This is a genomic window from Falsiroseomonas sp. (assembly GCF_030695085.1).
Classification (GTDB): Bacteria; Pseudomonadota; Alphaproteobacteria; order Acetobacterales; family Acetobacteraceae; genus Falsiroseomonas.
The window spans coordinates 56,210-111,706 of the sequence record NZ_JAUYTS010000039.1 but is presented as its reverse complement, the minus strand read 5'-3'; the positions used below and the strand labels follow the sequence as shown (position 1 = coordinate 111,706).

Genomic DNA, 55,497 nt, shown 5'->3' with positions numbered 1-55,497 from the left:
GGTGGTGAATCTCGGCATCAAGGTGCCGCTGCTCGACATCGTCGCCGCGGCCAAGGAGCACAAGGCGCATGCCATCGGCATGTCCGGCCTGCTGGTGAAGTCCACCGTGGTGATGCGTGAGAACCTGGAGGAGATGAGCCGCCAGGGCATCGACATTCCCGTCATGCTGGGCGGGGCCGCGCTGACGCGGAACTACGTCGAGGATGATTGCGTGAAGGCCTATGCCTGCGGCCGCGTGGCCTATGCGCGGGATGCCTTCGATGGCCTGCACCTGATGGATAAGGTCATGGGCAACGGCTTCGAAGACTATCTGTCCGCACTCCAGGCGAAGCGCGTCGGCAAGGCGAAGAATGAAAAGCGCACCCTGGGCCAGGCCGACCCGCGCGGCTTTGCGCCGGTTGACCTGACCTATGCCCAGGAACGGCGCCGCCGCGTCTCGGCCGAAAGCGCCGTGCCGGTGCCGCCCTTCTGGGGCGCCCGCGTCGTGGAAGCGCCGCCGAAGGCGATCATTCCCTTCATCAACGAGCGAAGCCTGTATCAATTCCAGTGGGGCTTCCGGAAGGCCGGGCGGTCGCTGGAAGATTTCCTCGGCTGGGCAAAGCAGGAACTGCGCCCTGTGCTGAAGCGCATGCTGGCGCTGACGGAGGAACAAAAAATCCTCAAGCCGCAGGCCATCTATGGCTATTGGAAATGCGCCGGCCAGGGCAACGACCTTGTGCTGTTCGCCGAGGATGGCGTGACGGAAGTCTGCCGCTTCAACCTGCCGCGCCAGCCGAAGCCGGATGGCGAGTGCATCGCGGATTTCGTGCGCGACATCGAGGAGGGTCCGAACGCGCGCGACGTCATCGGCATGCAGGTGGTGACGGTCGGCCAGAAGGCCTCAGACATCGCGCGGGAGTGGTTCGAGGACAACCGCTATCAGGACTATCTGTACCTGCACGGCCTCTCGGTGGAGATGGCGGAGGCAATGGCGGAATACGTCCACAAGCGCATCCGCGCCGAGCTGGGCTATGCGGGAGAGGATGACCGGGACATGGATCGGATGCTCCAGCAATCCTATCGCGGTGGCCGCTATTCCTTCGGCTACCCGGCCTGCCCGAAGCTTGAGGATCAGGAAGGGCTGCTGCGGCTTCTGAAGTCAGAGCGGATCGGCGTATCGCTCTCGGACGAATGGCAGCTTCATCCGGAGCAATCGACCAGCGCGATCGTGCTGCACCACCCCCGCGCCAAATACTTCTCGGTCTAGCCTCCGGGGGTGCGGGAGGACATCGGGACCCGTTTCCGGCCTGGGCCACTGGGTACAGTCTGGATGCTGGCCATTTCCATTGGCCTGCATGCCGCCATTGCGCTCGCGTTGGTAAGCCTCCAGCGAGGGTCGGTTCCGGAGCCGACCGATCAGCAGGTTGCGCTGATCTGGTCGGAACAGGCGCCGGGCGCTGGAGATGCCGTGGATGCGTCCATGCAATCGGCGCAGGCCCTGCCGCCGGAGGAGCCAGTTACCCCCCCCTCGCCCGAAGCGGCCATCACCCCAGCCGAGCCAGGGGCGGAACCCGAAGTGCTCGCCCCTCCCATGGTGCACGATCCGCTGCCCGTGCCGGAGCCGTTGGTGGAGGAAACAACCCCTTTGCCACCACCGCCCGCACCGCCGGTGCCACCCCGGCCGCCCGAACCAGCTTCCCGGCAGCGAGCCGCGGCGCCACCGGCCGCGACCGGGGCGGCTGCCGCAACCGCCCCGATGGCGCAGGGCGCTGGACAGGCGCTTGGTTCGGTGGTTCCGGCACGCCTGCGACCTGGCGTCGTCAATGCGCCGCCGGCCTATCCGCAGGCCAGCCGCCTCCGCAACGAGCAGGGACGCGTCACGCTTCAGGTCGAGATCGACCCGCTGGGCCGCGTAGCCGATGTGCGGGTCATGTTATCCTCAGGTTTTCCGGCCTTGGATCAGGCCGCGATGGAGGCGGTGCGCCGGTGGCGGTTTGACGCGGCGCAGCGCGATGGGCTGCCGGTCCTTTCCACCACCGCGATCGGCATCACCTTCCAACTCGAAGGAGACCGACGATGGTAAGGCTGGACGTGATCATGACCCGGGGCGGTGATGCGGGGGAGACGTCACTCGGTGACGGGTCTCGCGTGCGGAAGGATGCGCTGCGTGTGGCGGCCTATGGCACGGTAGATGAGGCCAATGCGGTGATTGGACTGGTCCGCCTGAACCTGGAGGGTGACCGGGTGGCGGACGCGATGCTGGCGCGCATCCAGAACGATTTGTTCGACCTTGGCGCCGACCTCTGCGTTCCGGGCGTTGGCAGCGACCGGCTGCGGGTGAGCGACGCGCAATGCTTGCGGCTTGAAGCGGAACTGGCGGAGATGAACGCGCTGGTCCCTCCGCTTCGCAGCTTCGTCCTGCCCGGTGGCAGTCCGGGGGCCGCCCATGCCCATTTGGCGCGCACCATCGTGCGCCGGGCCGAGCGGGACGTTGTTTCCCTCGCCGCCGAGGATACGGTGAACCCGGCGGTGATCCGCTATCTGAATCGGCTGTCGGACCACCTTTTCGTCCTGTCACGCCGCCTGAACGGCAATGGTGCGCGGGACGTGACCTGGACCCCGGGCGCCAGTCGCTGAGGCTTCAGGTCAGCGGGCCGGAGGCATGTTTCGCGCAGCCAGGCCGGACCAGGAGGCGGTCGTACCAGGCACGCAGATCCGGCATCTCCGCACGCTCGATCGGCAGCGCGAACCAGCGATGCGCGTAGATGCCCAGCGCGATGTCGGCCAGGGTGAAGTCGTCGCCTGTGATGAAGGGGCGTCCTGCCAGGTGCCGGTCCAGCATGCCCCAGAGCGTCTCGGCCTCGGCGCGCGCCTTGTCGGTGGCGGGCCAATCGCGTTCCGCCTCAGGGATTCGGACATAGGTGAAGAAGACCGTGGTCATCGGCCGGTTCACCGAGGCCACCTGCCAATCCATCCATCGGTCGCAATCCGCGGCGAGGCGAAGATCGGCCGGGTAGATCGGGTTGCCGGGCGCGCGCGAGCGCGCCAGGTAGCGCAGGATCGCGTTGCTCTCCCACAGCGTGAAGCCGTCCGGTTCCTCGATGGTGGGGACCAGGGCGTTAGGGTTCATCGCGAGATAGGCCGGCTCCCGGGTCTTGCCGAAGGCGCCGCCGGCATCGATTCGCTCGAAGGGCACACCGAGTTCTTCGCAGAGCCAAAGTACCTTCATGACGTTGGACGAATTGGCACGGCCCCAGATGCGCAGCATGACGGCGATTCCCCCTCTCGATAGGGGCTTACGGTATGTCCGGCTCCGCCAGGGGTCCAGTTGCCCTGGCCGGCGGGCTGACGGATGAATCGTGCCATGGCAATTCCCACGCTTATTGCGATCCTTGCGGCGGCGGCGCCGCTTACGGCCATGGGTTTCGAGTACTGGCCCGGCCTTGCACCCTGTGCCCTTTGTCTCTGGCAGCGCTGGCCCTATTGGGTCGCGGCCGGTCTTGCCCTTTTGGCCCTGCCGGCGCCGCCGCGGCTTCGGGCCTGGCTGCTGGGGGGGGCGGGCCTGGCGGTGGCCGTTTCGGGGGGCATCGCGGCACTGCATCTCGGCGTGGAGCAGGGGTGGTGGCCCTCGCCATTGCCGGCCTGCCTAGCGCCCGGCGTCGGCGTCGGGGCCAGCATCGATGACCTGCTGCGGAATCTGGCGCCGTTGCCAACCAAGCCGTGTGACGAGCCGGCCTATCTCATTCCAGGCCTGCCCCTTTCCGTCGCGGCGATGAACCTGATCTATGCGGCGCTGCTGGCCGGTTGGACCCTGCGCCAGGCGCGTCGCGAATGGAGGATCTGATGCAGAGCCGTGAAACCGCCCAAGGGCGCCTGCCTGGCGACCCCACTCCGCGCGAGTATGTCAGCCGCACTATCCGCGTGGACCATGCGGGCGAATATGGTGCGAAGCGGATCTATGAGGGTCAGCTCGCCGTGCTCGGCCGCACGCGTTTCGGGCCGATCCTTGAGCACATGAAGGCGCAGGAGCAGGTTCACCTCGACACCTTCAGCCGCTTGATCGCTGAGCGCCGCGTGCGCCCTACGGCCCTGCTGCCCATCTGGCATGTTGCGGGCTTCGCGCTGGGGGCCGCCACAGCGCTGATGGGCCACCGCGCCGCAATGGCCTGCACCGTGGCGGTGGAGGAGGCGATCGACGAACACTATCGCGACCAGGCCGCCACGCTGGGAGATGATGAGCAGCCGCTGCGCGAGGACATCGAGCGGTTTCGTGCCGAGGAACTCGAGCACCGCGATATCGGCCTTGCGAATGAGGCGGAGCTGACGCCGGCCTATCGGCTGCTCAGCGCCGCCATCAAGGCCGGGTGCAAGGTGGCGATCAAGGTGAGCGAAAGGGTCTGAGACTTACAAGGCAAACCCGTTCAGCTCTCCAGCTCGCTGTCCCAATACAGGTAGTCCCGCCAGCTTTCATGCAGGTAGTTCGGCGGGAAGGAGCGGCCATTCTCCTGCAGCTCCCAGCTCGTCGGCTGGCGCGGCACCTGGCGGGGAAACATCCGGCATTCGCGCGGGAGCTTGTTGCTTTTCCGCAGGTTGCAGGGGCCGCACGCGGTGATCACGTTGTCCCAGGTCGTACGGCCACCACGGCTGCGGGGGATGACGTGGTCGAAGGTCAGCTCCTGCGTCGGGCGGCCCTCGCCACAATACTGGCACTCGAAGCTGTCGCGCAGGAAGACGTTGAAGCGTGTGAAGGCCGGCCGCCGGGCGGCGGGGATGTAGTCCTTCAATGCGATGACGCTGGGCAAACGCATGGTCATGCGCGGCGAATGCACCTCGGTCTCGTATTCCGACAGCACCGAGACACGGTCGAGGAAAACTGCCTTGACGGCATCCTGCCAAGCCCAGACCGACAGGGGGAAATAGGACAGCGGCCGGAAATCCGCGTTCAGGACGAGCGCAGGAAAGGACTGGCCTAGCTGGAAGTGTCCGCCGTCAGGCAAGTGCCACTCCTATGAATGGCGGCACTGGACAAATCTGGTGCTCGTAACGTTAGGCAAGCCCCAGATACTGTGGCAGCGCCGCGTTGACCCGGTCTTCATGCCAGCGCCGCTCCGCCCACGCAACCGGGAGAATGGATGCTTTCATCCTTCGGTCATGCTGGATCACCGCACAGTGCGCGCTGCAGGGCCAGCGCGCCGAGGCTGAGTCCTACCTCATCGATGCCATGGCCAAGGCCGGGCCGGAATGCGGTTTCCACGGCGACGGCGGCCCGGATCAGGGCGCGTTCGGCGATCCGGCTTGCCTCGGCCGGGACCACTTCATCGGCCTCGCCATGGACCAGTAGAACCGCCGGGGCGCCGGCGGGGGCCGGGGGAAGCGAGGTCGGACTGGGCAGGGCGCCCGAAAAAGCCAGAATGGCGGCGCAGCCGGGTGGGTGGCGTAGCCCGAGATGCAGCGCGGTCATGGCGCCCTGGCTGAACCCGACCAAGGCGAGATCCCGGTGGGTCAGGCTCATTTCGCGCAGCATCGCGCCGATCGTAGTGGCCAGCCCGGTCGCCGCCGCGTCGACGCCCGCCGCCATCATGGCCTCCGAGCGATCCTGCAAGCTGAACCATTGTCTGCCATAGGGCGCGAGGTCGCAGGGCTCCGGACCATGCGGTGCGATGAACAGGGCATGCGGCACGGCCTTGCCCCAGCCGGGTGCCAGATCGATCAGGTCGAAGCCGTCGGCGCCCACACCGTGCAGAAGAAGCACCAATTGGCGCGGCACACCGCCCGCGGCTGGCCCCCAGCGTGGCCCATCCAGGCGATCTGACATTGCTTGCTCCAATTCCCGGTGTTCGGCTACGCCCGCGTGAGCATGACCGCCCCTGCCCAACTCGTCACGCGCTTCGCACCCAGCCCGACCGGCTTCCTGCATCTTGGACACGCCCATGCGGCGTTGCTGGCATGGCGGACGGCGCGCGAGGCCGGGGGGCGTTTCCTGCTCCGGATCGAGGATATCGACAGCACGAGGTGCCGGCCGGAATTCACCGAGGCCATTCTCGAGGATCTTTGTTGGCTCGGCCTCGATTGGGATGGGCCCGTCCGTGTGCAGTCACGGCATATGGCCGACTACGAGCGCACGCTCTCGGTCCTGCGACAGCGCAACCTGCTGTATCCGTGCTTCTGCACGCGAGGCGAGATTGCGCGGGAGATTGCTGCCAGTGCCTCGGCGCCCCACGGGCCGGATGGTCCGCTCTATCCCGGGATCTGCCTCCGGCTCTCGGCGGCTCGGGTCGAGGCACGCCTGACGCAAGGGGAACCGCACGCGTTACGGCTGAATATGTTGCGTGCCCTCGGTTGCCTGGACCAGCCACTCAGCTTCGAGGATGCGTTACGCGGCCGGGTGGTCTGCGATCCGGCGCGTTTCGGAGATGTGGTGCTTGCGCGCAAGGAGATCCCGGCGAGCTACCACCTTTGCGTTACCCATGACGACGCGCGGGATGGCGTGACGATGGTGACGCGGGGCGATGACCTGCTGCCCGCAACCGATCTGCATCGTCTGCTTCAGGCCCTGATGAACTGGCCTGAGCCACGCTATGCGCATCACCGGTTGCTGGCAGATGCCGCCGGCCGGCGGCTTTCCAAGCGCGATGGCGCGCCAACGCTGAGGGACTTGCGCGCAAGCGGTGCCACCCCGGCTGAAATCAGGTCGCTGGCAGGCTGGCCGGATTGACGCGCTGGGTCAGTGCCCGCCGCCCAGATAGGCATCGCGGATCTCGGGGCGCGCCAGCAATTCGGCGCCGCGCCCGCTCATGGTGATGCGGCCTGTGACGAGAACGTAGCCGCGATGGGCAAGGCGAAGCGCCTGGTTCGCATTTTGCTCCACGAGCAGAACGGTAAGCCCTTCACGCTCATTCAGGTCGCGGATCGCGCCGAAGATCTGGCGGGAGATCAGCGGCGCGAGGCCGAGCGATGGCTCGTCCAGCAGCAATAGGCGCGGCCGGGACATCAATGCGCGGCCGATCGCGAGCATCTGCTGTTCGCCACCCGAGAGGGTGCCTCCGCGCTGTGACTGCCGTTCCTTCAGCCGGGGAAACAGGCTGAACACGCGCGGCAATTCGGGGCCGGGGTCGCGTCCTGCCGCCTGCGCACCCAGCATCAGATTCTCCAGCACAGACATGCGGGGGAAGATGCGCCGCCCCTCGGGGGACTGCGCCACGCCGCTCCGCATGATCTCATGCGTTGGTTTGCTGGTGATGTCCTCGCCGTCCAGAATGACGTGGCCGGACCTGGCGCGGGGGTCGCCGCAGATGCTCATCAGCAGGGTCGATTTGCCGGCGCCGTTGGCGCCGATCAGCGTGACGATCTCGCCCTGGTCGACATGCAGTGAAACCCCCTTCAGGGCCTGCACCGCGCCGTAGCCGGTTTCCAGATCACGCACCTCCAGCATCGTCGTCGTCATGCGGCGTCCTCATCCTCGCCCAGATAGGCGGCGATGACGTGGCGGTCACTGCGGATGAGGTCCGGCGGGCCCTCCGCGATCTTCTTGCCGTGGTCGAGCACCACGATATGATCGGAGATCCGCATGACGATGCCCATGTCATGCTCGATCAGCAGGATGGAGGTGGGGTCGCTACGGGTTGCCGTACCATCGCGGATGCTGACCAGCAGCTTGGCGAGATCGTCCGATTCCCGTGGGTTGAGGCCCGCCGCGGGCTCGTCCAGACACAGCAGCGCGGGTGTCATGCACATCGCCCGGGCAATCTCCAGCCGGCGCTGCGCGCCGTAGGGCAGGCCGCCCGCCGCATCATCGGCCCGATCCAGCAGGTCCGTTGCGCGCAGCCATTCCACTGCACGGTTGATCGCTTCCGCCTCCGCGGCGCGATAGGCAGGGAAGCCGAGCATCGCACCGATGCCGTGCCAGGTTGCCTTCTGCAGCTTGAGGTGCTGTGCGATGAGCAGATTCTCCAGCACCGTCATCCCGGCAAATAGTCGGATATTCTGGAAAGTGCGGGCGACCCCGGCCCGGGCAATCCTGTGGTCCTTCAGCCTGTGCAGGCTCGCGACGCTGCCATCGGCGCGACGAAGACTGATCTGGCCGCCTGTCGGCCGGTAGAAGCCGGTGATGCAGTTGAATACGGTAGTCTTGCCGGCGCCGTTCGGTCCGATCAGGGCGGTGATGCTGCCGCGCTGCACCTCAAAATCCACGGCGTCGACGGCCAGAAGCCCGCCGAACCGCATGCTGAGCGCCTCGACGCGCAGGATCTCGGTGCTCATCCGCGACCCTCGCTGACATGCTGCGCATCGATCCGACGCTGCGCGCCCAGCACCACGCTGGGGGCGCGGGAGCCGACCAGGCCGCGCGGACGCAGCACCATGATGGTCACCATGGCGGCGCCGAAGACCAGCATCCGATATTCTTCCAGGTCGCGGAACAGCTCGAAGCCGCCGATCATGATGATTGCCGCCACGGCGATGCCGATCTGGCTACCCAGGCCGCCAAGCACCACGATCGCCAGGATGATGGCCGATTCGATGAAGGTGAAGCTCTCGGGGCTGATGAAGGCTTGCCGCGTGGCGAAGAAGGCGCCAGCGAATCCGGCGAACATGGCGCCCAGGGCGAAGGCCGTCAGCTTCGTGTTGGTGATGTTGATGCCGAGCGCGCGACAGGCGATCTCGTCCTCGCGCAGAGCTTCCCAGGCCCGGCCGATGGGCTGCCTGCGAATGCGGATGGCGACCCAGTTGGTCAGCAGGGCCAGTGCCAGGATCAGGTAGTACAGAAAGATGACGCGGTGCGATGGGCTTGGCTCCAGCCCGAAGAAGCCCGCGAAGGTTCCGGGGCCGCCGCTCATGCTGAAGGGAAGTCCGAAGAAGGTTGGGCGTGGGATGCCGGAAATGCCGTTTGGTCCGCCGGTCAACTCGACCCAGTTGAGCAGGACGATGCGGATGATCTCACCAAACGCCAGGGTGACGATCGCCAGATAATCGCCGCGCAGCCGCAGCACCGGGAAGCCCAGCAGCACGCCCCAGAAAGCGGCGAGAATGCCGGCGAGGGGCAGGCAGATCCAGAAAGACAGCCCGAAATACTGGGCCAGCAGGGCATAGGAATAGGCGCCAACCGCGTAGAAGGCGACGTAGCCCAGGTCCAGCAAGCCGGCCAGGCCGACCACTATGTTGAGTCCCCAGCCCAGCATCACATAGGTCAGGACCAGTATTCCGAGGTCCAGCTCATAGCGACCAATGCCCGGTACGAAGGGTAGTATCAGCGCGATGGCGAGCAGCGCGGGGCCGAAGAATAGTCCAGCCCGGGAGAGTGCGGCGGCCCGCCGGGCAGATCCGACCGCCGGCAGCCTGCGGCCCGCCCATAAGGCCATTGCCAGGCGCGCGACAAATACCGCGGCGCAGAGCCAGGCGACATCAGGCCAGCGGGTGCGCAGAAAAAGCGCACCAGTCGGGCCGACATCGGTCCGAAGCCCGACCATGACGACGAACAGTCCAAAGGCCACTGCCGTGGCCTTGGACGCATCCAGCAACGCGGCAAGCAGCCGCGGCTGGAATGCGTGCGGCGCGGCTGCGGGTGGAGAGGTCATACCTTCTCCACCTCCTGCCGCCCGAGCAGGCCGGTGGGCAGGAAGATCAACGCCAGGACAAGGATGCCAAACGCCGCCACGTCCTTGTATTGCACGGAGAAATAGGCGGACCAGAACGTCTCGATAAGTCCGATCAGCAAACCGCCCAGCACCGCGCCCGGCAGGCTGCCGATGCCGCCCAGAACGGCCGCCGTGAACGCCTTTACGCCGACGATGAAGCCCATGAAGAAGTCGGCGATGCCGTAGCGCAGCAAATAAAGCGTGCCGGCGACAGCGGCCAGGGCGGCCCCGATAACGAAGGCGAGGCTGATCGTCCGGTCTGTGTTGATGCCGAGCAAGGATGCCATTTTCCGGTCTTGCTCGCAGGCACGCATGGCTCTGCCGAGCGCGGTGCGCGTGACGAGCCAGGTGAAGACGGCGAGCACCGCGAGGGTGGAGACGATGATCAGCGTCTGCATATAGGATAACTGCACGACGAAATTGCCATCACGCATCAACTCAAACCCGCCCGGCAACTGTGGCTCAAGCGGCTTGACCCGCGCACCCTGGCTGACCTGGACGAAGTTCTGCAGGACGATGGACATGCCAATGGCCGAGATGAGCGGCGCCAGGCGGAAGCTGCCGCGCAGCGGGCGATAGGCGACGCGCTCTACCGTCCAGCCATAGAGGGCGGTGAAGGCCATGGAGATGGCAAGCACGAGTAGTATTGCGGCAGGACCGTCCATCAATCCGCCTGACATCAGCATCAGGATGGCCACCAGCGCCACGAAGGCGCCCACCATGAAGATGTCGCCGTGGGCGAAGTTGATCATCCCGATGATGCCGTAGACCATGGTGTAGCCTACCGCGATCAGGCCGTAGATCATCCCGAGGCTGATCCCGTTGATCAACTGCTGAAGTGCGTAGGCCAAGTTTCGGTCCTTCTGGTGCGGCATCGACGTGCCGACCGTCACGCAACACGGAAGGCTTCGCAAGGAGTTTTGGAGTGCCTTTGCGCCATTGAAGCGCGCGCCGCCCCGCCGGCCTGCCATCGGGTGGTCATGCAGGCGCCACGGCCTGCCAAATTCGCGCGCCTGCAAATGCTTGGCGGCTCAATATCTGGAACAGTCAGGGGGAGGTGGGGATGGTGCCCAGGAGTGGAATCGAACCACCGACACTGCGATTTTCAGTCGCATGCTCTACCAACTGAGCTACCTGGGCCCAAGCAGGTCTGACCTTTCGGTCCACCGCAGCAGAGGCGCGCGTGATAGCGGAAGGCAGGCACCCTGTCCACCCATCCAGCACTCAGGATTCGTCCTCGGGGTCGGGATCCTCGCGCACGGGAATGGCATAGTCCCCGCGCAGCCAGCGCCCGAGATCGACGCTGGCGCAGCGGTCTGAGCAGAAGCGGCTGCCGGGGGTCGGGAGAGGCCGGCTGCAGATCGGGCAGCGGCGGGTGCGGCGGGGCGGAACCTGGGGTGGCGTCATGCCTCGACCCTCATGATCTGCTCCTGGCCCGGGCGGAGGCAGGCATCCGCCCGCAGAACCAGGGGCCTGCCTGCCTGGTTGCGATAAGCCTCCGCGGCTTCCGGCGAGGCCTCGATCGCCTGGATGATCTCAGGCGCCGCCACCAGGGCAAAGGCTGCGCCCTGAAGCGCCGTGACTTCCCGCAGCGCCTGGCGCATCGCAGCCAGCCCGAGGGTCAGAGGGGAAGGGGGCAGCCCCAGTATCTCGTGCAAGGGCGGATGTATGCGAGGGCGCACGATCTCCATCAAGCCAAGTCGTGTCATGCCGAGCAGCTTCGCGCCGAGCGGGTCGGATGCAAGTGCCGATTCCAACGGTGCCACCAGTGCTTCGCGCTTGCGGATCGGAAGCCCTGCGAAATCCACCAGTATGGCGCCCGCCAGGTTGCGGAGCCTGATCTGCCGCGCCACGGCCTCCGTCGCCGCTTGGTTGAGCGCGGCGTGTGCTGCCGTATCTCTCGAACCAGCGAGGCTGCCCGAGTCCACATCCATGGCAGTCAGTGCCGGCGTGGGGTGAATCAGCAGGCTCGCGCCACCTTCCAGCGCGACACGCGCATCGGCCAGGCTATCGAAGGCCGCTTCCAACTCCGCATCGAAGGCGCCGGCTAGGCGCAGATTTACGCGTCCCGCACCCAATGCAACGCGAAGGCGCGCTGCCCATTCGGGACCATCGGTGGTGATTGTGGCGTCGGGCCAAAGCCGGGCCAACCGCACCGCCGCATTGGGGCCGCGCCGCAGCAGGCGGGGCAGACGATTTGTGCCGGCATCCGCAAGGGCCAGGTCCTCCGCCGTCAGGCGGGCGGTCAGCCTTGGACCCTTGCCACCCTGGGCCGCGCGAGAGATCCGCACCGCCAGAATCTGACCTTCATGCAGCGCCTTGCCGATTGCGCGGCGGGGCGGCGGCAGCTCGCTCTCCGGCAAGAAGCCCGTCTGGTCGTTGCCGAAGATCAGGAACGCGCCGCTCATGGCCGGCAGGATTGCCGTCACGCGTGCCAAGTGCAGGTCGCCGACACCGTCGGGTTGGGCGACCCGCTCGATGAACGCTGCCTCGAGCCTGCCATGCTGGAGACCGGCCACCCTGACCTCGCCAGGTGAGACGCTGACGCGGATCTCCGCGTCGCTGGTCATGGACGAAGCCAACCCGCCCCGCGCAACAACTGGGTGGTCTCAAACAGCGGCAGGCCCACGACGTTGGAATGGCTGCCTGACAGGAAGCGCACATACATCTCGGCACGCTTCTGAATCTGATAGCCGCCTGCCACCCCGCGCCACTCGCCGGAGGCGACATGGTCATCGATCTGAGCCGGGGTCAGCCTTTGGAAGGCGAGGATAGTGGTGACCAGGCGGGCTGTGCGACGGCCGCCCGGATGGGCCAGGCAAACCGCTGTCATAACCCGATGCCTGCGGCCTGAGAGGAGCCTGAGGAACCGGGCTGCCTCCGCCTCATCAGCCGGCTTTCCCAGGATGCGTCGGCCCAGTCCGACCACCGTGTCGGCAGCAAGGACCAGAGCGTCCGGCATCAGGGCAGCGCCAGCCATGGCTTTAGCGGCCGCAAGCCGGATAGCCAGGGCGCGCGGGAGCTCCGTCTTGAGAGGCGTTTCATCGACCTCCATAGGCTGCACTCGGTCCGGCGTCACGCCGATACGCCCGAGCAGATCCAGTCGCCGTGGGCTGCTGGAGGCAAGGATGAGATGCGGACGGGTCGGCACCGTGCCTGGCGCGCCCATCATGTCCACGGCCTACTTGAAGCGGAAGGTGATACGCCCCTTGGTGAGGTCGTAGGGCGTCATCTCCACATTCACCCTGTCACCGGCGAGGACGCGAATGCGATTCTTCCGCATTTTGCCGCTGGTGTGGGCCAGTACCATGTGGTCGTTGTCGAGCTTGACGCGAAACATCGCGTTGGGCAGCAGCTCCACCACGGTGCCGCTGAACTCGATCATGTCCTCTTTCGACATGCAGATCCTTCATCGGGGTCATCAGGGCCCGCGCGGCCAAGGCCGGCAAAGCGCGACTTGAGGGGTTCCGCGCCAGGGCGCAAAGTGGCGCGGAACATGAGCGTGGTTAGCCTCGCGGTCAAGGATGCCGGTCGTTATGTTCCAAACGAGCTGCCACACTCAGGGCGTGCGCACCAAGACCTTCGGCTCTGGCGAGCGTCACCGCAGCCGGGCCGATGGCGGCCAGGGCCGCCGCGTCCGTCTCCACCCAGGTGGTGCGCTTGAGAAAATCGAAGACTGAGAGGCCGGAGGCGAACCGCGCGGTTCGGCCGGTGGGCAGCACGTGGTTCGGGCCGGCGACGTAGTCACCCACCGCCTCGGGACAGAACCGCCCAAGGAAAGCCGCGCCGGCATGGCGAATGCCAGCAAGCAGCTCGCGTGGGCTCGCTGTCATGATCTGGAGGTGTTCAGGTGCGAGCCGGTTGGTCAATTCGACCGCCTGCTCCCAGTCCTGCACCACGATGATCGCCCCATGCCGCTCCCAGGAGGTGCCGGCAATGGCCGCGCGCGGCAGGCGGGTCAACTCGTCCTGGAGTGCCGCGGCAACGCTTCGGCCGAACTCGGCGTGGTCGGTGATCAGGACAGACTGTGCGGCTTCGTCATGCTCGGCCTGTGCCAGCAGGTCCAGCGCCACATGGCGAGGGTTGTTCTCGGCATCCGCCAGGATCACGACTTCCGAAGGGCCGGCGATGCTGTCGATCCCGACGCGGCCAAAGACCTGCCGCTTGGCCTCCGCCACATAGGCGTTGCCTGGGCCGACAATGCGGTCCACGGGCGCGATTGAAGGCGTGCCCCAGGCCATGGCGGCAACCGCCTGCGCGCCGCCAAGGCGCCAGACCTCGCTGACCCCGGCCAATTTCGCTGCGGCCAAAACCAGCGGGTTCAGCGCGCCGTCCGGGGTCGGCACGCACATGGCAATCCGCGGCACCCCGGCCACGCGCGCCGGCAAGGCGTTCATCAGTACGGAGGAGGGATAGGCAGCCTTGCCGCCAGGGACATAGATTCCGACAGCGTCGATCGGGCCCCAGCGCAGGCCGGTCCTGACGCCGTCCGCATCCGTCATGTCGATGTCGGTGGGAAGCTGGGCCCTGTGGAAGGCCTCGATCCGCCGCGCCGCAAGCAGTAGGGCGGCCATCTGGTCGGCAGGTACCATGGCCGCTGCCTCGTCCAATTCCGCAGCCGTCACGCGCAGCGTATCGGTGGTGGCCGGGCTCCAGCGGTCGAAACGGCGCGTCAGCTCGATCAGCGCGGCGTCACCATCTTCGCGGACGGCCGCGATGATGCCGGAAACGGCAGCATCAACGCGGGTGGTCGTGTCTCGCCCGTCATCCAGCAGTGCCTGGAAGCCCGCCTCAAATCCGGGGGCAGAGGTCTCGAGCCAGATCATCGCGCGTGCAGCTCCGCCATGGCGGCGCGGAAGCGTGCGATCCAGGCGCCAATCGCCTCTGGCCTCGTCTTCAATGCCGTCCGGTTCACAATGAGGCGGGAGGTGACCTGTGCGATCACCTCCGTCTCCACCAGGCCATTCGCGCGCAGTGTCGAGCCGGTTTGCACCAGATCCACTATCACCCGCGACAACCCCAGTGAAGGCGCCAGTTCCATGGCCCCGTTCAGATGCACGATCTCAGCCTGCACCCCCTTGGTGGCGAAGTGGCGATGGGCGATCGTTGGGTATTTGGTCGCGACAGTCACGCGCGACCAGGCTGCGATGTCCTCGGCCGTTGTCGCATTCACCGGCCCGGCGACGGAGACCCGGCAGCGCCCGATGCCCAGATCCAACGGCGCATAGATCTGGTCGTAGTCGAACTCCATCAGGACATCCGCGCCGCAGACACCGATCTGCGCGGCACCGTGGGCGACGAAGGTTGCGACATCGAAGGGCCGCACCCGCACGACATCAAGTCCGGGGTGATTGGTCTCGAAGCGCAGGCGCCGGCTGTCCTCGTCCAGATAGTCGGCGGCTGGAGTAATGCCGGCGCGCGCCAGAAGGGGCCCAAGCTCGGACAGGATCCGGCCCTTCGGCAGGGCGAGTACCAGAGGGCCACCAGCCTCGGCCGGGGTAGAGGGATCGGCGGGCAGTGGCGCGGTCGTCGAGGTTTTCATGATCCGGCCTGGCAGCGTGGCGGCCAGCGACCGCCACGGATTCAACGCCAACCTGGCCATGACCTGTGCCAGGATGTGCCCGGCGGATCGCAGAAGCGCGGGCTGGCGTCAACCTTGCGGTGCCTTGGGATGCGCCGCCGAGGAGGCCCGGCCTGAGGATCAGACGGTAAACTGCTCGGCGATGATGCGCTCCGACAAGCCATGATCCGGATCGAAAAGCATGGTCAACGCCACGGTCCGGTCTTCCCAGACCTCCACCTGCCGGACGTCACGGACCTCGGTGTAGTCCGCCACCGCGGCCACCGGGCGCTTGTCGTGCTCCAGCACCTCGAACACGACGCGCGCTTCCGCCGGCAGCAAGGCGCCGCGCCAGCGGCGGGGGCGGAACGCCGAAATCGGGGTCAGTGGCAGCAGGTTCGCACCGAGTGGTACGATCGGGCCGTGTGCCGACAGGTTGTAGGCCGTACTGCCCGCCGGTGTCGCGACCAGGACACCGTCACAGATCAATTCATCCAGCCGCTTCTTGCCATCGACGAGAATGCGGATCTTGGCCGCCTGGCGCGTTTCACGCAGCAGCGAGACCTCGTTGATGGCCAGCGCCTCAACGGGGTCCCCCATGCCGACATGGGCGCGCATCCGCAGCGGATGCAGCGTCGTGGCCTGGGCCAGGGCGAGCCGGTCAGGCAGGCTGGTATCCCCGAAGTCATTCATCAGGAAGCCGACACTGCCGCAATTCATGCCGTAGACGGGAAGGTTGCGGCCCAGCAGGCGGTGCTGGGTTTCAAGCATCAGGCCATCTCCGCCAAGGGCTACGACCACACGGGCATCGTCCAGCGTCGCGTTGCCGTATTGGCCGACCAGCCTTCCCAGGGCTTCGGTCGCCAGATCAGTCGGGGCAGCAAAAATCGCGATCCGCCCGGCCAGCCCCTTGCTGCCCAGCGCGTGCAAGCTCTCAATCATGCCGACGGCACCGGACCTGCGGCTCCTGACAATCCATTATGAACGTGCAAGAAATGGCGCCGAGCTGCCGCATAGCGGGGCAGTTCCGAGTTTCATCTGGCGGGCTCCTGGTCAGCGGACCTGCATCAAGCCTGCCCTGGCGCCCGCCGGCAAGCGAGGCCTGCGCTTATAGGGTCACCTCGGCGGACGCGGCCACTCCAGGCGGGGCTCGGATCGCCCGGCGCCGCGTTCCGGCCAGGCAGCAGGTGGGACGATGGGTTGCCGAAGCCGCGATGCAGCCCCTTCCGGCGCTGGGCGGGAGGCCGGGGTCGGGTCGTCCCAGTCATCCTCGACCGGCGCGCGTCGGCGTGGTGGCTCCGGCATCCGCTGGGCCAAGCTGCGGATCTCTGCCTGAATTTCGTCCAACTGCGCCTCGACGGCTTCAAGGCGCCCCTTCAACCCGAAAACGCTGAACGGCATCAGCAGATAGGCCAGCCCGACCAGCGCCAAAAGCACCAGGACCACCAGGCCTGACCAATCCGGCAGGCCGGGAATGGTCAGGGCCGCGACAAGGTCCTGCAGCATCAGCCGCCCGTCACGCTCATGTGGCGGGCAACGGCCGGTTGGCTGCGGCCCCGCTCGATCACGAAATCATGGCCTTTCGGCTTGCGCGAAATGGCTTCGAGGATGGCCTTTTCCAGCCCCTCCGCATCCAGCGCAGGATCGCGCAGCGGCCGCCGAAGATCGGCTGCATCATCCTGGCCCAGGCACATGAACAGCGTCCCGGTGCAGGTCAGCCTGACACGATTGCAGGATTCGCAGAAATTATGGGTCAGCGGCGTGATGAAGCCGATCCGCCGACCGGTCTCCCGGACCGTGTAGTACCGCGCGGGACCGCCAGTCGTGTAGTCCGTCTCATCCAGCGTCCAGTTCTGCCGCAGCTGGCTGCGTACCCCGGAAAGCGGCAGGTACTGGTCATTGCGGTCGCCGGTAATCTCGCCGAGCGGCATGGTCTCGATCAGGCACAGGTCGAAGCCGTGTTCGCCGCACCAGGCGATCATGCGGTCGAACTGGTCCTCATTCACGCCCTTCATCGCGACCACGTTGATCTTGACTGCAAGTCCGGCCGCCTTGGCGGCAAAGATACCGTCGAGCGTCGGCTCAAGCTTGCCCCACCGGGTGATGGCCGCAAATGCTCCTGGATCGAGCGTGTCGAGGCTGACATTGATCCGCCGAACGCCGGCAGCGTGCAGGTCACCCGCCATGCGAACCAACTGCGTGCCGTTGGTCGTTGTCGTCAGCTCCCGCAGCCCACCCGCACCGAGACGCGCGCCCAGGCTGCGGAACAGGCTGATGACATTCTTGCGGACCAGCGGCTCGCCCCCGGTCAATCGGATTCGGTCGACGCCCAGCTTGATGAACGCGCCGCAGAGCCGGTCGAGTTCCTCAAGCGAAAGCACCTCGGCCTTCGGCAGGAAGGTCATGTCCTCGGACATGCAGTATACGCAGCGCAGGTCGCACCGGTCGGTGACCGATACGCGGAGGTAGCTCACCTTCCGGCCAAAAGGATCGATCATTCGGTGGACCTCCCGAGGGAAGACGGACTTGAAGCGGTCATGCCTGCTGCATTTGGTCCGTCACCCCACCGCGACGCAAGGGCCGCTTAGCCCTGTCGATCATGCAAGCAGTGCGACGATCCCCGTGGTGACCAGGAAGAATAGCGCAGCACGCCGATACCATCGGTCAGGCAGCACGTGGAACAGGCGAGCCCCCAAAGGTACGCCGAGCATCAGAACTGGAAGCAGAATCAATAGCTTGGCAAGCGTGGACCAGACAATCAAGCCGCCAAGCGCCGGTGGAATGACGGAGATGACAGCGATGGTGCCGAAGAACAGGATCAGGTTGGCGCGATGCTGTTTCACCGCTTCCGGGCCGGCCAGGAGATAAAGGATAACAGGCGGGCCACTGATACCCGTTGCCCCCTTCAGCAGCCCGGCCACGCTGCCCACGGCCAGGTTGAGCGGGAGCGGCCTGGAGCCGTGGTAGCGCCATCCGGACATCAACAGCAGCCCGAAAACCAGCACGAAACCGCCGATGAAGCGGCGCAGCAGGTCCTGGTCGGCCGTGATCAGGATGAATGCGCCCAGCGGTGTCGCAACACATGCGGCTGCGCCGATCGGTAGGATGACTCTGCGATTGGCCTCGCCGATGGCCTTGGGGACGAGCTGCATCGAAACGACGAGTTCCATCAACAGCATCACCGGCACGCCGATTCGTGGTCCCCAGAGCACCGAATAGGCCGGTGCCAACAACACCGCGGTGCCGAAGCCGGAATAGCCACGCATCACACCAGCAAGTGCGGTGACTGCGATGGCGGCGTAGACCCGCCAGTCGCCCAGCAGGCCGAGTATTTCCTGAGGGATACTATTCAAGGCTTATCGGAATCCAATGGAACCAGAGCGACATGTTCGGTACGGATCATGACCTTGCCAAGATTCTCGAAGTTGACGGTCACCCGATCTCCGACAACAGATTGCACTTGGCCAACCCCCCATTGCGGGCAGTCGGGGTGGCGGACACGCATGCCAGGGGAGAGTTCGGACGACACTGCCACAGGGTAACGCCCTTGGGCGGCGTCCCGCTAGCCTATCGCGGGGCCGCAACATTGTTTCGCCACTTCTTGTTGCTGATCTGGCAACCTGACTTGGGTATGCCGGAAGCTTGACCCTTGAGGGCTGGCCGTCGTGGCTGGCTGATGCGCTGCGGAGGTATGAATGCTGCCTGACAAGATCGCGTTGGCCCAGGCCGTCTGCACCAGACTATGCCATGACCTTGGAGGTCCTGCCGGTGCCCTGGCAGGAGCGCTCGACCTGCTGGATGGTCCGGGCGATGACGCGATGGATGTCGCGCGCGATGCGGCACGCATCATGGATCGGCGCATCCGCTTCTACCGCGCGGCGGTAGGCGCGGGGTGTGGCGATTGCCGGGTTGAGGAAATCGCACAGATGGCGGAGGGCCTGACGCTCGGGCGGCGCGCCGGCATCGATCTGTCTGACCTTGAGGCAACCGCAGTATTCCCCGCACATCTCACGCAGGTCATGCTGCTGGCTTGCTGGACGGCGATGGATGCGCTGCCGCGCGGCGGCGTCATCCGCCTGGGTGGGGATACCGAAGGAGGACTCTCGATCTGGCCGGACGGTCCCGGCGCTACCTGGCCGGCAGGGCTTGCCGCGGGCTTGGCTGGCGAGGCGGTTCCGTTGAATCCCCGAAGCGTGTCCGTGCCGCTGCTGCTGGCCGTTGCCGCATCCTCGGGTATTCGCCTGGACCTGATGATGGGCGGCAGCGGGGGTGCGGCGCCACTGCTGCTGACCCTGGCGACACGCAACTGAACATTGGGACGTCGGCCTGATCTTTCGGCGTGTTAACGAAATTTTCGGCCTGTTCGATCAGGCTCCGGGGAAGACAAGGCGCCGGAGCCCCAAATGGACGACTTGCTCGCCGACTTCCTGACCGAGACGCATGAGGGCCTGGTTGCACTCGACGTTGCGTTGTTGAGGCTGGAAAAAGCACCCGACGACAAACCGACACTGTCGGAGATCTTCCGACTGGTGCACACGATCAAAGGGACCTGCGGGTTCCTTGGGCTGTCCCGGCTCGAACGCGTCGCGCATGCAGCCGAGAACATCCTCGGCATGTATCGCGACGGCGTTCTGGCGGTCACGCCAGCCGGGATCAGTCTGGTGCTGCGCGCGCTGGACCGGATCAAGGAGATTGTCGGCAAGCTGGAGACCGGCGGCACGGAGCCTGTCGGCGACGACGTCGAGCTCATCTCGCAGCTTGACGCCGTGGCCGGGGGCGATGGCATGTTCTCCGAGGCGGAGCGCGAGGCTGCGTTCGCCGCGGAACCCGCGCCGGTTGCCCAAGCACCTGTAGCCGACACCTCCGCGCGACCCTTGCAGGAAACGCCTGCGCCCCCGCTGCCGGCAAGCAATCCTGTTCGCAGCAGCGTCGCGAAAGCGGCGACGGAGCCGGCGCCGGCGCCGGCGCCGGATGAGCATACAAGCGGTGGCCGCGCGCCGCCGCAGAGCATCCGCGTTTCGGTGGATGTGCTCGAGGACCTCATGATGCTGGTCAGCGAACTGGTGCTGACCCGCAACCAGCTCATGCAGCTTTCCCGTGCACGCAGCGACGGGGCCTACAGCGTGCCGCTGCAGCGGCTCTCACACATCACCTCGGACCTGCAGGACGGGGTGATGAAAACCCGCATGCAGCCCATCGGCAACGCCTGGGCAAAGATGCCCCGTCTCGTGCGCGACCTCTCGATCGAACTCGGCAAGAAGATCGACCTTGAGATGCGCGGCGCCGATACGGAACTCGATCGCCAGGTCCTGGAACTGATCAAGGATCCGCTGACGCACATGGTGCGGAACAGCGGCGACCATGGACTTGAAGGGCCTGAGGATCGGCGCAGGGCCGGCAAGTCCGAGACTGGCCGCATCACCTTGAACGCCTACCACGAAGGCGGCCACATCCTGATCGAGATCTCGGATGATGGTCGCGGCCTGAGCATCGAGCGCATCAAGCAGAAGGCTCTGTCGCAGGGCCTGGCCAGCGAGGCCGAGATCGCCGGGATGAGCGAGGGCGAAATCCAGCGCTTCATCTTTCGCGCCGGTTTCTCGACGGCCGCCGCTGTCACCGCCGTCTCTGGCCGCGGCGTCGGCATGGATGTGGTAAAGACCAATGTGGAGCGCATCGGCGGCACCATCGATGTGACCTCCGTCGAAGGTCGAGGCACTGGCTTCACCATTAAGATTCCGCTGACTCTTGCCATCGTCTCAGCACTCATCGTGGAAGTCGCCGGCGAGCGTTTCGCCATTCCGCAGATCGGCGTACTGGAACTCGTGCGGGTCGGTGGGGGTTCCGGATCGCGCGTTGAACGAATCAAGGATGCCCCGGTGCTCCGCCTGCGCGACCGGCTGCTGCCGCTAGTTTCATTGGGCCGCGTTCTTGGGCTCGATGAATCGAGCGAGCCGCTCGACACCGCTGGGGATACCGGCTTCGTGGTGGTCACGCAGGTCGGTGCGAACGTATTCGGCATCATCGTGGACAGGCTGTTCGATACGGAGGAGATCGTCGTCAAGCCGGTGGCACCGATTCTACGCCACATCGGCATGTTCTCCGGCAACACCATCCTTGGCGATGGCAGCGTCATCATGATCCTGGATCCAAACGGAATCGCGCGCGTCACGGGGGTGGTTGCGGATGGCGGTGGCCAGCGCGCGTCTGACAGCAAGGTTGCCAGTGCGGTGCGCTCCAACGAGAAGACATCGCTGCTGCTGTTCCGGGCAGGTGACGATACACCGAAGGCCGTGCCGCTGGGCCTGATTGCGCGCCTGGACGATATTCCGGTCGAGCAGATCGAGAATTCCGGCGGTACGCCGGTTGTCCAGTATCGTGGCCAGCTCATGCCACTGCTGTCCATGTCCGGTGGCTTTGCGCCGCATGACGAGACGCGGACCCGGCAGACCGTTCTCGTGTTCAGCGAGGGCGAGCGCAGCCTCGGGATCATGGTGGATGCCATCCTCGACGTTGTCGATGAGGCGCTGAGCGTGCAGGCGGGCCAGGGCCGGCCCGGCTTCCTCGGCTCCGCCGTTGTGGCGGGCAAGGTGACGGATGTGATCGATACCGCTTGGTGGCTCGGGCAGGGTGGCGGTGATTGGTTCCGCCCGGCCGCTTCCGCGGTTATGACTCGGCGCCTTCTGGTGGTCGAGGACAGCGCGTTTTTCCGCGAACTGGTGGTGCCCGCCTTGGCGGCGGAGGGCTACGAGGTGGTCGCGGTCGAAGGCCCGGCGCAGGCTTTGCGGCTGCGTGAGCGCGGCGAGTTGTTCGACGCGATCGTGTCCGACATCGAGATGCCGGAAATGGACGGCTACGCCTTTGCGCGTGAGGTTCGGGACAATGGCGCGTGGCAGGACCTGCCCATGATCGCCCTGACTGGCCGCGTTGAGCCGGCCGCCGTGGCGCGCGGGCGTGCCGCCGGCTTTACGGATTACGTCGGCAAGTACGACCGCGAGGCGCTGCTCGGCAGCCTCACGGAATGCCTTGCCGTGCCGGTCGCGGCTTGAAGCGGAGGATCTGGTCTTGCGTACTCAGACGACAACATCGGCCGTTACTGATGCCGACCTGTTCCTGACGCTGACGGTGGCGGGACAGGCTTGCGGGGTTCCCGTCCTCGTGGTCCGCGATGTGCTCGGCCCCCAGGTGATTACCCGCATTCCCCTGGCACCGCCGGAGGTGGCGGGCAGCCTCAATCTTCGGGGACGTATCGTGACAGCGGTCGATCTCCGCCGGCGCCTTGGCCTGCCGTCAAGACCCGCGGAGGTCCAGCCGATGAGCATCGTGGTCGAGATGGCGGGCGAACTCTACAGCATGCTGGCCGACCAGGTTGGTGAGGTGGTGCCGCTGCGGCAAGAAGACTCCGCGGCCAACCCACCGACGCTCGATGCGGTGTGGCGCGAGGTTTCTCAAGGGGTTCATCGGCGTGATGGTCAGTTGTTGATTGTCCTCGACGTCGAACGGGTTCTTGCCATTGGCGGTGGCCGATGAGCGGGGCGGAGGTGGCGGTGCGCCAGTGCCTCGTGGTCGATGACAGCCGCGTCGTGCGCAAGGCTGCGCGGCGCTTCATGGAGGGGTTCGGCTTCACGGTGCGCGAGGCGGGTGATGGCCGCGAGGCGCTGATCGCATGCCGTGAATTGCTGCCGGAGGTGGTGCTGCTCGATTGGAACATGCCCGTGATGGATGGCGTGACCTTCCTCCGGGCTGCGCGTGCGGAGTTTGGTTCCGACAAGCCCGTCATCATCCTGTGCACAACCGAGATCGCCTTCGAGAAGATCATGGAGGCGCTTGAAGCCGGCGCGCAGGAATATGTGATGAAGCCGTTCGACGCGGAAATCCTTGGCAGCAAGCTTGCGCAAATTGGCCTGCTGCAGGCTGCCGCCGCGTGATCGCCGCTGGGCCGGTCCGGGTCCTTTTGTGTGACGACAGTGCGGCAGCCCGCGGTGTCATGTCCCGCATGCTGGCGACCGACCCGGACATCAAGGTGATCGCCAAGGCCGTGGATGGCGGAGATGCGTTGGGCCAGTTGACGGCGATGGCGTCTGCCGACCGGCCCCAGGTCGTATTGCTGGACCTGGAGATGCCGCGCATGGATGGCATGACCGCTCTCCCGCTGCTGCTCAAGGCGGCACCGGGCACAGCCATCATCGTCGCCAGTGCGCTGAGTCAGAGAGGCGCCGCGGCCACCATGGCAGCGCTGCGCGCTGGCGCGGTGGACTACGTGCCGAAACCTTCCGCATCCGCCGGCGGCATGAATGGGGGCCAGTTCCAGGCGGAACTGGTGGCGAAGATCAAGGGCTGGGCCCGCATGCGGCGCGCCCCGTCCACGCCAGCAGCCGTGCCTGCCAGATTGCCTCTGGCAAGATCATTGACGATGGAACGGTCTTGCGGGCCGGCAGTCCGGCCCCGCGCCATTGCCATTGGATCGTCAACCGGTGGGCCGCAGGCGCTGGCAAGCCTGGTTGCACGGCTGGACCGGCCCTTGGGGGCGCCGGTGATCGTCGTTCAGCATATGCCTGCCGGGTTTACGACGCTGCTGGCAGACCACCTCAACCGGATCGGGACGTTGCCCTGCAGCGAGGCGAAGGAGGGCGACAAGCTGCTGGCTGGCCGCCTTTACCTGGCCCCCGGCGACAAGCATCTGCTCATCAAGGACGTGGGCGGCACGCTGGTAGCGCAGCTGGGCGAAGGACCGCCCGAAAATTTCTGCCGGCCGGCGGTCGACCCCATGCTTCGGAGCCTTGTCGCTGCGTGCCAGGGCAGGCTTCTGGTCGCGATCCTCACCGGCATGGGCAGCGATGGCTTGGCGGGATGCCGGTCCGTCTCCAGCGCCGGCGGGTCGGTGCTGGCGCAGGATGAGGCAACATCTGTGGTCTGGGGCATGCCGGGTGCGGTCGCAAAGGCCGGTATCGCCTCCGCCATTCTGAACATCGAAGACATAGCGAGCCGCATCCTTGTGGCCAGTGCAGACGGGAAGCGGGCATGAACAACGAAGAGTTTGCGGAGATCGCTGGCGTTGTTCGCCGCCGCTCAGGCATCGTACTGACCAGCGACAAGGCGTATCTGCTCGAAACGCGCCTCGGACCCATCCTGTCGAGGTTCAAGCTGCCGTCGCTTTCTGCGCTTGGCCAGAAACTGCGGCAACGACCGGATGAGGTCTTGGAGCGCGCCGTGGTCGAGGCGCTGACCACGCATGAATCGTCCTTCTTCCGGGACGGCAAGCCCTTCGAGCATCTGGCCAAGATCCTGCCCCGCCTGATCTCCAGCCGCTCCCCTGGCGCACCGCTGCGAATCTGGTCCGCCGCCTGCTCGACCGGGCAGGAGCCGTTTTCGATCGCGATGCTGGTGGCGGATGCCCTGGGCGGCCGGACGGATTGCAAGGTGGAGATCCTGGCTACGGATATCTCCGCCGAGATACTCCAGCGGGCTCGGCTGGGCGTGTTTACGCAGTTCGAGGTCCAGCGCGGATTGCCCATTCGCTCGCTCGTCAAGCATTTTCGGCAGGATGGGGCGAAGTGGCGCATTGCGCCTGAACTGGCCGCGATGGTGCGCTTCGAGGAGCGGAACCTGCTGAACGATCTGTCGGCGCTTGGGCGCTTCGACACGATATTTTGCCGTAACGTACTGATCTATTTTGATGCGCCGACGAAGACGCGCGTGCTTGAGGCTTTGGCGCGCCGTTTGTCGCCGGAGGGTGTGCTGTATCTCGGCGGGGCGGAGACGGTTCTCGGGTTGACGGATCGCCTGGTCCCCATCCCTGGCGAGCGTGGCGCCTATGGGGTGTCCGCGCAAAGGGCCGCTGCGTAAGGTCGGCCCACTCAGGCTGGTTTGCCGCGCATGTCCCTCGCCCCGAGCGGGCGAGGGAAAGCGCCGGCGTTCAGGCCGCAGCGCTGGCCGGGCCGCCCCGGCCATCCGGGCCGGAGGGCAGTCGGATGGCGCCGTTCGGCTCGCGCAGCACATAGCCACGACCCCAAACGGTGCCGATCAGCTCGGCTGCGCCTGCACTCGCCAGCTTCTTGCGAAGCTTGCAGATGAAGACGTCGATGATCTTGACCTCAGGCTCGTCCATTCCGCCGTACAGATGATTCAGGAATGCTTCCTTGGTCAGGACCACGCCCTTCCGCAGGGTCAGCAACTCCAGCACGGCATATTCCTTGCCGGTCAGGTGCACGGCCCTGCCATCTACCAGGACTTCCCGAGAACCCAGGTTCAGCGTGAGGGGGCCGACCGAAAGGGTGGGCTGGCTGAAGCCCTTTGCGCGTCGGACGATTGCCTGGATGCGGGCCACCAGTTCCTGCTGGTCGAAGGGTTTGGTGATGTAGTCGTCAGCTCCCATCCCGAAGCCGCGCACCTTGGCCTGGGGCCTGGTCAAGCCGGAGAGGATCAGGACCGGGGTCTCCAGCCGTGCTGCGCGAAGCCGGCGGACGACCTCGTAGCCCTCCATGTCGGGCAGCATCAGGTCGAGCACCACGATGTCGTAATCGTAGAGCCGGGCCAGTTCCAGGGCTTCCTCGCCCGTGTCGGCCGTGTCGACGATCATCGTCGCGGCCTTTAGCGCGAGGGTGACGCCGCGAGCGACAATTGTATCATCTTCAACCAAAAGGACACGCATGGACGGCCTCCACACACTTTCTGCGTGTAGGAATACCACCTCTGCGCGATCTGTGAAGACCTTATTCACCGAAAAAATGCATCATGGTTCAGAGATAAACCTATAAGTACCAATTTAGAGGTTTTTTAGACATCGTATGAAAATCCACCCCTGGAGCCTGGCGGGCGAGATCCTGCGTGTATCGCCGCGCCGCCTTCGAAGAGGCCAGGTACGGGGCGCCGACCTGCTGACCGTTGATATAGCCGGATTTCGTCCGCAACTGGCGATCGGCGAAAGGCTGTCAATTCAAGGCGCAGCAAATGAAGGGACGCTGGCGGAAGTAGTGAGCGTGGGTCCGACCGCCGCGCGCGCGGTCGTTTTCGGCGAGACCGCCGCGATTGCAGAGGGCTTGCCGGTGGAGGTGCAGTCGGCTGCCGGGCTGCACGTCGGCGAAGGCTGGCGCGGCCGCGTTGTCGATCCGCTCGGCAACCCGATGGACGGCAAGGGCCCGCTGCGCAGCGGTCAAAGGGCGCGGCCAACCCGTGCCGCCGCCCCGAGCGCCGCTCTGCGCCAACGTCTTGGCCCGCCGGTCAGCGTCGGTGTCCGCGTGATCGATGCCTTCTGTACGATGCGTGAGGGCCAGCGGCTCGGCTTGTTCGCCGCATCCGGCATCGGCAAATCCACCCTGCTGGCCACGATGGCGCGGGCAACATCCTTCGACACGATCGTATTGGCGCTGATTGGCGAGCGTGGCCGCGAATTGCGTGAATTTATCGAGGACGACCTTGGGCCGGAGGGCATGGCGCGCAGTGTCGTCGTCTGTGCGACTTCCGATGCCTCCGCGGCCCTGCGGCGGGAGGCCGGCTACGCCAGCCTGGCCGTTGCTGAGTATTTCAGGGATGCCGGCCAGCGGGTGCTGCTGCTGTTGGATTCAGTAACCCGCTTCGCGCTGGCTTGCCGGGAGATCGGCCTTGCCGCCGGCGAACCGCCCGCGACGCGGGGCTATCCGCCCAGCGTATTTCGTGAACTGCCGGCCCTGCTGGAACGGGCCGGGCCGGGCGGGCCGGGGGCGGGTAGCATCACGGCGCTGCTGACTGTTCTGGTGGAAGGTGACGACCATGACGAACCAGTCGCGGATGCTGTGCGCGGGATCCTCGATGGCCATGTCGTGCTGGACCGGCGGATCGCGGAGGCTGGTCGCTTCCCTGCGGTCGAGGTGCTGCGGAGCCTGTCCCGATCGGTGCCGGGCTGCCAGACCGCCGACCAGGCGGGGCTTGTTCGCCGCGCAAGGCGCCTCCTGGCGTTGCGCGATGACGTGGCAGATCTGGTGCGGCTTGGCGCCTATCGTAATGGAACCGACCCGGAGACCGATGCGGCGCTGCGCCTGGCGCCACGGATCGAGGCCGTCCTGCACCAGGCACGGGGTGAGGTTTCGACACTGGAGCAGGCATTCCACGGTCTTGCCGAGGCGCTTGCCGATGCTCCGGCCTGACCCACTGCGAGCCTTGCGCCTGCTGCGACGGATCGAACTGGAGGCTGCACGTCGCGGCTTTGCCGGGAAGCTGCGTGCGGAGGGCCGCGCGGCCGAGGCGCTTGGCGAGGTTGCGCAGGAATTAATCACCGAAGCCGAGGGCTCGGCCGCCGCCGACTATGCGGCCTGGCTGCCTGCCGCCCGCGCGCGGCTGGAGCAGGCAACCATGCTTCACGCCGCCACCGCGGCAGCGATGACGGCGGCGCAGGAAGCGGTTGCTGCCACCTCGCGCGCCGAGCAACTCGTGCTTCAGGAGGCGGCGCGGCGCGCCCAGAACCGCCGCGCCGTCCGCCATGCCAGGGCGGATCGGCTATTGGGCGACCTGGGCGCGCGCGTGTTCAAGTCTCCGCCGGCTTGAGGACGCCGCGCCGGATCTGGTCGAGTTCGATGCTCTCGAACAGCGCGCGGAAGTTTCCCTCGCCGAAGCCCTGGTCGCCCTGTCGCTGGATGAGCTCGAAGAAGATCGGCCCGATGACGTTGCCGGTGAAGATCTGCAGCAGCCTTCCGCCCTCAGGCGTCGGGGCGCCATCCATCAGGATGCGGTTCCGGCGCAGCCGGTCCAGGCCCTGCTCGCTCCCCGGCAGGCGGTCCGGCAGCAGCTCGTAATAGGTGTCGGGTGTATCGAGGAAGGCCACGCCTGACGCGCGCATGCTCTCAACGCTGGCATGGATATCCGTGGCACCCAGGGCAACGTGTTGGATGCCCTCGCCCTGGTAGGCGCGGAGGAACTCCTCGATCTGGCTCCGGTCGTCCGAGCTTTCGTTGATCGGGATGCGGATCTGTCCGCAGGGGGAGGTAAGCGCGCGGGACTTCAGGCCGGTCAGCTTGCCTTCGATGTCGAAGTAGCGGATTTCCTTGAAATTGAAGAGCTTGGCGTAGAATTGCCACCACACATCCATGCGGCCGCGATGGACGTTATGGGTCAGATGGTCGATCACCGTCAGCCCGCATCCGGCCGGATGCGGGTCACGCTCGCCGATCCATCGAAAATCCACGTCATAGATGCTGCCGCGCGCGCCGTAGCGGTCGACGAAATACAGCAGCGATCCGCCGATGCCCTCGATGGCAGGGATGTTCAGCTCCATTGGGCCTACCTTGCCGGTAACGGGCTTGGCGCCGAGGCCGATGGCGCGCTGATAGGCCTCTGCGGCATCAGCCACGCGGAAGGCCATGGCGCAGGCGGAGGGGCCGTGCAGCCTTGCGAAAGCCTGGGCGAAGCTCTCCGGCTCGGCATTGATCAGGAAATTGATGTCCCCCTGCCGCCAAAGCGTGACCGCCTTGGAACGGTGGCGGGCCACGGCGGCGAAGCCGAGGCGGGTAAACAGCGCCTCCAGATACGGAATATCCGGGCCGGTGAACTCGACGAATTCGAAGCCATCCGTACCCATCGGATTGGCATCCGAGATGCGGCCGGCATAGGCGCTGCGATCGGGCGGGACATCCATGGCGGTCTCTCCGTGCGAATTCCCCAATCTTAGGGCATAGGTGGGGGAGGATTCCGGCGAATTTCGCCAATCCTTGCAGCACAACCAGGCAATATGCGCCGTGGAAGGGTAGATTTTGGTGAAATCCGCTATCGTCCTGGATGATCTCGATCGACGCATCCTGCGCGCCCTGCAGCAGGACGGCCGCCTGGCCGTCACCGCCCTGGCGGAGCAGGTTGGCCTCTCCGCCACCCCCTGCCTGCGACGTATCCGCCGGATGGAGGAGGCAGGCGTCATCGCCCGCTATACCGCGGTGGTGGATCCGGCGCGGGTTGGCCTGCCGATCCAGGCCTTCGTCCAGGTGGCCCTGTCCTCCCATGCCGAGGACGTCGCCGCCGCCTTCCACCGGTCCCTCGAGGCGCGGCGCGAGGTGATTGCGGCCTATGCCATGAGCGGCGGAATGGACTACATGCTGCACGTCGTCGCCGCGGATTTCGACGCCTATGCCGAATTTGCGCTGAAGGCGCTGCTGCGGATGCCGGGTGTGAAGGAAACCCGGAGCTCCTTCGTCCTGATGGCGCTCAAGCCGCCCGGTGCGGTGCCGGTCTGAGCTATGGCAGGGTTTGGCTGTCCCTGCTCCCCCATGGCGCCGGCCAGACCAATTACCGGACGCTGTGTCGAATGCGAGGGCGCCAACCGCGCCGCCCGCGGCAGGAATGGCTTGGCGACCGCTCGCTGCGCTATCGGGGCTCCAGGGCGATGCCGATCCGCGCATACATCTCGGTGAGGCGCTTTTCGTAATGCGCGCCGTCGAACAGCGCAGCCTGTACCGGTCCCTTGGCGGCCAGCGACAGGCGCAGTGTTTCGTCGCCGTCCAGCGCCTGGATCGCCTCCGCCATCGCACGTGTGTCGTAGGGGTCCACCGTCAGCGCCGCATCGCCCACCACCTCAGGCAGGGAGGATGTGGTGCTCGTCATCACCGGGGTGCCGAGCAGCATCGCTTCCAGCGCCGGCAGGCCGAAACCCTCATACAACGAGGGGAACAGCATGGCCCGGGCGCCTCGGATCAGGCTGACCAGCAGGCGGAAGGGCGCGTAGTCCAGCAGGATGACACGGTCGCGCAACTTGCGGACCAGGCTCTGCACGCCGTCGATCGGGCCGGGCTCCGACATCATGCGGATGTCGTCCTCATAAATCAGGCCGAGCTCCTGGCGCATCTGCCAGGCCTGCTTGCCGCAGATCACCAGCGGCTTGGTGCTGCCGGAGGCAAGGTAGGCCTCGATCAGCCGGCCGACGTTCTTCTTCGGCTCGATCGCGCCGAAGAACAGCCAGTATTCGCCCCAATCCAGACCGAAGGCGCCCTTCACCTCGGCGCGGGCCAGATTCTCCGGCTTGCGCACCAGGCGGTCCGGGATCTCGACGGACTGGTAGGTGTTGGAGATCTTCTCCGCCGGCACGCCGAGCAGGTTGATGATGTCCCGCTTCGAGGCCTCGCTGACCGTCACGATATGGTCGGCATGCATCGCGATCGCGCGGCAGGTGCCGAGGTAGCGGCGCTTCACATCCAACGTGGCATAGGGCATCCGCAACGGCACCAGGTCGTGGATGGTATAGATGTTCTTGGTGCCTTCCGCCCGCAGCGGCAGCGGGTAGGTCCAGTGCATCACATCCTGCCGCTCCGGCAGCCGGACCAGGCCCATCCGGTTCTTCAGCCCAAAGCTCTGCACCGCCGTGCGGAACAGCTCCGGGGCGTTCCACAGGGTGTCCGCATGGGGCAGACGCGATTCCAGCCCCTGGCGGATCACGCGGTCCGTCAGCGGCACGCGCTTGGCCGCCGCGCCATAGGTTGTCATCTTCACGCCAAGGATCGCATCGGCGAAGGCGCGCTTCAGCCAACTCGGCGCCCGCGGCCGGGCGTCATACAGGGTGACCTCGCGCAGCAGCTCATCCTGGCCGGTGGACCCGCGCTGGCCATACAGCACGCCGACCTCTGCACCCAGCGCGCCAAGCCGGTGGGACAGATTGCGGGCGTAGGTCGCGACGCCTGTGCCTTGGTCCAGTGCCAGGTTGTAGCCGTCGATCGCGATCCGTGGCTTCGGCACTGGTCACCCTTTCCTGTCGCGTGGCGGCGTTCTGCCGTTAAGCGACCTGTGGTGACGGCCGTCAACCTCGGCGCCGTGTCGCGACACGCAATGACACGGAGCCACCGCACCGCCGCCTTTCTTTTTCCCCACCCCTGCGACATACCCGATCCATGCCCGAAAGTGATCGAAACATGCCCGACAACTCCGCGCAGACCGGCGCGCAGGACAGCATCGTCCCCGTCATCCTGTGCGGCGGCACCGGCAGCCGGCTTTGGCCGCTATCGCGGGAGGGCTATCCGAAGCAGTTCTGGCCTCTGGTCTCGGCGGGCACCATGCTGCAGGAAACCGCCGAACGCGCCCGTGGCCCCGGCTTCGCCCCGCCGGTGGTGGTGTGTGGTGAGGCGCATCGCTTCCTGGTGGCCGAGCAGCTCCGGGAAGCCGGAATCGAGCAGTCACGCATCGTTCTGGAGCCTGAGGCGCGCAACAGCGCCGCGGCCATCGCCGCCGCCGCCGTCCTGATCGGCGAGGAATCGCCGGGTGTTACCCTGTGGATCATGGCGGCCGATGCGGCGGTGCAGGATGTGCCGGCGCTGCGCCAGGCGCTGGAATCCGCCGCCGCCGCCGCCGCCGCCGGCCGCATCGCCACGTTCGGCATTCGCCCAACGGTTCCGGAAACCGGCTACGGCTATATCGAGGCCGGTGCCCCGCTCGCCGGCGTCGATGGGGCTCTGGAGATCGCCCGCTTCGTCGAAAAGCCCGATGCCGCGACCGCCGCGCGCTTCCTGGCCGGCGGCAAGCATCTTTGGAACAGCGGCATGTTTGTCGCGACCGCCGGCACCCTGCTGGCCGAGCTCGAAGCTCATGCACCGGATGTACTCAGGGCCGCCCGCAGCGCCGTGGCCGACGGCACGCGGGACCTCGGTTTCGTTCGGCTTGGTGCCGGTTTCGCGCATGCACCCTCCGTGTCCATTGACACGGCGGTGATGGAGCGCACCAGCCTGGCCGCGGTGGTGCCCTGCGATCCGGGCTGGTCCGATGTCGGCAACTGGTCCTCGCTGTGGGATATCGCGGCCAAGGACGCCGAGGGCAATGCAACCACGGGTCCAGTTGCCCTGCTGGGCGCGCGGCGCTGCTTCGTGCGGTCGGAGGGCATCCTCAGCGCCGTGGTCGGGCTGGACGATGTGGTGCTGGTGGTTACGGATGATGCGGTGCTGGCCTGCCACCGCGACCGCGCCCAGGACGTGAAGAAGATGGTCGAGCAGCTCAAGGCGGCCGGCCGCAAGGAGGCGACGGAACATCGCCGCGTCTACCGCCCCTGGGGTGCCTATGAGGGGGTCGCGATCGGTACCCGCTTCCAGGTGAAGAAAATCAGCGTGCGGCCGGGTCGGAAGCTGTCACTGCAGAAGCACTATCATCGCGCCGAACACTGGGTGGTGGTCGCCGGAACCGCCATGGTGGAACGGGACGGGGAGCGCATCCTGCTGCGGGAGAATGAAAGCGTCTACCTGCCGCTGGGCTGCGTACACCGCCTGGAAAATCCGGGGATGATCCCGCTGACGCTGATCGAGGTGCAGTCCGGCTCCTATCTCGGTGAGGACGACATCGTGCGGCTGGAAGACAATTACGGCCGGGCGTGATGTGAGGTAGATCGGTCCCGGCATTTGTAGGGTCATCCGGCATGGACGGTGTGCGGCGGAGCGAGGGTGCAGGCGTGCTACGGGAGGCGGATCGCAGGCGCGATGCGCGCGACTGGCGCGGCGCCACCGAAGGCTACGCCGCCTGGCTGGCGCAGCACCCGGATGATTGGGGCATCTGGGTCCAGCACGGACATTGCCTGAAGGAACAGGGCGATCCGCTCGCTGCAGTCGCCTCCTACCGCCAGGCGGAGCGTGGCATGGCGGAGGATGCCGACCTGCAGATCCAGATCGGCCACGCCCTGAAGCGCGCCGGCGACCGTGCGGGTGCGAGGGCCGCCTATGCCCGCGCGCTGGACCTGACACCCGACAGCGACCTGGCCTGGCGCGAGGTGGCGACGCTGCTGGCCGAGGGCGGGCTGGCGGAAGCGGCGGCGGAGGAAGGCGCGGGGCTCACCCTGCTCGGCGACTTGTCCGTGGTTTTCGACCTGTCCGACCTGCTGGCCTGGTTCAGCGACCATCGCTCGCCATCCGGCATCCAGCGGGTGCAGATGGAGATCGTGGGTCCGGCGCTGCGGCCGGGCGGCCCGGCGGCCAGCGTGCTGCTGGTGGTCTTTGATGCCGAGGCCGGGACCTGGCGTGCGCTGCCGCGGGAGATCTTCCTGCGTCTGGCGACCCTCGCGCGGGCCGGCGCCGATCCTCTCGATGCGTCCTGGCGGGAGGCGGTGAGCCTGGCGCAGGAGGCGGTGGCGACGGCATCCGAATTCGCCTTTCCGCAAGGCGCCTGGCTGGTGAATCTCGGTTCGTCCTGGTGGCTGCGGGACTACAATCTGGCGCTGCGCGCGGCCAAGGCGCGGCATGGGCTGCGCTATGCCGCCCTGGTGCATGATTGCGGGCCGCTGGTGGTGCCGGAGCACAATGCGTCGGGGATGGTCGCGGAATTCGCCCGCTGGTTCGCCGGGCTCGGCGCACATGCTGACCTGCTGCTGGCGGTGTCGGAGGCGACAGGCCGGGACATCGTGGCGCTGCGCGCCAAGCTGCTGCCCGGTCTGCCGGCGCCGCCGGTGTCCGTGCTGCGGCTGGATGCCCAGCCGGTGCGGGTGCCGCCTGCCCCACGCCCGCATCCCGGGGCCGCGGCGCTGGCCGGGCGGCCCTACGTGCTGTTCGTCGGCACGCTGGAATCGCGCAAGAACCACCTGTTCGTGCTGAACGCCTGGCTGGCGCTGATCCGCAAGCATGGGGCGGCCGCCTTGCCGCTGCTGGTGCTGGTCGGGCGCCCCGGCTACCTTTCCGACCCCGCCACGGCCCTGCTGCGGAACGCGCCGGCGCTGCGGGATGGGGTGCGGCTCCTGGTGGACGTGCCGGATTCGGCACTCGCCGGGCTGTACGAGGGTGCGCTTTTCACCTTGTACAACTCCTTCCACGAAGGTTGGGGCCTGCCGGTGACGGAGGCGTTGTCCCACGGCAAGGCAGTGCTGGCGCCCGACCATAGCGGTCTGCTGGAGGCGGGCCTGGGCCTCGCCGAGCATTTCCGCCACCAGAGCGAGCCGGATTTTCTCGACGCCATTGAGCGCCTGGCCTTTGACCCGTCCTATCGCGAGGCGCAGGAAGCCAAGGTGCGGGCCGGCTTGAAGCTGCGTGGCTGGGCGCAGGTGACGGAGGATCTGCTGGCTCGTCTGGCCGCCGCGCCCGCCGCGGAGGCAACACCTGCGCTGGACGCTCCTTTGGGTGCCGTGCACCGCTTGGCCGAGGTCGCCGCCCCGCTGCCCAGCCCGGAGATGGCCCTGGCCGACCTGCTGCGTGCGGGCGAGGGCTGGCACGGTGCGGAGGACTGGGGCTGCTGGACCCGCCCCGGTCGTGCCCTGCTGCGCCTGCCATTGCCCGCAAACGCCGACGGCACGCTTCGCCTGCACCTGATGCTGCGCGCCCCGTCCCAGGCGCGGCGGGTGACGCTGGCGACCCCCGGGGCGGAGCCTTTGGTGCTGGAACTCGCCGCCGAGGCCCGCGCCGTAGCGGCGCTGGAGGTGCAGGTGGGCGCCCGTATCTTGGAACTGTCGATCGAGGCCGATGCCGTGGCGGAAAACGCCGACCCCGCGGCGCGGGAGGTCGGCATTGGCGTGGTCTCCGTAATGGCCTGCGCGGCGGATGATCTCGGCGCGCGACTGGGCTATCTGGAGCGCCAGCGCTTCATCTGGCCGGAGCCGGTCTGAGAGCGTCGCGGCTTCAGCCGAGGGCGCGCCAGCCGATATCCCGCCGGGCAAAGCCCTCCGGCCAGTCGATCATGTCCACCGCGGCATAGGCAGCGCGCTTTGCCGCGAACAGGGTGGCGCCCTGCGCCTGCACCGCCAGCACGCGGCCGCCAGCGGCGCGGGTGGTGCCCGTTTCGTCGCGCGTGGTGCCGGCATGGAAGACCAGCACGCCCGGGGTCCCCGCCGCCGCCTCCAGCCCAAGGATCGCGGTGCCGCGTCGCGGCGTGCCAGGGTAGCCCTCGGCCGCCAGGATCACCACAAGGCTGTGCGCAGGGTCCCATTCCAGCGCCACGCCGTTGAGGCTGCCGGTGGCCGCGGCATGCAGAACCGGTAGCAGGTCGGAACGCAGCAGGGGCAGCAGCGTCTCGCATTCCGGATCGCCGAAGCGAACGTTGTATTCGATGAGCTTGGGGCCGCGGGCCGTCAGCATCAGCCCGGCGAAGAGCACGCCGCGGAAGGGCGTGCCGCGGCGGGCCATTTCCGTGAGTGTCGGGCGGATGAAGCGGGCCATCACCTCGTCCCGCAGCCCATCCGTGAAGGCGGGGGCCGGGCTATAGGCGCCCATGCCGCCGGTATTCGGGCCGGTATCGCCCTCGCCGACCCGCTTGTGGTCCTGCGCCGCGCCGAAGGCCAGCGCTTCCGCGCCGTCGCATATCGCGAAAAACGACACTTCCTCGCCTTCCAGGAATTCCTCGATCACCACGGCGGCGCCGGCGCTGCCATGGATGCGGTCCTCCATGATGGCGGCAATGGCCGATTCGGCCTCCGCCAGCGTCATCGCCACCACCACGCCCTTGCCGGCGGCCAGGCCATCCGCCTTCACCACGATCGGCGCACCCTGCTGCGCCAGATAGGCACGGGCCGCGTCGGCATCCTCGAATCGGGACCAGGCGGCGGTCGGCACGCCGGCGGCATCGGCCACCTGCTTGCAGAAGGCTTTGCTGCCCTCGAGCTGGGCGGCAGCGGCGGAGGGGCCGAAGCAGGGGATGCCAGCGGCGGCGCAGGCATCGGCCAGGCCGAGGGTCAGCGGCGCCTCCGGCCCCGCCACCACCAGATCCACTGCGTTGGCTCGCGCAAAGGCGGTGAGCGCAGCAATATCCTCAGCCCCGATCGCCACGCACTCGGCCACCGCGGCGATGCCCGGGTTGCCCGGCGCGCACCACAGCTTCGTCAGCCTTGGCGATTTGGCGATCGCCCAGCATAGCGCATGTTCCCGGCCGCCGCCACCCACCACCAGCACCCGCATCACGATCATCCCCGCACGGCTTCCGCGTCGGGGGGCGCATAGCATAGGGTCCGCCCATGGACACGACGCCCGCCCCGACCACCAGCAACGTTCCCGAATACGCGGTTTCCGAGATCGCCGGCGCCGTCCGCCGAACGCTGGAGGGCGCCTTCGGCCGTGTCCGCGTGCGCGGCGAGGTCTGCGAGGCGAAGCGCTACCCCTCCGGCCACTGGTACCTGTCGCTGAAGGATGAGAATGCCAAGCTGGAATCGGTGATCTGGAAGACCACCGTGCCGCGGCTGGCGATCCAGCCGGAGAACGGCATCGAGGTCATCGCCACCGGCCGCATCACCACCTATGCGGACCGATCCAAGTACCAGCTGGTGATCGACCGCCTGGAGTTTGCCGGCGAGGGTGCGCTGTTGGCGCGCATCGAGATGCTACGGAAGAAGCTGCTGGCCGAAGGGCTATTCGAAGACTCGAGAAAACGCGCCCTGCCGCGCCTGCCGGTCGTGATCGGCGTGGTCAGTAGCGAGGCCGGAGCGGTGATCCAGGACATCCGCACCACCATCCTGCGGCGTTTTCCGCGCCATGTGATCCTTTGGCCGGTTCCGGTGCAGGGGCAGGGGGCGGCGGAGCGGATCGCCGCCGCCATCGCCGGCTTCAACGCGCTGCCCTCGGGCGGGACGATCCCGCGCCCGGATGTGATCATCGTGGCGCGTGGCGGCGGCAGCCTGGAGGACCTGATGGCCTTCAACGAGGAGGTGGTGGTGCGCGCTGCCGCCGCCTCCGCCATCCCGCTGATCTCGGCCGTTGGGCATGAGACGGATACCACGCTGATCGATTTCGCCTCCGACCGCCGCGCACCGACCCCCACCGCCGCGGCGGAACTCGCCGTGCCGGCGCGGGCGGATCTGCTGGCCGACCTGTCGCAGCGGGAAGCACGGCTGCGCGGCGCCATGGTGCGGCAGTTGCGGGCGGCCGAGACGGTGCTGCTGCGGCTGGAACGCCGCCTGCCGGATGTGCCCGCCCGTGTCACCGACCTGCGCCGCCGGCTGGATGAGGCGGAGGAATGCCTGGCCCCCGCCCTGGTTGCCTTCGTGCGGCGGCGGCATGAGGCGCTGGGCCGCCTGCCGATGCCGCATCCGCGCGCCGGCATCGCCGCCCGGCGCGCGACGCTCGCCCTGCTGGAGGGCCGCAAGGGCGCCGCCTTCGCGCGGCTGGCGCAGCGCGCCCAGGGTGCCCGTGGGCTGGCCGCCTTCTCCGCCGCACCACTGGCCGGGCTGATACGGGAGAAGGCGGCGAAACTGGCCGGGCTGGCGGCGCGGCTGGAGGCCGGGTCCTACCAATCCGTGCTGTCGCGCGGCTTCGCATTGGTCCGCGACGCGCAGGGCCAGGCGCTGACCCGAGCGGCGCAGGTGACGCCCGGCGCGAAACTGCAGGTCGCCTTCGCCGATGGGGATGTGTCCGCCACCGCGGAAGGCGAGGCGCTGAAGCGCAGCCGAACCCAAAAGGCGCCGCCGGCGCAGGAGAGCCTGCTATGATCACGCGTCGCCTGATCCTCGCCGCCCCCGCCGTGCTGGTGGCCTGCGCGCGCCCCGCCGCGGCGCAATCCATCACCTGGAACGGCGTGCCCACCCAGGGCGGGCTGCTGCGCGGCCAGGCACCGCCCGGCACGCGGATGGCGCTGGATGGCCGCGCTGTGCGGGTGGCGCCAAGCGGTGCCTTTGCCATGGGCTTCGGCCGCGATCATGATGAAAGTGCCACCCTGGCCGTCACCCACCCGGATGGACGGCGTGAGGAACGTCGGCTTTCGGTGGCGAAGCGGGAGTGGGACATCCAGCGCATCACCGGCTTGCCCGGAGGCATGGTCAGCCCGGATGAGGCGGCGCTGCGCCGGATCACCCGCGAACGCGCGGAGCTTGCCGCGGCGCGCGCTCTGGACACTGCCGGCACGGGTTTCATGGCGGATATGGCCTGGCCGGCAAGCGGCCGCATCAGCGGCATCTTCGGCAGCCAGCGCATCCTGAACGGCCAGCCGCGGCAGCCGCATTACGGTCTGGACGTGGCCGCTCCCACCGGCACGCCGATCAACGCGGCGCTGCCGGGGCGGGTGACGCTGTCGGGTGATTTCTTCTTCTTCGGGCAGATCCTGGTGGTGGATCACGGGCAGGGCGTAAATACGCTGTATGCCCACCTGTCGGAACGCATCGCGCGGGAGGGCCAGGTGGTGGAGCGGGGGGAGCGGATTGCGCTGATGGGTGCGACCGGTCGCGTCACCGGCCCGCATCTGCATTTCTCGCTGTCCTGGTACCAGACCTTCCTCGACCCGCAGCCGCTGCTGCCACCGCAACAGGGATGACGATAATGAGCTTCGCGCGATACCCGTCTCTGGCCGGGAAGGTGGTGCTGGTCACCGGCGGTGCTTCGGGCATCGGCGCCGAGGTCGTGGCGGCCTTCGCCGGGCAGGATGCGCGGGTGGCCTTCCTGGATTTCAACGATGCCGGCGGGCAGCGCGTGGCAGGGGAGACCGGGGCGCTGTTCCTGCACTGCGACCTGCGCGACATCGTCGCGCTGCGTGCTGCCATCGCGCATGTGGCGGTGACGCTCGGCGCGGTGCAGGTGCTGGTGAACAACGCTGCGCGCGATGACCGGCATGCCATGGAAGAGGTCGAACCTGACTACTGGGACGAGCGCATGGCGACTAATCTGCGCCACATGTTCTTCTGCGCCCAGTCCGTGGCGCCGGACATGCGCAAGGCTGGCGCCGGGTCCATCATCAACATGGGCAGCGTGAGCTGGATGAGCGCGCAGGGCGGCATGCCCGCCTATACCACTGCGAAATCCGCCGTGCGTGGCCTGACCCGCGGCCTGGCGCGCGACCTCGGCGTGGATGGCATCCGGGTGAATGAGGTGGTGCCCGGCTGGGTCTTCACCGAGAGGCAGGAGGCGCTGTGGGCGACGCCGGAGGCGGTGGCGCGGACCATGCAGAAGCAGTGCCTGAAGCGGAAGGTGATGCCGCCGGACCTGGCACGCATGGTGCTTTGGCTGGCCGCCGATGACAGCGCCATGGTCACGGCGCAGAGTTTTGTGGTGGATGGCGGCGGGGTCTGACGCCCGCCGCCGGTTCGCTCACCTCAGCGGCAGCGCATAGACCAGCCCGCCCTGGGTCCACAGCCGGTTCGGGCCGCGCGGAAGGTTCACCGGCGTAGTCGGGCCGAAATGACGGTCGTAGATCTCGCCGTAATTGCCCAGGGTACGGACCACGTTGTAGGCCCAGGCCGGATCCAGCTTCAGCGACTGGCCGAGCTCCGGCGTCACGCCCAGCAGGCGCCGCGTGTTCGGGTTCACGCTGGTGCGGCGCATCTCCTCGGCGTTGGCTCTCGTCACGCCCTGTTCCTCGGCCTCGATCACGGCGTAGGTGTACCAGCGCACCAGGTCGAACCACTCATCGTCGCCGCGGCGGAGATAGGCGCCGTAGGGTTCCTTGGAGAATCGCTCCTCCAGAATGGTCCAGTCCGACGGGCGCGGCATGGAAGACCGGACGCCCGCAAGCTGGGATGCATCCGTGCCGAAGGCGTCGCAGCGCCCGGCTTGCAGCGCGGCCGAAGCCTGATCCGTGCGCTCGTAAAGCACCGGGCTGAAAGGGACGCTAATGGAGCGGAAGTAATCCGCCGTCACCTGCTCATTCGTGGTGCCTTGGATCAGGCAGATGGTTGCGCCGCGCATATCGGCGACCTTCGAGACGCCAAGGTTGTTGCGCACCATGAAACCGTGGCCGTCGTAGAAATATGTCACCGCATGGCGCAGGCCGAGCGTGACGTCGCGCAGCATGGTCTGGGTGGAGGTGCGGAACAGCACATCGACCTCGCCCGAGCCCAGCGCGGTGAAGCGTGTAGAGGACGACAGGGCGACAAATCGAACCTTTGTCGCGTCGTTGAAGATGGCCACCGCGACGCCGCGGCAAAGATCGGCATCCATGCCCTGCCATTCGCCACGGCTATCCGGCAGCGCGAAGCCGGCGACGCCGGTGTGGATGCCGCAGACCAGCAGCCCGCGCGCACGGATGGCATCCAGCGTCGGACCCGCGGCGGCGGGCGTCAGCTGAAGGAAAGTCGCGCAAGCGGCAACAAGCGCGGCCGAAAGGCCCCGTGCCCAAGCCATTGTTGAAGCCCCCTGATTGAATGCTGAGCCCGAATGGTCGCGCCATCTTGCCGCGGCTGTCAATCAGGCTGCTTGCACTGCCACGAGCCCGTCCCTGGCATCTGCCATGAAGGCGTTCCACCCTGTAAGCGCGGCGGGGGAGGAAGCGGGCCGGCGCAAATCCGGGCAGCGTCCGGGCAAAGAAAAACCCCGGCGGATTGCTCCGCCGGGGCCTTTGCATGGATCCTGTGGCGTTACCGCCTTGGCCTAGTGACTCGCCGCCGCGCTGGCAGTGGCGATGATCCAGGCCGCGGAACGGACGCCCGCATTGATACCATGAGACACTGGATCACCTCCTTTCGGTTGTTGACGACTAAGGATGATGATGGGGAAGCCTTGCCACTTGTGCAAGCAGAGTTTCGCCGTCAGACGCCACCCTCCCGCGCCTGCGCCCGCAGCACGTGTTTCTGAATCTTGCCCGTACTTGTCTTCGGAAGTTCCGCGAACACAACATGGCGCGGCACCTTGAAGCTGGCGAGCCGGCCCTTGCACCAGGCCATCAGTTCCTCCGCCGTCGCTGTCGCGCCCGGCTTCAGCTCGATGAACGCACAGGGCGTCTCGCCCCATTTTTCGTCCGGCCGCGCCACCACGGCCGCGACCGCAACGGCAGGGTGCTTGTACAGAGCATCCTCAACCTCGATGGACGATATATTCTCGCCGCCCGAGATGATGATGTCCTTGGAACGGTCCTTGAGCTGGATGTAGCCATCGGGGAAGGTCACGGCGAGGTCACCGGTATGGAACCAGCCGCCGGCAAAGGCCTTTTCCGTCGCCGCCGCGTCCTTCAGGTAGCCCTTCATCACGACATTGCCGCGCATCATCACCTCTCCCATCGAGGTGCCATCGGACGGGATCGGCGCCATGCTATCCGGGTCCATGACCGCAAGGCCTTCGAGAGCGATATAGCGCACGCCCTGGCGCGCCATCAGCGCTGCCTGTTCCGGGGCAGGCTTGGCATCCCAATCGTGGTTCCACTCATTCACCACGGAAGGGCCGTAGCATTCGGTCAGGCCATAGACATGGCAGACGGCGAAGCCGGCTTCCTTCATGGCTCCCAGCACGGCCTCGGGCGGTGGGGCACCCGCGGTAACGAACTGCACCTGATGCGGCAGGGGCCTCTTCTCGGATTCGGGGGTTGCCAGCAGCGTCGCCATGACGATCGGCGCGCCGCACATATGTGTCACGCCCTCATCGGCCATCAGCGCCCACATGGCGTTGCCACGCACCGCGCGCAGGCAGACATGGGTGCCTGCCTGCGCCGTGATCGACCACGGGAAGCACCAGCCATTGCAGTGGAACATCGGCAGCGTCCAAAGATAGACCGGATGCTTGCCGATGCCGGCGGACAACATGTTGCCGATAGCGAGCAGTTGCGCGCCTCGGTGATGGTAAACCACGCCTTTCGGCCGCCCCGTCGTGCCGGACGTGTAGTTCAGAGAGATCGCGTCCCACTCATCGGCGGGCAGGGTCCAGGCGAAATCCGGGCTGCCTTCAGCGACGAGTGCCTCATAGTCGATCGCACCCTCCAGGCGGTTGGCGCGGGCCGCATCGCTGGCCTCGCCGTCATCCACCTCCACCAGAAGCGGCTGCACCTTGCACTGTGTCAGTGCCATGCGGGCGAGCGGGACGAACTCCCGATCCACGACCAGCACCTTTGCCTCCCCATGGTCGAGGCAGTAGGCGATGGTCCCGGCATCCAGCCGCGTGTTCAGCGTGTTCAGCACGGCGCCCGACATCGGCACGCCGTAGTGGCACTCCAGCATTTCCGGTATGTTCGGTAGCAGCGCCGCCACCGTGTCCCCGCGCACCACGCCGCGTTTCGTCAGCGCATCGGCCAGGGCGACGCAGCGCGCGCGGAGTTCGCGGTAGTTGCGGCGGACCGCGCCGTGCGCCACGGCGGTGCGCTCGGGGAAGGTGGTGGCCGCGCGTTCCAGGAACAGCAGCGGCGTCAGCGGCTGGTGGTTGGCGGGTGTGCGGGGCAGGGCATCATAGTCGGTCGCAGCCATTCCTGGAATCCTTACGGCCTTCTCGGTGGGCCTACTGGGTGGTCTCAGCGGTCTTGCCAGATGGGGCTGCGCTTGGCGAGGAAGGCGCCTATGCCCTCCGCCGCATCGGCCGCCAGCAGATTGTCGGTCATCACCGCCGCGCAATGGGCATAGGCCTGGTCGAGCGGCAGGCCACGCTGACGATGAAAGGCGGCCTTGCCGAGCCGGACGGTATGCGCAGACCGCCCGGCGATCTGGGTGGCCAGCGCCATGGTCGCCTCCGTCAATTCTGCCGCCGGCACAACGCGGTTGACCAGGCCGATCCGCTGCGCCTCCGGCGCCGGCACCATGGCGCCGGTCAGCAGCATCTCCAGCGCCGGCTTGGCTGCCACGGCGCGGGATAGCGCCACGGCCGGGGTCGAGCAGAACAGCCCGATATCGACGCCGGGCGTACAAAATTTCGCGGATTCGCTGGCCACTGCCAGATCACAGCTTGCCACAAGCTGACAGCCGGCGGCGGTGGCGATGCCCTGCACCTCCGCGATCATCGGCTGGGGCAGGGCGACGATCGCCTGCATCACCGCAGCACAGCGTTGCATGGCGGCGGCGTAGAAGCCGCGGCCTTCATCCTCGTCATTGCGATGCGCGGTGATCTCCCGCAAGTCGTGGCCGGCGCTGAATACAGGACCGGCGGCGGCGAGCACGACGACGCGCACGGCAGGGTCCTGTGCGATCTCCTCGAGCGAATGCAGCAGCGCGCCAAGCATCGCGAAGGACAGGCTGTTCCGGCTGTCCGGGCGGTTGAGCGTCAGTCGCGCGACGCCGGACTCGGTGTCCTGCCGCAGCAGCAGGGGGGTGGTGCCTTCCGGCATGGTGAAGCTTCCTTGACTGGCCGATCCGGCGCGCAGCCTGCGCCGGGGGCAGGCTGCCGTGCAACTGCCGGGCGTGGGAGGGCCGGCGATCGCGACAACTGGCCGCGGGGCGCGGCGGGGACAGAAACCTCCACGATCCTCCGCCGCGCCAGCCTACTCAGCCGGCGCCCGCCAGGCTTCGGCCCGCCCGGGGCATGTGAGACTGCCAACAATGCCGCGGATGAGTTCACCGTCACCAGGGCGGTGCGCCAGCCCTCATCGCCAGACGAAGCTGTTGAGATTGCAGGTCTGCTGCCGCCGTCGTTCGAAGGCGCGGCCATCCATGTAGACCACCCGCATATCCACGGCGCAGGTTACGCCGGCCGGCAGGGAGACGGGGACACGCTGACCCGGTCGCATCACCTGCGTGCCCAGCCGGTCCTGCCCCCATCCCCCATCAGTAGCCAGCGAGACATAGAGCTCCCTGATCGTGGTGTTGGTGCCGTTCACGAAATTGAAGGACGGGTTCATTGCGGCTGGCTGGGATGGCGCAACCTGCGCACCGGCCCCCGCCCCACCGCCGCGGCCGCCGAAGACGATCTGGCTGATGCGGCACGCATTCACCTGCATGCGCGTGGATTCCCCGCCACCCTGGAACGTCACACGCAGGTCCAGCACGCAATCGCCGAAGGATGGGACCACCCAGACCCGTTCCCCATAGGGCAGCACGGAGGTGCCCAGGATGTCCGGTCCCCAATTGGAAACGCGCGAGGACGAGACATAGGCACGCTCAATGGTTCGTCCGGTCTCATTGACCAGCCAGAACCGATTCTGTGCCTGCGCTGAGCCGGCGGCCACGAGGCCGGCAAGCAGCGCGAACAACGCAAGGACGTGGCGACGCATCAGATTTACTCCCGTTTCCCGGTCAGGCAACGAAACGTAACCGGCGTGGGGTTCGGGCCGGATGAACAAACGTCCATTTCATGTCGGCGTGTTTCGCGCGATGTGCCGTTTGCCCGCGGATGTGGCCTGTGGGCAACGCTGCTTGGCGGGCGCGCCACGCTGTTGCGATGCATCAATGCCGTTCTGGCGAAGCACGGTGCAGGGCTGCTAGGGTCGCCGGCATGATATGGTCAGTCCCGCCCCGCCGTGCCCTCCTGCTCCTGGCCGCGCTGCTGTCCGGCTGTGCCGCGGCTGGCACGCCCGGGCCCGTAACAACCGCGGCGGCGGAAGCCGCGGAACCCGAGGGCGTCTTCGGCAACTATCTGTCCGGCCGCTTTGCGCAATCGGAAACCGATACGCGTGCCGCCGCCGATCGGTTGCTGGCAGCCCTGCGGCGAGACCCGAACCAGGGTGAATTGCTGAGCCGCGCCTTCGCAGCCGCCCTGTTGGATGGCCGGCCGGAGGCGCTGCGCCTGGCTCGCCGCCTGCCTCAGAATCAGGCAGCCGCGCTGCTGCTGGTGGGCTCCGAATCGTTGGCCGGGCGGTGGGACCGCGCGGAGCAGCGGATCCGCGCGCTGCCGCGGCAGGGGCCGGCGCAATTGCTCCAGCCCCTGCTGATTGCCTGGGTGCAGCAGGGCCGCGGCCAAACCGATGCGGCGCTGGCCACGCTGCGCCCTCTGGCCGATACCGGCCGTCTGCGCGGCATTCATTCGCTGCACATGGCATTGATCGCCGACCTCGCCGGCCGGCCGCGGGAGGCGGAGCGGGCGATCCGCGTGGCACTAGCGGAAACGCCCGATCCCTCGCTGCGCCTTTTACAGATCGCCGCAGCCATCTTCGCCCGCAGCGGGCGGGAGGGTGAGGCGATGGCGCTGGTCGATGGGCTGGCGCGGGCGCTTGGCGACTATGCGCTCGCGGCCAGCAGTCCGGCGCAGCGCCGCGCCCTGTTGGAGACCCGGCCGGTTTCCTCCGCCGTGGAGGGCATTTCCGAATCCTACCTGACACTCGCGGTGGCGCTGCGCCAGCAGGGCGGCGGCGATGCGGCACTGATCCTGGCCCGACTGTCGCTGCGTCTGCGTCCAGATTTCGCGCCGACCCTGTTGCTGATCGCGGAGAACTACGCCGAGGAGCGCCATCCGGACACCGCGCTTCAGGTGCTGGAGGCAGTGCCGAGCGGCGACGCGCTCGCCCCCGTCACCGCGCTGCGCCGCGCCACGCTGTTCGACCGCATGGATCGGGTGGAGGAGGCGGAGGCCGCGCTGCGTGGTCTGGCGGCGGATCTGCCGGAGCAGCCGCAACCCCTGGTTCGGCTCGGCGATCTGCTGCGGATACGCAGTCGCTTCCCCGAGGCGGTGCTGGCCTATGATGCCGCGCTTGCGCGCATCCCGACGCCGGGGGCGACGGATTGGCCGCTGTATTACGCGCGCGGCATCGCCCATGAGCGCTCCGGCAACTGGCCGCGGGCGGAGGCGGATTTCAAGCGGGCGCTGGAGCTGGCGCCGGAGCAGCCCTACGTCCTGAATTACTTGGCCTATACATGGGTGGAGCAGGGCCGGGATCTGCCGGAGGCGCGCCGCATGCTGGAACGCGCCGTGGCGCTGCGGCCGAATGACGGCAATATCGTCGACAGCCTCGGCTGGGCGTTGTTCAGGATGGGCGACATTCCTGGCGCCATCGCCGCACTGGAGCGAGCGGTGGAATTGGAACCGCGAAATTCCGTCATCAATGACCATCTTGGCGATGCCTATTGGGCCGCCGGCCGGCGACAGGAAGCCCGCTTCCAATGGCGCCGCGCGCTGGGACTTGAGCCGGAGCCAGCCGAATTGGAGAGAATCACCATCAAGTTGCGCGACGGCCTGCCCGACCCGCCGGCCACGACGGCGCAGAGCCGCGATTGAGTCCGCAGGATCCGGGCTTCGCTCCCGCGAAGGTAAACTTGTATCTGCGCGTCACCGGTCGTCGTTCGGATGGCTTTCACCTGCTGGATAGCCTCGCGGTGTTTGCAGGGGTGGGCGACCGCGTTTCTGCCGTGGAAGCCGGTCGGCTGGCCCTGGCGCTGGATGGGCCGGAGGCTGGGGCGCTGACGGCGGAACCGGATAATCTGGTGCTGCGCGCCGCCCGCGCGCTGGCGGCGGTGGCTGGGCGCCCGCCGCATGCCGCGCTGCATCTGGAGAAGCACTTGCCGGTAGCCTCCGGCATCGGGGGGGGGTCGGCGGACGCCGCGGCGGCGCTGCGCGTGCTGGCCAGGCTGTGGGGGGTGGAAACCGATCTGGACGCCATTGCGGAGACGCTGGGCGCTGATGTCCCGGTCTGCATCGCTGGCCGCCCCGCGCGGATGCGGGGGGTGGGGGGGCTGTTGTCCCCGGTGCCGCCGCTGCCGCCTTGCGGCCTGGTGCTGGCCAATCCGCGCCTGCCGCTGGCGACGCCGCAGGTATTCCGCGCCCGCCAGGCCGGCTTTTCCGCCCCCGCCACCTTCCCGGAAGGCTGGGCGGATGCCGCGGAACTGGCCGAATGGCTGCGCCCGCTGGGCAATGACCTGCAGGATGCCGCGATCGGCCTGTGCCCAGACGTGGCCGCGGTGCTGGCCGCGCTGGCGGCGCAGCCGGGCTGCCTGCTGGTGCGGATGAGTGGCTCTGGCGCCACCTGCTTCGGGCTGTTTCCCTCCCCCGTTCAGGCCGCCATGGCCGCTTCGGCGCTGCCTGCCGATTGGTGGCGTTGGGGTGGGTCGCTCAGCGCCTGAGCCAGGCCTTCAGCCGCGCTGGCGCCTGCACCACCTCCGCCTCCGCCCCGCAATAGCTGAAGCGTAGGAAGCGGTGGCCACGCTCGCGGTCGAAATCCACACCGGCAGAGGCGGCGATATCCGCGCCCGCCAGCATGCGGGCGCAGAAATCCAGGCTGTCATTGCTGAGGTGTCCGATGTCGCACCACAGATAGAAGGCGCCATCGGCCGCGGCGATGCGGTCGAAGCCCGCCTGCGGCAGGCCCGCCAGCAGCGCGGCCCGGGCACGGCGGTAGCCGTCCTTGTTGGCCTCCAACTCGGCCGTGCAGTCGAAGGCGGCCTCGGCAGCGACCTGCGCGATATGCGGCGCGCTGATGAACAGGTTCTGCGCCAGTCGCTCTACCGGCCGGCATAGATCTTCCGGCAGCAGCAGCCAGCCGATGCGCCAGCCGGTCATGCAGAAATACTTGGAGAAGCTGTTCACCACGATGGCGCTGTCGCTGAAGGCCGCCGCCGTGGCCTCGGCCACGCTGCCCCATGACAGCCCATGGTAGATCTCATCGGAGACCAGCCGCACGCCACTGGCATGGCACCAGCGGGCGATGGCAGCCAGTTCTTCGGGGGCCAGCATGGTGCCGGCCGGGTTGCAGGGGCTTGCGACGATCAGCCCGGCGGGCAGAGGGTCCAGTTTCTCCAGCATCGCCAGCGTTGGCTGGAAACGCGTGGAGGCGTCACAGGGCAGCAGCTGCGGCACCATGCCGAGGGCGGTCAGAATATTGGCGTAGGGCGGATAGAAGGGTGCGGCCATTGCGATGCTGTCGCCCACATCGAACGACGCCAGGAAGGCGAGGGGAAAGGCGCCCGAGGCCCCGACCGTCACCGCGATGCGCGCCGGTGCCACCGTCACGCCATGGCTGTCCTGGTAGTGCTGCGCGATCCGGGCGCGGAGAGAGCCGAGGCCAAAGGCCTCCGTGTAGCCCATCGGCCGCCGCGATTGCAGCGCGCGGATGGCGGCTTCCTCCGCCCCGCGCGGCGCGCCGCTGCCCGGCTGGCCGACCTCCATCCGCAGCACGCCGGGGGCGCCGGCCGGCAGGCTCGCGGCGCGCGCATTGGCCGCCGCGATCACGTCCATCACCAGGAAGGGCGGCGCTTCCGCCCCCCGCCCGACCTTCAGCGCCACGCCCTCAGCGGTCCACCGCACCCGCGGCGAGGCCGGCGCCACGCGGGTCCGTTACTGCCTGGCAGGCGTTCGCGTCGCCAGGCAGGTAGCGCGGGCAGGACAGCAGCTGTGTGCGGCCCGGCTCCGGCGCCGAGCCCGCGGCCTGCGCCGGGGCCACCCCACCCATAACCTGGGACAGTGGCAGCGCCACAGCCATCGGCGCCGCCTGCTGGCCGCTGCCCGCGGCGGCGGCGCGGAAGGCGCGGAGATTGGGGCTGTGCACCAGCCCGGCCGAAAGCAGCGCCGGTTGCACCTGGCCGATTCCCGGCGCCGCGGCCAGCAGCACGCCGGTGCCTGGAGCGATGCGGCCGGTGCCGAACAGGTTGTTCATGGTGAAAGCGCAGGTTACGGCCATGCCGTCACGGTCGACCACGGCGAGGCCGGTGGAGGCCGGCAGGAGGCCGAGCCCGCCAGCCGGCAAATCGGCGGAGGCCAGGAGCGTCATCGGCTCCCCGCCGCGCGCACGCCATGCCGCGGCGACAGCCTCACCCCGCGCCGCTGCGCCGGGCGCGCCGGTGCCGGCCTGCAGAGCGGCGAAGGCGGCCGCCGCGGCCAGGCCGCCATCCGCCGGCGGCGGCAGGAAGGACACCACGTCATTGCCAAGCCGCGCCTGCAACGGTTGCACCACCCTGGGCACCGCCTCCCGCAGTTCGGGCACCGTCAGCATGCCTCCGGCGGCGCGGGAGGTTTCCTCCATCCGCCGCGCCAGAGCGCCCTGATAGAGGTCGCCCACGCCTGCGGTGCGCAGGGTGGCGAGTGTGCTGCCAAGGTCGACCTGCGTCATCCGCGCGCCGGGGGCCAGCGGCTGGCCGCCCGGGCCCGCGAAAGCCGCGGCGGCGCCCGGATCGGCGAATAGCGGTCCGGCGACGGCGGCCAGGTCAGCGGCAAAGGCGCGGCTGACCTCGGTGCCGAAGCGCGCGGCCTGTTCCGCCGGGACGATCAATTCCTCGAAAGACCGGCGGCCGGCACGCGCGTGCAAGGCAAACAGGCCGCGCGCCATCAGTGGCACGGCGGCCGGACGGTCGGCACCCGCCGGCACCGACGCGCGTGGGCCAGGCGGGAAGACAATCGCTTCCACCTCGTTCCGGCTCGGCACGTACAGCAGGCAGGCGCCGCCGCCGCCAAGCCCGGCGCGGGAGGGCAGGGTGACGCTCAGCGCGAAGCCCGCCGCCACCGCCGCATCCGCTGCTGACCCACCGGCCGAGAGAACATCGCGGGCAATCAGCGCGGCGCGCGGTTCCTCTGCCGCAACGCCGCCGAGAAAGCCGCGCACAAAGCCTTCCTGACCGGCCCGCAAGCCGCCCGTGCTGCTGTCCGTGGCGCCACAGGCAGCCAGGACCGGCAGCAGCGCCAGAGCGGCGAAGCGGTGTGTGGGGCGGCGCGCGTTACAAGCCTCGGGGTGGGCCGAAGACGCCGATCGCGCTAGGCTGGCCGCCATGTCGCGCCCCCTGGCCTTTTCGATCGCCGGCACCAAGCTGGTCGTCATCCTGGTCGTCCTCGCCCTTTTCGTCGCGCTGGTCGCCCCCGGATCGGCCTCGGCGCAGCAGGCCTCGCAGCGGATCGTGACCATCCGGGATGCGGAGACCGAAAACCTGGTCCGCCGCCTGTCCCACCCGCTGTTCCGCACGGCGGGCGTTGATCCCGGACTGGTTCGGATCACGCTGATCCAGAACCGCGCCATAAACGCCTTCGTCAGTACCGGCAACCGGCTGTTCATCCACACCGGGCTGATCCAGCAGGCTGGATCGGTCAAGGAACTGATCGGGGTGCTGGCGCATGAGACCGGCCACATCGCCGGCGGGCACCTGGCTCGTATGCCGGATGAGATGCGCGCGGCCATGCTGCGCTCGGTCGCGGCCATGCTGCTGGGCGGCGCCGCAGCCGTAGCCACCGGCCAATCCAGCGCGCTGGCGGCCGGGATGCTGGGTGGCCAGGCCAGCGCGATGGGGGAGTTCTACGCCTTCACCCGGGCCCAGGAACAATCGGCCGATCAGGCGGCGGTGACCTACCTTGACCGGCTGGGCTGGTCCTCCCGCGGCATGGCATCGCTGCTGGAGAAGCTGCTGGAGCAAGAACTGCTCGCCGTCGGACGGCAGGACCCGTATTTCCGCACGCATCCACTATCCCGCGACCGGCTGGAGTTTGCCCGCGAGCATATTGCCCGGTCGCGCCATGCCGATGCGCCCGTGCCGCCGGGCTTCGAGGAGGGCTTCGCCATGGTGCGGGCGAAGCTGGACGGCTTCATCGACCCGCCAGCGATGACCTGGCGCCGCTATCCGCCGAGCGATACCTCCAGCCCCGCCCGCTATGCCCGTGCCATCGCGCAGTTCCGCTCCGGCCGCATTCTGGAAGCCGTCGCCATGGTCGAGGCGCTGATCGCGGAGGCGCCGCGTAGCCCATGGCTGCATGAGCTCAAGGGCCAGATCCTGTTCGAGGGTCACCGCCCGGCCGAGGCGCTGGCCCCCTATGCGCAGGCCAGCGATCTGGCGCCGGATGAGCCGATGATCCGCCTGAGCCATGCCCGCGTGCTGATCGAGCTCGGCCAGCCCGCCCAACTGCACCGGGCGGTGGCGGAGTTGGAGGCGACACTGCGGACGGAACGCGACAGCCCTTTTGTCTGGCGGCAGATGGCCGTGGCGCAGGGCAGGCTGGGCAACATGCCGCAAGCCGATCTCGCCTTGGCTGAGGAGGCGCTGCTGCTGGGCGACCCACGCAGCGCCCGGACGCTCGCCACCCGCGCCGCGACCGCGCTGCCCGCCGGCCCGCAACTGCTACGGGCGCAGGACCTTCGCAACGCCGCCGCGCCCGAGAACCAACCGCCGCAACGCGGCCGATGAGGATTTACATGCGCCGATTGATCCGGGCCGCCGCCCTGCTGCTGGCAGTATCTCTGCCGGTTACCGCCTGGACCCAGGGCTTCACCCCCGCCCAGCGGGCCGAGATCGTCGAGATCTTGCGCCAGGCGCTGCGCGATGACCCGACCATCCTTCGCGACGCCATTGGTGGACTGGAGGCGGCCGAGCAGGCGGCGCGGGCCGCGGCGCAGCGGGAGGCAATCGGGGCGCAGGAGGCCGCGCTGTTCCGCGACGCGGCGGACCCGGTGAAGGGCAATCCACAAGGCGATGTGACGCTGGTCGAATTCTTCGACGCCCGCTGCGGCTACTGCAAGCAGCTGCATCCGACCATGGAGGCGCTGATCCGCCGCGATCCCAATCTGCGCGTGGTGATGAAGGATCTGCCTATCCTTGGACCAAACAGCGTCCTTGCCTCCCGTGCCCTCCTCGCGGCGCAGCGTCAGGGTGGCTACAGCCGCCTGTATGATGCGCTGATGGGGCTGCGCGGCGAGCCGACGGAGCCGGTGCTGCGCCAGCAGGCCGAGCGTGCGGGGCTTGATTGGGCCAGGCTGCGGCGGGACATGGATGATCCGGCGCTCGCCGCGCGTATCCAGGCGAACATGGCGCTGGCCCAGTCGCTCGGCATCGAGGGCACCCCCGCCCTGGTCATCGGCCGCACCCTCGTGCCCGGCGCGGTCGATCTGCCGACTCTGGAACGGCTGGTGGCGGAAGCCCGCGCGGCGCGCTAGCCGGCCGTGGGCGAACCCTTTTCCTCGTGAAAATCAGGGAAAGGGCTTTCGCCAGCCCGCCGACGTCTGCCGGCCTTGACCGCCCCGCCCCTGCGGGCAAGCGTCGCCCCGACAAGAAGATCACTCGGGGGAACAACCATGAAGACGCGCATCACCTTGGCTTTCGGGCTGCTGCTGGCCACGGGCGCCGCCTGGGCGCAGGAGAGCTACCCATCCCGCCCGGTGCAGATGATCGTGCCCTATCCGCCCGGAGGCAACACGGACCTGATGGCCCGCGCACTCCAGCCCGAACTCAGCCGGGCGCTCGGCCAGACGGTGGTGATCGTCAACCGTGGCGGTGCGGCAGGAACGATCGGCGATGCGCAGATCGCCCGCGCGGCGGCGGATGGCTACACGATCGGCATGTCGCCGAACAATCCGCTGACGGCGCAGCCACATCTGCAAAGCCTGTCCTACTCCATGGAGAGCTTCCGCTTTCTCTGCCTGGTTTACGATAACCCTCAGGTCCTGGTGGCCGGCCGCGGCGCGCCGTTCCAGGATTTCGCCGGCATGATCGCGCATGCGCGGTCGGGCAAGGAGGCCCTGGTTTATGGCTCCCCCGGCCAGGGCAGCACGCAGCATATCCTGATGGCGGCGCTGCTGAAGGCAGCCGGAGTCGATGGACTGCATGTACCCTTCACGGGCGCCGGGCCGATGGCGACCGCAGCCCTTGGCGGGCAGATCCAGGTCTTCGTCGAAAGCCCCTCCATCCCCACCAATGTCGGCCTGCCCATTCTGGGTGTCTTCGGTTCGGAACGGATGCCGGCCCTGCCGCAGGTGCCGACGGTGGCGGAACTCGGCCATCCGATCGAGGGCAGCTCTGCCGGCGGGCTCATCGGCCCCGCCGGCATGCCTGATGCCGCTGCCACGGCGCTGGAGCGCGCCTGTGCCACCGCGGTGGCCAGCGACAGCTTTCGCCAGGCGGCCGAGCGGATGAACGCCGTGCCGCGCTACCTGCCCGGCGCGGCCTTCCAGGAACGCTTTGCCGCCGAAAGCACGATGAACCGGACAGTGCTGCGCGACCTGGGCCTGGCGCAATAGGACGACATCGAATTGCGCCCGTTCCCGTGCCGTATAGAGTGACGGCAAGGGAGATATTCGCTGATGGGGTTGGAGTCCGACGCGGTCGGGATTCTGGCGCGGCTGGTGGCGTTCGATACGACCAGTGCGCGAAGCAATCTGGACCTTGTCCAGTTCGTGCAGGATGAGCTCGCCCGGTATGGCGTGGCGTCCCGCCGCGTGCCAGATGCCAGCGGGCAAAAGGCGGCGCTGCATGCGAGGATCGGCCCGGCGGTGGCAGGCGGCGTGGCGCTTTCGGCGCATGGCGATTGCGTGCCGGTGGAAGGCCAGGCCTGGGCGTCGGACCCCTTCGTGCTGCGTGAGGCCGATGGGCGGCTAACCGGGCGCGGCACCGTCGACATGAAAGGCTTCTGGGCCTGCGTCATGGCGGCGGTGCCAGGCTTCGCCGCGCGGAAGCTGGCACGGCCGATCCACCTGTGCCTGTCCTTCGACGAGGAAACCACCTTCGCCGGCGCCCCCCTGCTGGTCGACAGCCTGGTCCGGCACGCCCCGCCGCCGGCGCTGTGCATCGTCGGCGAGCCGAGCCGCATGGCCCCGGTGGTGGCCCATAAGGGCTATGCCTCCTGGGAGGTGGAGGTGACGGGACGCACCGGCCACTCCAGCCAAACGCACCGTACCGCCAATGCGCTGGAGGCGGCGGCTGAGGCGGTTGCCTTCCTGAAGGCCCAGGCCCGCCGCTTCGCCGCCGAAGGCCGCCGGGCGGAGGGGTTCGAGCCGCCCTATACGACCGTCCACACCGGGACCTTCCGCGCCGGTAGCATCCTCAACATCGTGCCGGACCTCGCCGAATTCGTCTTCGAGGCGCGCACGATCCCCGGCGACCGGGCGGCGGCGGTGCGGGATGCGTTGGCCGATTACGCCCGCGACGTGCTGCTGCCGGACCTGCAAGCCCGCGCGCCGGAGGCCGAGTTCCGAATCCGCCCGCGCTGCCTGGCTCCGCCGCTCAGCCTCGATCCGGCACATCCGCTGGTCGGACTGGCGCGGGATTGCGGGGCAGTGGGGCCTGTGGGGCGCATGCCCTTCGCGACGGAGGCGGGCGTCTTCCAGGATGCCGGTATCGCCACCTTGGTCTGCGGCCCCGGCGACGTTGCACAGGCGCATCAGCCGGAGGAGTGGATCGCGCGATCCGAGCTCGCGGCCTGCTGTGCCTTTCTCGATCGCCTCGGCGACAGGATGGCGGCGTGAAGCCTTCCTCCACTGTCCTGGCCGGCCTGCCACCACTGACCGTGCACCTGCCACGCCCGGATATCAGCCCGTGGAGGGCGGGCAATATGGGGCTGCCGGGGGTCTGGCGCTTCATGGGCGCGGAGGCCGGGCCGCATCTGGTGGTCTCCGCCGCGGTGCATGGCAATGAGATTGCGGGCGCGCTGCTGCTGGCGCGCTGGCTGCGGGATGGGCTTCGGCCACGCCGTGGCACGCTGACACTGGTCTTCGGCAATCTGGCGGCGCTGGAACGCTTCGACCCGGCCGACCCCACCGCCAGCCGCTTCGTCGATGAAGATTTGAACCGTATCTGGGCGCCAGCCTTGCTCGGCGGCAGCCGGCGGTCCGTGGAACTGGACCGGGCGCGGGCGCTGCTGCCGGTGATGGCACAGGCCGATGTGCTGCTTGACCTGCATTCCATGCTCTGGCCGTCGGACCCGCTGTTCCTGTCCGGACCAGGGGCGGCGGCGCGGGCACTAGGCCAGTCGCTGGGCACGCCGCCGCTGGTGGTGGCTGATGACGGCCACGCTGCCGGGCTGCGGCTGATCGACCACGCACGCTTCCGCGATGGCGGCACCGCGCTTTTGCTGGAGGCAGGATCGCATTGGCGGCCGGAGACGCTGGCGCAGATGGAGCACAGCGCCGCGCGGTTGCTGCGCCAGCTTGGCATGGCAACGCCGGATGCACCGCTGCCGCCGGATGTGGTGCTTCCCGCCGGGCGCCTTGCGCGGGTGACGCAGACAGTGACGGCGAGCACCAGCGGCTTCACCTTCCTGCGCGATTTCCGCGGTGGGGAGGTGGTGCCGCGCCGCAACACGCTGATCGCCCTGGATGGGGAGGCGGAGGTGCGTACCCCGCATGATGACTGCCTGCTGGTGATGCCCAGCCCGCACGCCATGCGGGGCCACACGGCGGTGCGGCTGGCGCGCTTCGAGGGCTAGGTTTCCTCGCGGCCCGTCTTGCTGTAGCCCCGCGCGGGATCGCAAAGCTTGGGGGCCACACATGGCACGTGAACTGACCGTCGCAATCGCTGGCCTCGGCGCCATCGGCCTGCATCTGGCCCGCGCATTGGATGCTGGGGTGGAGGGCCTGCGCCTGGTCGCCGTGGCGGCGCGGGACCAGGACAAGGCGCGCGCCAACCTGGCCGGCTTTCGCACCCCGCCGGCCCTGGTGAGCCTGGCGGAACTCGCCCAGGCCGATGTGGTGGTGGAGGCCGCACCGGCGGCGATCTTCGAACAGGTCGCCGTCGCCGCGATCGAGGCCGGGCGCATCTTCGTGCCGTCCTCCGTCGGTGCGCTGCTGCCGAGGATGCATCTGGTAGCGCGGGCGCGGGAGACCGGCGCGCGCATCATCGTGCCGACCGGCGCGCTGCTTGGGCTGGATGCGGTGCGGGCGGCGGCGGAAGGGGAGGTGGCGTCCGTCACCATCGAAACGCGCAAGCCGCCGCGGGGCCTGGTGGGCGCGCCCTATCTGGACCAGCACGGCATCGACGTGGCCGCGATCACCACACCGACGCTGATTTTCGAGGGCAACGCCTTCGACGCCGCCCAGGGCTTTCCGGCCAACGTCAACGTGGCCGCCGCGCTGGCGCTGGCCGGCATCGGGCCGGAACGCACCACGGTGAAGATCTGGGCGGACACGACGGTGACGCGCAACACCCATACCATCAAGGTGGAGGCGGCCAGCGCGCGGCTGACGATGACCATCGAGAATGTGCCGAGCGAGGAG

At 67.9% G+C, this 55,497-nt stretch carries 56 protein-coding genes and 1 tRNA gene (2 of these 57 only partly in view); 28 read left to right on the top strand and 29 right to left on the bottom strand.

Annotation, left to right across the window (positions count from 1 at the left end):
• The 3 genes from metH to Q8S40_RS04420 all read left to right on the top strand — a co-directional run.
• Positions 1-1,246, top strand: the 3' portion of a protein-coding gene (gene metH, locus Q8S40_RS04430; protein WP_305669427.1) for a methionine synthase. Its footprint begins 2,255 nt before the window's first position; 1,246 of the gene's 3,501 nt are visible here — the last part of the coding sequence; its start codon lies off the left edge, out of view; it ends in the stop codon at positions 1,244-1,246.
• A 63-nt stretch (positions 1,247-1,309) separates the two neighbouring features.
• Positions 1,310-2,062: an energy transducer TonB gene (locus Q8S40_RS04425; RefSeq protein ID WP_305669426.1), complete on the top strand. Its 753-nt coding sequence runs from the start codon at positions 1,310-1,312 to the stop codon at positions 2,060-2,062.
• A complete protein-coding gene (locus Q8S40_RS04420) occupies positions 2,056-2,616 on the top strand; it encodes a cob(I)yrinic acid a,c-diamide adenosyltransferase (RefSeq protein WP_305669425.1) in 561 nt (186 codons plus the stop codon). Before Q8S40_RS04425 ends, Q8S40_RS04420 begins: the two co-directional genes overlap by 7 nt.
• A gap of 4 nt (positions 2,617-2,620) precedes the next feature.
• Here Q8S40_RS04420 and Q8S40_RS04415 read toward each other — a convergent pair whose 3' ends face one another.
• Entirely contained in the window at positions 2,621-3,247 is a 627-nt protein-coding gene (locus Q8S40_RS04415) for a glutathione S-transferase family protein (RefSeq protein WP_305669424.1), read from the bottom strand.
• A gap of 150 nt (positions 3,248-3,397) precedes the next feature.
• Here Q8S40_RS04415 and Q8S40_RS04410 point away from each other — a divergent pair, with 150 nt between their 5' ends.
• Both Q8S40_RS04410 and Q8S40_RS04405 read left to right on the top strand, forming a co-directional pair.
• A complete protein-coding gene (locus Q8S40_RS04410) occupies positions 3,398-3,823 on the top strand; it encodes a disulfide bond formation protein B (RefSeq protein ID WP_371136801.1) in 426 nt (141 codons plus the stop codon).
• Positions 3,811-4,380 carry a demethoxyubiquinone hydroxylase family protein gene (locus Q8S40_RS04405; RefSeq protein WP_304809035.1) on the top strand — a complete coding sequence of 190 codons (570 nt, stop codon included), beginning with the start codon at positions 3,811-3,813 and terminating at the stop codon, positions 4,378-4,380. Before Q8S40_RS04410 ends, Q8S40_RS04405 begins: the two co-directional genes overlap by 13 nt.
• Positions 4,381-4,400: 20 nt before the next feature.
• Here Q8S40_RS04405 and Q8S40_RS04400 read toward each other — a convergent pair whose 3' ends face one another.
• Together Q8S40_RS04400 and Q8S40_RS04395 are read right to left on the bottom strand one after the other, a co-directional pair.
• Positions 4,401-4,976: an HNH endonuclease gene (locus Q8S40_RS04400; protein ID WP_304809033.1), complete on the bottom strand. Its 576-nt coding sequence runs from the start codon at positions 4,974-4,976 to the stop codon at positions 4,401-4,403.
• A gap of 152 nt (positions 4,977-5,128) precedes the next feature.
• A complete protein-coding gene (locus tag Q8S40_RS04395) occupies positions 5,129-5,794 on the bottom strand; it encodes an alpha/beta hydrolase (RefSeq protein ID WP_305669422.1) in 666 nt (221 codons plus the stop codon).
• 42 nt (positions 5,795-5,836) lie between these two features.
• On the opposite strand from Q8S40_RS04395, the gene gluQRS reads away from it, so the two are divergent.
• Positions 5,837-6,694, top strand: a complete 858-nt coding sequence (gene gluQRS / locus Q8S40_RS04390; RefSeq protein ID WP_305669455.1) for a tRNA glutamyl-Q(34) synthetase GluQRS — start codon at positions 5,837-5,839, stop codon at positions 6,692-6,694.
• A gap of 9 nt (positions 6,695-6,703) precedes the next feature.
• Here gluQRS and Q8S40_RS04385 read toward each other — a convergent pair whose 3' ends face one another.
• The 16 genes from Q8S40_RS04385 to Q8S40_RS04310 all read right to left on the bottom strand — a co-directional run bounded on the left by Q8S40_RS04385 (position 6,704) and on the right by Q8S40_RS04310 (position 18,676).
• Positions 6,704-7,411 (bottom strand): ABC transporter ATP-binding protein, encoded by a 708-nt coding sequence (locus Q8S40_RS04385; protein WP_305669421.1) that lies wholly within the window; start codon positions 7,409-7,411, stop codon positions 6,704-6,706.
• 8 nt (positions 7,412-7,419) lie between these two features.
• Positions 7,420-8,238 (bottom strand): ABC transporter ATP-binding protein, encoded by an 819-nt coding sequence (locus Q8S40_RS04380; protein ID WP_305669420.1) that lies wholly within the window; start codon positions 8,236-8,238, stop codon positions 7,420-7,422.
• Positions 8,235-9,551 (bottom strand): high-affinity branched-chain amino acid ABC transporter permease LivM, encoded by a 1,317-nt coding sequence (gene livM / locus Q8S40_RS04375; RefSeq protein WP_305669419.1) that lies wholly within the window; start codon positions 9,549-9,551, stop codon positions 8,235-8,237. Before livM ends, Q8S40_RS04380 begins: the two co-directional genes overlap by 4 nt.
• Positions 9,548-10,462 carry a branched-chain amino acid ABC transporter permease gene (locus tag Q8S40_RS04370; RefSeq protein WP_305669454.1) on the bottom strand — a complete coding sequence of 305 codons (915 nt, stop codon included), beginning with the start codon at positions 10,460-10,462 and terminating at the stop codon, positions 9,548-9,550. The genes livM and Q8S40_RS04370 overlap by 4 nt, the downstream gene beginning before the upstream one ends.
• A gap of 213 nt (positions 10,463-10,675) precedes the next feature.
• Positions 10,676-10,751: transfer RNA gene (locus Q8S40_RS04365), tRNA-Phe, on the bottom strand.
• 84 nt (positions 10,752-10,835) lie between these two features.
• Entirely contained in the window at positions 10,836-11,018 is a 183-nt protein-coding gene (locus tag Q8S40_RS04360; RefSeq protein WP_304809023.1) for a DNA gyrase inhibitor YacG, read from the bottom strand.
• Positions 11,015-12,181, bottom strand: a complete 1,167-nt coding sequence (locus tag Q8S40_RS04355; protein ID WP_305669418.1) for a ribonuclease E/G — start codon at positions 12,179-12,181, stop codon at positions 11,015-11,017. Before Q8S40_RS04355 ends, Q8S40_RS04360 begins: the two co-directional genes overlap by 4 nt.
• A complete protein-coding gene (locus tag Q8S40_RS04350; RefSeq protein ID WP_305669453.1) occupies positions 12,178-12,780 on the bottom strand; it encodes a nucleoside triphosphate pyrophosphatase in 603 nt (200 codons plus the stop codon). Before Q8S40_RS04350 ends, Q8S40_RS04355 begins: the two co-directional genes overlap by 4 nt.
• A 12-nt stretch (positions 12,781-12,792) precedes the next feature.
• Positions 12,793-13,011: a translation initiation factor IF-1 gene (infA, locus tag Q8S40_RS04345; RefSeq protein WP_092956859.1), complete on the bottom strand. Its 219-nt coding sequence runs from the start codon at positions 13,009-13,011 to the stop codon at positions 12,793-12,795.
• A gap of 118 nt (positions 13,012-13,129) precedes the next feature.
• On the bottom strand, positions 13,130-14,437 hold the full coding sequence (gene hisD, locus Q8S40_RS04340; RefSeq protein WP_305669417.1) for a histidinol dehydrogenase: 1,308 nt from the start codon (positions 14,435-14,437) through the stop codon (positions 13,130-13,132).
• Entirely contained in the window at positions 14,434-15,153 is a 720-nt protein-coding gene (gene hisG, locus Q8S40_RS04335; protein ID WP_304809015.1) for an ATP phosphoribosyltransferase, read from the bottom strand. Before hisG ends, hisD begins: the two co-directional genes overlap by 4 nt.
• A gap of 159 nt (positions 15,154-15,312) precedes the next feature.
• Positions 15,313-16,101 (bottom strand): NAD kinase, encoded by a 789-nt coding sequence (locus Q8S40_RS04330; protein ID WP_371136800.1) that lies wholly within the window; start codon positions 16,099-16,101, stop codon positions 15,313-15,315.
• A gap of 186 nt (positions 16,102-16,287) precedes the next feature.
• Positions 16,288-16,677 carry a hypothetical protein gene (locus Q8S40_RS04325; RefSeq protein ID WP_304809011.1) on the bottom strand — a complete coding sequence of 130 codons (390 nt, stop codon included), beginning with the start codon at positions 16,675-16,677 and terminating at the stop codon, positions 16,288-16,290.
• Positions 16,677-17,669: a GTP 3',8-cyclase MoaA gene (gene moaA / locus Q8S40_RS04320; RefSeq protein ID WP_305669416.1), complete on the bottom strand. Its 993-nt coding sequence runs from the start codon at positions 17,667-17,669 to the stop codon at positions 16,677-16,679. Before moaA ends, Q8S40_RS04325 begins: the two co-directional genes overlap by 1 nt.
• 99 nt (positions 17,670-17,768) lie before the next feature.
• Complete coding sequence (locus Q8S40_RS04315) at positions 17,769-18,524, bottom strand: sulfite exporter TauE/SafE family protein (RefSeq protein WP_305669415.1); 756 nt, start codon at positions 18,522-18,524, stop codon at positions 17,769-17,771.
• Positions 18,521-18,676, bottom strand: coding sequence for a DUF3553 domain-containing protein (locus Q8S40_RS04310; protein WP_304809005.1), 156 nt, complete (start codon positions 18,674-18,676; stop codon positions 18,521-18,523). Before Q8S40_RS04310 ends, Q8S40_RS04315 begins: the two co-directional genes overlap by 4 nt.
• Before the next feature lie 190 nt (positions 18,677-18,866).
• On the opposite strand from Q8S40_RS04310, the gene Q8S40_RS04305 reads away from it, so the two are divergent.
• The 6 genes from Q8S40_RS04305 to Q8S40_RS04280 all read left to right on the top strand — a co-directional run bounded on the left by Q8S40_RS04305 (position 18,867) and on the right by Q8S40_RS04280 (position 25,014).
• A complete protein-coding gene (locus Q8S40_RS04305) occupies positions 18,867-19,481 on the top strand; it encodes a histidine phosphotransferase family protein (RefSeq protein ID WP_305669414.1) in 615 nt (204 codons plus the stop codon).
• 93 nt (positions 19,482-19,574) lie between these two features.
• The gene (locus Q8S40_RS04300) at positions 19,575-22,217 is read left to right on the top strand and encodes a chemotaxis protein CheW (protein WP_305669413.1); all 2,643 of its coding nucleotides are present in this window, start codon (positions 19,575-19,577) and stop codon (positions 22,215-22,217) included.
• 16 nt (positions 22,218-22,233) lie between these two features.
• The gene (locus Q8S40_RS04295) at positions 22,234-22,698 is read left to right on the top strand and encodes a chemotaxis protein CheW (protein WP_304809000.1); all 465 of its coding nucleotides are present in this window, start codon (positions 22,234-22,236) and stop codon (positions 22,696-22,698) included.
• A 17-nt stretch (positions 22,699-22,715) separates the two neighbouring features.
• The gene (locus Q8S40_RS04290; RefSeq protein WP_304809191.1) at positions 22,716-23,096 is read left to right on the top strand and encodes a response regulator; all 381 of its coding nucleotides are present in this window, start codon (positions 22,716-22,718) and stop codon (positions 23,094-23,096) included.
• Positions 23,093-24,193 (top strand): chemotaxis-specific protein-glutamate methyltransferase CheB, encoded by a 1,101-nt coding sequence (gene cheB / locus Q8S40_RS04285; RefSeq protein ID WP_305669412.1) that lies wholly within the window; start codon positions 23,093-23,095, stop codon positions 24,191-24,193. Before Q8S40_RS04290 ends, cheB begins: the two co-directional genes overlap by 4 nt.
• On the top strand, positions 24,190-25,014 hold the full coding sequence (locus tag Q8S40_RS04280) for a protein-glutamate O-methyltransferase CheR (protein WP_304808997.1): 825 nt from the start codon (positions 24,190-24,192) through the stop codon (positions 25,012-25,014). The genes cheB and Q8S40_RS04280 overlap by 4 nt, the downstream gene beginning before the upstream one ends.
• Positions 25,015-25,084: 70 nt before the next feature.
• Here the strand turns inward: Q8S40_RS04280 and ctrA are convergent, their stop codons facing one another.
• A complete protein-coding gene (ctrA, locus tag Q8S40_RS04275; protein WP_304808995.1) occupies positions 25,085-25,819 on the bottom strand; it encodes a response regulator transcription factor CtrA in 735 nt (244 codons plus the stop codon).
• A 136-nt stretch (positions 25,820-25,955) separates the two neighbouring features.
• On the opposite strand from ctrA, the gene Q8S40_RS04270 reads away from it, so the two are divergent.
• Together Q8S40_RS04270 and Q8S40_RS04265 are read left to right on the top strand one after the other, a co-directional pair.
• The gene (locus Q8S40_RS04270) at positions 25,956-27,290 is read left to right on the top strand and encodes a FliI/YscN family ATPase (RefSeq protein ID WP_305669411.1); all 1,335 of its coding nucleotides are present in this window, start codon (positions 25,956-25,958) and stop codon (positions 27,288-27,290) included.
• A 13-nt stretch (positions 27,291-27,303) separates the two neighbouring features.
• Positions 27,304-27,687, top strand: coding sequence for a hypothetical protein (locus Q8S40_RS04265; RefSeq protein ID WP_304808992.1), 384 nt, complete (start codon positions 27,304-27,306; stop codon positions 27,685-27,687).
• Here Q8S40_RS04265 and hppD read toward each other — a convergent pair.
• Positions 27,668-28,774, bottom strand: a complete 1,107-nt coding sequence (gene hppD / locus Q8S40_RS04260; protein ID WP_305669410.1) for a 4-hydroxyphenylpyruvate dioxygenase — start codon at positions 28,772-28,774, stop codon at positions 27,668-27,670. The genes Q8S40_RS04265 and hppD overlap by 20 nt on opposite strands.
• A 118-nt stretch (positions 28,775-28,892) precedes the next feature.
• On the opposite strand from hppD, the gene Q8S40_RS04255 reads away from it, so the two are divergent.
• Positions 28,893-29,363, top strand: a complete 471-nt coding sequence (locus Q8S40_RS04255; protein ID WP_305669409.1) for an Lrp/AsnC family transcriptional regulator — start codon at positions 28,893-28,895, stop codon at positions 29,361-29,363.
• Positions 29,364-29,493: 130 nt separating this feature from the next.
• On the opposite strand, the gene Q8S40_RS04250 is transcribed toward Q8S40_RS04255, so the two are convergent.
• Positions 29,494-30,855 (bottom strand): glycosyltransferase family 1 protein, encoded by a 1,362-nt coding sequence (locus Q8S40_RS04250; RefSeq protein ID WP_304808986.1) that lies wholly within the window; start codon positions 30,853-30,855, stop codon positions 29,494-29,496.
• Positions 30,856-31,028: 173 nt separating this feature from the next.
• Here Q8S40_RS04250 and Q8S40_RS04245 point away from each other — a divergent pair, with 173 nt between their 5' ends.
• Positions 31,029-32,474: a mannose-1-phosphate guanylyltransferase/mannose-6-phosphate isomerase gene (locus Q8S40_RS04245; protein WP_305669408.1), complete on the top strand. Its 1,446-nt coding sequence runs from the start codon at positions 31,029-31,031 to the stop codon at positions 32,472-32,474.
• Positions 32,475-32,515: 41 nt separating this feature from the next.
• Positions 32,516-34,681: a glycosyltransferase gene (locus tag Q8S40_RS04240; protein ID WP_305669407.1), complete on the top strand. Its 2,166-nt coding sequence runs from the start codon at positions 32,516-32,518 to the stop codon at positions 34,679-34,681.
• Between the two features lie 13 nt (positions 34,682-34,694).
• Here the strand turns inward: Q8S40_RS04240 and purD are convergent, their stop codons facing one another.
• Complete coding sequence (gene purD / locus Q8S40_RS04235; protein WP_305669452.1) at positions 34,695-35,966, bottom strand: phosphoribosylamine--glycine ligase; 1,272 nt, start codon at positions 35,964-35,966, stop codon at positions 34,695-34,697.
• Between the two features lie 56 nt (positions 35,967-36,022).
• On the opposite strand from purD, the gene xseA reads away from it, so the two are divergent.
• The 3 genes from xseA to Q8S40_RS04220 are packed head-to-tail and all read left to right on the top strand — an operon-like array spanning position 36,023 to position 39,059.
• Positions 36,023-37,489 (top strand): exodeoxyribonuclease VII large subunit, encoded by a 1,467-nt coding sequence (xseA, locus tag Q8S40_RS04230; protein WP_305669406.1) that lies wholly within the window; start codon positions 36,023-36,025, stop codon positions 37,487-37,489.
• Positions 37,486-38,307, top strand: coding sequence for a M23 family metallopeptidase (locus Q8S40_RS04225; RefSeq protein WP_305669405.1), 822 nt, complete (start codon positions 37,486-37,488; stop codon positions 38,305-38,307). The genes xseA and Q8S40_RS04225 overlap by 4 nt, the downstream gene beginning before the upstream one ends.
• Before the next feature lie 5 nt (positions 38,308-38,312).
• Positions 38,313-39,059, top strand: a complete 747-nt coding sequence (locus Q8S40_RS04220; protein WP_371136799.1) for an SDR family NAD(P)-dependent oxidoreductase — start codon at positions 38,313-38,315, stop codon at positions 39,057-39,059.
• A gap of 18 nt (positions 39,060-39,077) precedes the next feature.
• Here Q8S40_RS04220 and Q8S40_RS04215 read toward each other — a convergent pair whose 3' ends face one another.
• From Q8S40_RS04215 to Q8S40_RS04200, 4 genes are all read right to left on the bottom strand, one after another.
• Positions 39,078-40,172 carry an amino acid ABC transporter substrate-binding protein gene (locus Q8S40_RS04215; protein WP_305669403.1) on the bottom strand — a complete coding sequence of 365 codons (1,095 nt, stop codon included), beginning with the start codon at positions 40,170-40,172 and terminating at the stop codon, positions 39,078-39,080.
• A 341-nt stretch (positions 40,173-40,513) separates the two neighbouring features.
• Positions 40,514-42,154, bottom strand: coding sequence for an acyl-CoA synthetase (locus Q8S40_RS04210; protein WP_305669402.1), 1,641 nt, complete (start codon positions 42,152-42,154; stop codon positions 40,514-40,516).
• A gap of 44 nt (positions 42,155-42,198) precedes the next feature.
• A complete protein-coding gene (locus tag Q8S40_RS04205) occupies positions 42,199-43,005 on the bottom strand; it encodes an enoyl-CoA hydratase (protein WP_305669401.1) in 807 nt (268 codons plus the stop codon).
• A gap of 255 nt (positions 43,006-43,260) precedes the next feature.
• Complete coding sequence (locus Q8S40_RS04200) at positions 43,261-43,956, bottom strand: Tat pathway signal protein (RefSeq protein ID WP_305669400.1); 696 nt, start codon at positions 43,954-43,956, stop codon at positions 43,261-43,263.
• A 152-nt stretch (positions 43,957-44,108) separates the two neighbouring features.
• On the opposite strand from Q8S40_RS04200, the gene Q8S40_RS04195 reads away from it, so the two are divergent.
• Positions 44,109-45,824, top strand: a complete 1,716-nt coding sequence (locus Q8S40_RS04195; RefSeq protein WP_305669399.1) for a tetratricopeptide repeat protein — start codon at positions 44,109-44,111, stop codon at positions 45,822-45,824.
• Positions 45,821-46,666 (top strand): 4-(cytidine 5'-diphospho)-2-C-methyl-D-erythritol kinase, encoded by an 846-nt coding sequence (locus Q8S40_RS04190; protein ID WP_305669398.1) that lies wholly within the window; start codon positions 45,821-45,823, stop codon positions 46,664-46,666. Before Q8S40_RS04195 ends, Q8S40_RS04190 begins: the two co-directional genes overlap by 4 nt.
• Here the strand turns inward: Q8S40_RS04190 and Q8S40_RS04185 are convergent.
• Positions 46,656-47,825 (bottom strand): pyridoxal phosphate-dependent aminotransferase, encoded by a 1,170-nt coding sequence (locus Q8S40_RS04185; protein WP_305669397.1) that lies wholly within the window; start codon positions 47,823-47,825, stop codon positions 46,656-46,658. The genes Q8S40_RS04190 and Q8S40_RS04185 overlap by 11 nt on opposite strands.
• 4 nt (positions 47,826-47,829) lie before the next feature.
• Positions 47,830-49,350: a gamma-glutamyltransferase gene (locus tag Q8S40_RS04180; RefSeq protein ID WP_305669396.1), complete on the bottom strand. Its 1,521-nt coding sequence runs from the start codon at positions 49,348-49,350 to the stop codon at positions 47,830-47,832.
• Here Q8S40_RS04180 and Q8S40_RS04175 point away from each other — a divergent pair.
• From Q8S40_RS04175 to Q8S40_RS04150, 6 genes are all read left to right on the top strand, one after another.
• Positions 49,301-50,701, top strand: coding sequence for a M48 family metalloprotease (locus tag Q8S40_RS04175; protein ID WP_305669395.1), 1,401 nt, complete (start codon positions 49,301-49,303; stop codon positions 50,699-50,701). The genes Q8S40_RS04180 and Q8S40_RS04175 overlap by 50 nt on opposite strands.
• Before the next feature lie 8 nt (positions 50,702-50,709).
• Entirely contained in the window at positions 50,710-51,447 is a 738-nt protein-coding gene (locus tag Q8S40_RS04170; RefSeq protein WP_304808957.1) for a DsbA family protein, read from the top strand.
• Positions 51,448-51,585: 138 nt separating this feature from the next.
• Positions 51,586-52,527, top strand: a complete 942-nt coding sequence (locus Q8S40_RS04165; RefSeq protein WP_305669394.1) for a tripartite tricarboxylate transporter substrate binding protein — start codon at positions 51,586-51,588, stop codon at positions 52,525-52,527.
• A 63-nt stretch (positions 52,528-52,590) separates the two neighbouring features.
• On the top strand, positions 52,591-53,751 hold the full coding sequence (argE, locus tag Q8S40_RS04160; RefSeq protein WP_304808954.1) for an acetylornithine deacetylase: 1,161 nt from the start codon (positions 52,591-52,593) through the stop codon (positions 53,749-53,751).
• Entirely contained in the window at positions 53,748-54,710 is a 963-nt protein-coding gene (locus Q8S40_RS04155) for a succinylglutamate desuccinylase/aspartoacylase family protein (protein WP_304808952.1), read from the top strand. Before argE ends, Q8S40_RS04155 begins: the two co-directional genes overlap by 4 nt.
• Positions 54,711-54,771: 61 nt before the next feature.
• A protein-coding gene (locus Q8S40_RS04150) for an aspartate dehydrogenase (RefSeq protein ID WP_304808950.1) crosses the window boundary here: on the top strand, positions 54,772-55,497 show its 5' portion. The gene runs 84 nt beyond the window's last position; the window shows 726 of its 810 coding nt (coding positions 1-726); the start codon lies at positions 54,772-54,774; its stop codon lies beyond the right edge, outside the window.

What these genes read in the sequence shown, in the direction of transcription:
- Q8S40_RS04425 (WP_305669426.1), top strand. Translation starts at nt 1,310, where the DNA reads ATGCTGGCCATTTCCATTGGCCTGCATGCCGCCATTGCGCTCGCGTTG.
- Q8S40_RS04420 (WP_305669425.1), top strand. Translation starts at nt 2,056, where the DNA reads ATGGTAAGGCTGGACGTGATCATGACCCGGGGCGGTGATGCGGGGGAG.
- Q8S40_RS04415 (WP_305669424.1), bottom strand. Translation starts at nt 3,247, where the DNA reads ATGCTGCGCATCTGGGGCCGTGCCAATTCGTCCAACGTCATGAAGGTA.
- Q8S40_RS04410 (WP_371136801.1), top strand. Translation starts at nt 3,398, where the DNA reads ATGGGTTTCGAGTACTGGCCCGGCCTTGCACCCTGTGCCCTTTGTCTC.
- Q8S40_RS04405 (WP_304809035.1), top strand. Translation starts at nt 3,811, where the DNA reads ATGGAGGATCTGATGCAGAGCCGTGAAACCGCCCAAGGGCGCCTGCCT.
- Q8S40_RS04395 (WP_305669422.1), bottom strand. Translation starts at nt 5,794, where the DNA reads ATGTCAGATCGCCTGGATGGGCCACGCTGGGGGCCAGCCGCGGGCGGT.
- gluQRS (WP_305669455.1), top strand. Translation starts at nt 5,837, where the DNA reads ATGACCGCCCCTGCCCAACTCGTCACGCGCTTCGCACCCAGCCCGACC.
- Q8S40_RS04385 (WP_305669421.1), bottom strand. Translation starts at nt 7,411, where the DNA reads ATGCTGGAGGTGCGTGATCTGGAAACCGGCTACGGCGCGGTGCAGGCC.
- Q8S40_RS04380 (WP_305669420.1), bottom strand. Translation starts at nt 8,238, where the DNA reads ATGAGCACCGAGATCCTGCGCGTCGAGGCGCTCAGCATGCGGTTCGGC.
- livM (WP_305669419.1), bottom strand. Translation starts at nt 9,551, where the DNA reads ATGACCTCTCCACCCGCAGCCGCGCCGCACGCATTCCAGCCGCGGCTG.
- Q8S40_RS04360 (WP_304809023.1), bottom strand. Translation starts at nt 11,018, where the DNA reads ATGACGCCACCCCAGGTTCCGCCCCGCCGCACCCGCCGCTGCCCGATC.
- Q8S40_RS04355 (WP_305669418.1), bottom strand. Translation starts at nt 12,181, where the DNA reads ATGACCAGCGACGCGGAGATCCGCGTCAGCGTCTCACCTGGCGAGGTC.
- Q8S40_RS04350 (WP_305669453.1), bottom strand. Translation starts at nt 12,780, where the DNA reads ATGGGCGCGCCAGGCACGGTGCCGACCCGTCCGCATCTCATCCTTGCC.
- infA (WP_092956859.1), bottom strand. Translation starts at nt 13,011, where the DNA reads ATGTCGAAAGAGGACATGATCGAGTTCAGCGGCACCGTGGTGGAGCTG.
- hisD (WP_305669417.1), bottom strand. Translation starts at nt 14,437, where the DNA reads ATGATCTGGCTCGAGACCTCTGCCCCCGGATTTGAGGCGGGCTTCCAG.
- hisG (WP_304809015.1), bottom strand. Translation starts at nt 15,153, where the DNA reads ATGAAAACCTCGACGACCGCGCCACTGCCCGCCGATCCCTCTACCCCG.
- Q8S40_RS04325 (WP_304809011.1), bottom strand. Translation starts at nt 16,677, where the DNA reads ATGCTGCAGGACCTTGTCGCGGCCCTGACCATTCCCGGCCTGCCGGAT.
- moaA (WP_305669416.1), bottom strand. Translation starts at nt 17,669, where the DNA reads ATGATCGATCCTTTTGGCCGGAAGGTGAGCTACCTCCGCGTATCGGTC.
- Q8S40_RS04310 (WP_304809005.1), bottom strand. Translation starts at nt 18,676, where the DNA reads ATGCGTGTCCGCCACCCCGACTGCCCGCAATGGGGGGTTGGCCAAGTG.
- Q8S40_RS04305 (WP_305669414.1), top strand. Translation starts at nt 18,867, where the DNA reads ATGCTGCCTGACAAGATCGCGTTGGCCCAGGCCGTCTGCACCAGACTA.
- Q8S40_RS04300 (WP_305669413.1), top strand. Translation starts at nt 19,575, where the DNA reads ATGGACGACTTGCTCGCCGACTTCCTGACCGAGACGCATGAGGGCCTG.
- Q8S40_RS04280 (WP_304808997.1), top strand. Translation starts at nt 24,190, where the DNA reads ATGAACAACGAAGAGTTTGCGGAGATCGCTGGCGTTGTTCGCCGCCGC.
- ctrA (WP_304808995.1), bottom strand. Translation starts at nt 25,819, where the DNA reads ATGCGTGTCCTTTTGGTTGAAGATGATACAATTGTCGCTCGCGGCGTC.
- Q8S40_RS04270 (WP_305669411.1), top strand. Translation starts at nt 25,956, where the DNA reads ATGAAAATCCACCCCTGGAGCCTGGCGGGCGAGATCCTGCGTGTATCG.
- hppD (WP_305669410.1), bottom strand. Translation starts at nt 28,774, where the DNA reads ATGGATGTCCCGCCCGATCGCAGCGCCTATGCCGGCCGCATCTCGGAT.
- Q8S40_RS04245 (WP_305669408.1), top strand. Translation starts at nt 31,029, where the DNA reads ATGCCCGACAACTCCGCGCAGACCGGCGCGCAGGACAGCATCGTCCCC.
- Q8S40_RS04240 (WP_305669407.1), top strand. Translation starts at nt 32,516, where the DNA reads ATGGACGGTGTGCGGCGGAGCGAGGGTGCAGGCGTGCTACGGGAGGCG.
- purD (WP_305669452.1), bottom strand. Translation starts at nt 35,966, where the DNA reads ATGCGGGTGCTGGTGGTGGGTGGCGGCGGCCGGGAACATGCGCTATGC.
- xseA (WP_305669406.1), top strand. Translation starts at nt 36,023, where the DNA reads ATGGACACGACGCCCGCCCCGACCACCAGCAACGTTCCCGAATACGCG.
- Q8S40_RS04225 (WP_305669405.1), top strand. Translation starts at nt 37,486, where the DNA reads ATGATCACGCGTCGCCTGATCCTCGCCGCCCCCGCCGTGCTGGTGGCC.
- Q8S40_RS04220 (WP_371136799.1), top strand. Translation starts at nt 38,313, where the DNA reads ATGAGCTTCGCGCGATACCCGTCTCTGGCCGGGAAGGTGGTGCTGGTC.
- Q8S40_RS04210 (WP_305669402.1), bottom strand. Translation starts at nt 42,154, where the DNA reads ATGGCTGCGACCGACTATGATGCCCTGCCCCGCACACCCGCCAACCAC.
- Q8S40_RS04205 (WP_305669401.1), bottom strand. Translation starts at nt 43,005, where the DNA reads ATGCCGGAAGGCACCACCCCCCTGCTGCTGCGGCAGGACACCGAGTCC.
- Q8S40_RS04195 (WP_305669399.1), top strand. Translation starts at nt 44,109, where the DNA reads ATGATATGGTCAGTCCCGCCCCGCCGTGCCCTCCTGCTCCTGGCCGCG.
- Q8S40_RS04175 (WP_305669395.1), top strand. Translation starts at nt 49,301, where the DNA reads ATGTCGCGCCCCCTGGCCTTTTCGATCGCCGGCACCAAGCTGGTCGTC.
- Q8S40_RS04180 (WP_305669396.1), bottom strand. Translation starts at nt 49,350, where the DNA reads ATGACGACCAGCTTGGTGCCGGCGATCGAAAAGGCCAGGGGGCGCGAC.
- Q8S40_RS04170 (WP_304808957.1), top strand. Translation starts at nt 50,710, where the DNA reads ATGCGCCGATTGATCCGGGCCGCCGCCCTGCTGCTGGCAGTATCTCTG.
- Q8S40_RS04165 (WP_305669394.1), top strand. Translation starts at nt 51,586, where the DNA reads ATGAAGACGCGCATCACCTTGGCTTTCGGGCTGCTGCTGGCCACGGGC.
- argE (WP_304808954.1), top strand. Translation starts at nt 52,591, where the DNA reads ATGGGGTTGGAGTCCGACGCGGTCGGGATTCTGGCGCGGCTGGTGGCG.